The following is a 56728-nucleotide window of genomic DNA, read 5'->3' on the forward strand; positions in this document are numbered from 1 at the left end:
AATCTTTAACAATCTCATCTAAAAAAAAGTCATTTAAAATTAGAGTTTTTGTGCTTTTAATAATCTTATCAAGAACTTCTTTCTGATCACTCCAAAGTGCAAATTTCTCTGCCGTTTCTTTTTTTGCTTTTTCAGGGTCAGGGTTGTCAGAGTAAAAATTTTTAAGAAACTCTTTTTTAAGATATTCAAATTGAATTATGAATTCTTCTTCGTTTTTTATTGAAACTATAGGAATATTTATATTATCTAAAAAAAGATTAAAATTTTCAAGTGTTCTCCAATCAAAATAAAGAGCTTGTAATGGTTCTCCTATTTTCTTTGTTAGCATTAACATTGGAGAACCTAAATAAGAAACTGATAACCTACCGATTCCTTTTTCCCCCATTATTGGCCTCGGTTTTTTCCACAAAGTTTCAATACCTTCTTCAGGAGCGTTATTTCTACTTTTAGAATCAGTACCTAAAATCAACCATTTATTCTCTAACTCAATATTAGACATTCCTTTCCCATTGTCAGAAAGAACAAAAAATGGCTTTTCTACATCTTCATAACCAGGAGTGTAAAGGATCGCTTTTAACTCATCTGCGTATGCATCATATCCATTTTTCCATAGCTCTGTAATGGCGGTAGGTAGGTCCGCAATTTGCCCTTTCCCTAATAAGTCAACTGCTCTTGCCTTTGTTCTAAACTGCATGCGTATGTTTTTCAACTAGTGCCTTGCCAATTGCTTCTGCATATTTGGGTGGCACGGCATTCCCAATCATTCTGGCAATTTTTTCTGTACTGGTTCCTTTGAATTTGTATGTTTTCGGAAATGATTGCAACACTGCACCCTCTCGCAAAGATATGGCTCGGTCTTCTTCTGGATGACCAAATCTTCCATTTGAAATACTAAAAAATTTAGTAGTGATTGTAGGGGATGGGCGGTCCCACCACATTCTACCATAGATATCTCTAAAGCTATCTGTTTTTCCAAAGTGACAAGGTGGGGCTAGGGCAGAATTGAAAGCGTATGCAAGTCGATCTCCACCATTTTTGGGTGTGATTAATACCCTCATAAGATTTTTTTCACTTAAACTAGCCACAGAATGCAAAAAATCAGAATTGTCTTTATGCCCATGAGATACCTTTGGAAATCCATTATGCTCGCCAAGTACGTCTCTTACAGTTACCTTTTTGTTTTCTGTAGGTATTGGAATGATTTCTTGTGAATTAACTCGGTTTGCAATTAAAGTAAATCTCTTTCTGTGTTGAGGAACTCCGAATTCGCTTACCTCATGAACATCAAAGTGGACTTTATAATTACTTTCCTTTAACCATTTAATAAACTCTTCTAAACCGCTTTCTTCCTTTTTCCTGAGGACTCCTGGTACATTTTCAACAACAACATAACCCGGATTAAAATATCTTACAAACCTCTTGAACTCTATTAAAAGATTCTTTGACTTTTCAGATTTCTTCTTATCTGTATTAATTATACTCCAAAACTGACAAGGGCTGCATCCAATCAAAATCAAGTCATCATCATTTTTTTTTAGAGAAAGTCTTTCTTGCAATTCGATTTCACCAAGTTCAAAAACATCAGCATGGATGAATTCTGCACCTTGGATATTCGCTTCATAAGTTTCTTTGCAAGATTCATCAAAATCAATTCCTGCAATAACCTTGATTCCAGACTGTTGAATACCGTAGCTCATTCCACCTCCTGAACAGAAGAAATCTACTGCCTTCAAATTATTCATGTTTCTAAAAATATTTTGAAATCTAAACTATTTTTTTGATTCATCAATGATCAAGCCAACTCCCTCAAATCCACCGGAACCACTCTTGACACGCCCGCTTCGATCATCGTGATGCCGTAGATAATGTCCGTGCTGGCCATGGTGCGCTTGTTGTGCGTCACGATGATAAACTGGCTCTCGGAGCTAAATCGCTGGATGATCTGGTTGAACTTGTCGATGTTGGCATCGTCCAGCGGGGCGTCCACTTCGTCGAAAATACAGAAGGGCGCCGGCTTCAGCAGGTAGATCGAGAAGAGTAGGGAAGTGGCCGTCAGGGTCTTTTCCCCACCGCTCAGCTGATTGATGGTGAGGGGACGCTTGCCCTTGGGCTTGGCCATGATCTCGATGGGGGATTCCAGGGGATTGTCCGGATCGACCAAGGTCAGGTCGCAGTCGTCCTGCTCGGTAAAGAGGGAACGGAAGACCTTCACAAAGTTTTCCTTGATCTTGGCAAAGGCCTCCAAAAAGGTCTCCTTGGCCACCGTATCGATCTCCGAAATAGTAGTCAGCAGGGATTCCTTGGCCCGGATCAGGTCGTCCTTTTGCCCCGTGATAAAGTCGTAGCGGACCTTGATCTCGTCGTAGGCTTCCATCGCCATCGGGTTGATCGGACCGATTTTTTCCAGGCGTTCCTTCTGGCGGCGTACCAGTTCCCGCAGTTCCTCCTCCGCAAACTCTGCGAATTCCGGATCAAGGGCGGGATTATCTTCCATCAGCTGATCCAAGTCCAGCTCAAACTCCACGCTCAGGCGCTCCTTCATTCCGCTCATTCGGAGCTTGACCTCGTTGATGCGGTTTTGGAGTTCCTGCAGCAGGACGTCAAACCCTTCTTTGGACTTTTGCAGACTGCGGATGCGGGTGTCGGTCTCGTCGATCAGGCCACGGGCGCCGTAGTAGTCCTTTTCGGCTTCGGTGACTCCGGCTTCGATGCTTTCCTTTTCGGCATAGAGCTCGATCAGTTCGTCGTCCTTGATTTCATTGTTGTCCAGCAGGGATTTGATCTCGGCATCCAGCGTGGCGAGTTCGGCTTGGGACTTTTCGATCCGCTCCCGGGAACTCTCAAATGCATTCTGCTTGAATTCGATTTCCTGCTCCAGGCTGTTGACCCGGTTGACCTGCTGGATGTAGGTGATGTTTTCTTGATTGAAGGACTGGGATTTCTCGGCCAGTCGCTTGTTTTCGGCTTCGACTTCCTCGTTGAGGAGGGCCAGTTGCTCGGCCAGGCCTTCGAAACCGGATTTTTCCTCGCTCAGCTTCGGCATAATCTCGCTCAGACTTTCCTCGAGAGAAGCGATCCGGTCGAGGATGTCTTCCCGCTTGTTGGCGTTGGAAGTCAGGAGTTCGGCTAGCTGTTCCTTTTTGGTACGGATGGACACATAAGCCGAATTGAGTTCGTTGATGCGGTTTTGGCTTTCTTCGAGGGCTTTTTTGTGGCTCACTTCCTTGAGCTTTATCAGGTCAGAAAGTTTCTGATCGAGATTCGCCCGGGTATTGCTCACCTTTTTGCCGAGCTCTTTGATTTCCCGGTCCAGCTTTTCCAGATTTTTGGCACGCCCGATCCGCTTTCCTTCGAAAAGCCCCACGGAACCCCCGGAAAGGGAGAATTTGCGCTTGGTGTATTTGCCCGTTTCGGAGAGAAACACGCAGTCCGGATCCTGTGGAAATTCTTTGTAATCTCCCTGCACGAGGTAGACATTGTCCAGGATAAAGTTGATCAGGCGGCTGTACTTCAGGTCAAACTCGATGATCTCCGTGGCTGCAATCGCATTGGCGAAGAGCTTGCTTTGTCCCGGCTTGAACCGCTCAAAATGCTCCAGAATGAAGAAATTGGCCTTTCCCCGGGCAGCATCACTGAGGAGTTGGATGGCGGCTACGGCCTGGGCCTCGGTGTCCACCACGTAGTAGTTCATGTAGGACTCGAGGTAGTTTTCGATGGTGACGCGGTACTTTTCGTCCGTGGTCAGCAAGTCGGAAAGGAGGGGGATGTCCTTGCCCCAGGAATCGTTTTTCTTGAGGAACTTGATCGCTTCGGGAAAGCCCTCGAGGTTTTCGACCAAGGACTTGGTCAGGTTGTATTCGTTGGTTTTGGAATCGAGCTTTCGTGAGGAAGTGGTGAGTTCCTCGCGGATCATCTCGATCACGCGGTTGGTTTCCTCGATCTTCTGGTCCTGATCTTCCTGCCGGGCTTTCAGTTGGGAAAAAGCAGCCGTAGCCTCATCCAGTACGGCCTTGACTTCGACCATTTTGTCCTCAAACTCCACCAGATTGGCCTCTTGAGAGGAATCGTCGGAGGAAGTTCGCTCGAGTTCCTGCTTCAGGGTACTGAGCTGAATTTGTTTGATTTCGACTTCCTTGCTGAGTTGGTAGACCCGCTCCTTCAGGCTTTCAAACTTCAGGCTTTGTTCCTTTTGGCTTTGTTGCTTTTCGGAGGTGATCAGTTTCTGGGCATCGTATTGCTGCCGGAGTTCGGAGACGATAAATTCCTTTTCCCCGAGGATTTTCTCGGCGGATTCCTTCTCCTGCTGGAGGGAACGGATGGAAAATCCCGCCCTGTCGTTGGACTTGCGGTCGGTATCGATCTGCTCGCGCAAAGCTTGTGAGCGATCCTCGAGAAAGCGCATCCGTTCGTTTTTGATTTTCTTCTCCGACTCAAAGGCGCGGATCTTGTTGACGTGCTCGTTGAGTGTTTTTTGCCGGGAAGAGAGGAGTTTTTCCTTGTGGATCAGGTCGGCCTTGAGCTGGCTGAGCAAAGCTTCCTGATCTGCGATTTGGGTTTGGATCTGGAGCTTGCGGTCAGACTCAGCCTGTACTTTTGAATTGGCTTCAATCAGGTCCTGAGCGTATTGTTCGATGGATTTCTTGGCCAGATTGATGCTGGCCTTTCGGTAGTCCTCCTTTATCTCAAAGTATTTGGCAGCCTGCTTGGCCTGTTTCTCGAGGCTTTTCAGGTTTTTGTCAATTTCAAAAAGCAGGTCTTCGACCCGGGCCAAGTCAGCGTCGGTATCTTCGAGTTTGCGGAGTGTTTCGCGCTTCCTGTTTTTGAATTTGGAGATCCCGGCAGCTTCCTCGAAGAGTTCTCGTCGGGAGTTGTTTTTGTCATTGAGCAGCTCGTCGATCATCTTGAGTTCGATGATCGCATAGGAATTGGAGTTGATCCCCGTGTCCATGAAGAGGTTGGAGATATCCTTGAGCCGGCAGGTGACGCCGTTGATTTGGTATTCGCTTTCCCCGGTGCGGTAGTAGCGTCGGGTGATGGTAACATGGGTGTATTCGGTGGGGAGTAGGTTTTTGGTGTTTTCAAACGTCAGGGAAACCTCCGCCATGTTGGTAGGCTTGCGGTTTTTGGTTCCGTTGAAAATCACGTTCTCCATCTTTTCGGAGCGGAGCATTCGGGATTTTTGTTCACCCAAAACCCAACGGATTGCATCGACGACATTGGATTTGCCGCAGCCGTTTGGACCCACGACGCCGGTGATTCCCTTGTCGAAGTGGATGACCATTTTGTCCCCGAAACTCTTAAAGCCCTTGATCTCCAGTTTACTGAGCAGCATTGCAAAAATCCCTTGAAATTAAGCTTTCAAAATAGGGGGAAAGGAGGGAATTGCCAAGGAAAAGTTTGAGAGGACACCTCGACAAGCTCGGTGACCTGCACTTCGACAAGCCTTGTCTGGTTCAAGTCTATTGACTTGGACCAAGACAATGCAGTCTTCAGACTGCTAGATATGAAATGCAGTCAGGAGACTGCAAGAGGTGAGGTCCAAGACTGAAGTCTTGAACCAAGGTGAGAAATATGGATGTAGGAAAAAGGATTGAAGTGCTTTTGGCGCGACTCCCCCTTGTCAAGGGGGTTGGGGGGATTTTTAAGGGATTTAGCTTGGCTGGTTCAAGTCTATTGACTTGGACCAAGACAATGCAGTCTTCAGACTGCTAGATATGAAATGCAGTCAGGAGACTGCAAGAGGTGAGGTCCAAGACTGAAGTCTTGAACCAAGGTGAGAAATATGGATGTAGGAAAAAGGATTGAAGTGCTTTTGGCGCGACTCCCCCTTGTCAAGGGGGTTGGGGGGATTTTTAAGGGATTTAGCTTGGCTGGTTCAAGTCTATTGACTTGGACCAAGACAATGCAGTCTTCAGACTGCTAGATATGAAATGCAGTCAGGAGACTGCAAGAGGTGAGGTCCAAGACTGAAGTCTTGAACCAATGCAAGGAGGTGACCGAAGTGAGATGCCGTATTTCGTACTTCGTACTTCGTACTTCGTACTTTCAAAACGTTAGACTTTGACCACTTTCCGCCCTTTCAACTTTTCCAACCTTCCGAATTTTCTCTTACCTTAAGCCCATGGATTTAGGAAATATCGTTTACGTTGTTGCTGTGCTTGCTTATTTCATCTATCAGGCGACGAAAAAGAAGCGTGCGGATGAACTGCCTGATTCTCCTGAAAACAGCCCCGAAGCCCCTCAAAAAGGATTGACTTTTGAAGAGCTGTTGAAAGAAATCCGCAATGCCCAAAATCCTATTCCTCAACCCGAACCACCAAAACCGGAACCAGTTCGGCCAATTCCTGCGCCTTCTCCTGTTTACCAAGCCAAGGCGGTCAAAAGAAAACCGGTGGTAGTTGAGGAAGTGGACGATGAGGTCAAGCATTATGAGGGCAGCTTTGAGTCCAACAAAGTGAACCCTTATCAGGCCTATACTCAAATTCATTCCATTCCTTCCACCCCCCTGAAGCGGATTGATTACGATGCCTTAAGTCCGAAAAAAGTCAATCCTTACGCCGAACTGCTCAAAAACCCCAAAACTCTCAAGCAGGCCGTGGTAGTCAGTGAGATTTTGAAGCCCAAGTATTTCTGATTTAGGAATATCCGCATTTCTGCTTTTTTTAGAAATTCAGGGTTTCCGAATGTTGCGAAAATTGGTCCACTGTCCACGGACCACGGTCGACGGCAGCATAAATAGGCTCATTTGGTTTGTAGGAAGATTGCCCTTTTCCTGATTGATTTTCTTCCGAGAATTAAAGCTAAACTTTCAAAATTAGGTACCCTGCAACGCGGAACAGCTGTGGACAGTCAACTGTCGTCTATGGACTATTATCGGAGTACCTTCGCTACTACTGGTTATAATTATGATAAATTGATTTTATCCATTTCCTAAAACCTTTATCATCCACAAATGATTGATAATTCGTAAATGGTTTCTACTAACCTACTAATCAACCAATCATGGAAAAATCACTTGTTGTTAAGTCCGGAAGTCTGACCGAATCCCGGAGAAAATTTTTGGAAAAAGCAGGTTCTACCTTGGTGTTAAGCACCTTGGGTGCTGCATTTTTCACTTCCTGTTCCAGTACGGATGATTCAGATCCCACGACTCCTCCCGGAAATAGCAGTTCGGGAATTACGATCTCCGGAAATACAATCACCATCAATCTATCGATCCAAACTGGCCTCAATACCTCAGGGAGTTGGCTTTTGATCGAAAATGCCAGGACTTTGGTGGCCAATGTTAACGGAGCATTTGTCGCATTGACCTCGGTTTGCACACACTCGGGATGTTCTGACAACTGGACTTTCGGCAGCAACCGCTTTACCTGTAATTGCCATGGATCTGTTTTTGACCCCTCTGGCCGTGTCCTCAATGGACCTGCGTCCGCGCCTTTGCAGCAGTTTACAACTCAGGTCAGCGCTGGAAATTTAGTGGTGTTCAAATGAGGTGGTTTTTGACTGCGATTCTCCTAGGAGTCATCAGTCCGGTTTTTTCGCAGCAATACCAGACCAAAAAGGGAGAAGTCACCTTTCTTTCCCAAGCTGCGCTCAATGAGTTTGAAGGCAAGTCAAGTTCGCTTCAAGGACTGATCGATTTGGATCAGAACCTGCTGGATTTCTACCTGGATCTCAATACGCTGGATACGGGTATTGGACTTCGGGACAAGCACATGCGTGAAAACTACCTGGAGACAGAGGAATTTCCGTTTGCAGAATTCACCGGAAAGCTCTCTGCAGTGCAAAAACCTGAACCGGGCAAGGTGCAGCAAGTCACTGCCATTGGGAAGTTTAAACTACATGGTGTGGAGCGTGCTGTCACAGTCAAAGGAACTCTTAATCCCCAGGCTAACGGCAGCTTGTTACTGGAAGCGAAGTTTTCCATTGTTTTGAGCGATTATCAGATTGAAATCCCCAAACTGGTATTTTATGAATTGGCTCCCGAGCAGCAGGTGAGTCTCAAAGCCACTCTTACTCCCAAAAAATGAAAAAACTGATTTTAACCGGTCTGACCTTGTTGGTTGGGTGGTGTTCTGCATTTGCTCAATTGGAGCGAAAATTGGAAAACGAAAACCAACCTGTTGATTTGATTTTCCATGCACCTCGTCATATCAATCTTCTGACGGTGGAGCCCTTGGAAAAGAAATCCATGCACTTTGCAATCATGCACACCTTTGGGACGCTCGACGGTGGGGTAGAGAATCTCTTTGGCTTGGACAATGGGGCAAATATTCAATTCAGTTTCGAGTTTGGATTGGGAGATAAACTGTCTCTCGGTGCCGCAAGAGCTTCACAGGATAAGGTCTATTCCGTGTTTGGACGCTACCACCTTCTGGAGCAAACCCAAAACGGTAAAATGCCCTTATCGCTGAGTTTAGCTGGAGGGACTGGGATTATTACCAATACGTATGACTTTCTTCCTGAAGCAGAGCAGCCGGTTTTTGGAGACCGGATGACCTATTTTGGACAAGTCATGCTGGCTAGGAAATTTTCCAACAAAATCAGCTTTCAGCTCACGCCCATGTTTGCCTATTTCGCCAATCCTCTTCCCATTTATCAAATCGAGGGTGATCAGAATTTCTACCTGGCCTTGGGCATGAGTGGCAAATGGAAAGTCACCGAACGATCCTCTTTGACGTTGCAGTACATCCCCAATCTCAATTCCGACCTGAGTAGCAATTTCGGGATAGGATGGGATGTGGAAGCCGGTGGGCACGTCTTTCAGATGTATTTTGTCACCTCGCAGGCGCTCAATGAGCCCTATCTTCTTGCAGGTGGAAACGGAGTGCCCGGTGAGGAATTTCGTTTGGGATTCAACGTCAACAGGATTTTTGCGCTGGGACAAAAGAAAAGGTCTTATTGAGGATCATTTCTTCTGAAAGTTCTAATCCAGACCAGGTCCTTCCTTGTTTCGCTGACAGGAGCATATTCCATTTCCAACCATTTCTCCAGTGCGGTTACATCCACCTGTTCTTTAGGATAGGCATGCCGGTAATAGTCATAAAGCAAAACCCGGATTTCCTGAGGTGGATGTGACTTTATCGAGTCGAGTTTTTCAATCGGAACAAGGAGTATTTGGCTATCGGGGCTGTCAGGGAGTAAGACTTTTTTGCTAAAATCCAGGAAGTTATTGGTGAGGATAGGGGATTGATTTTCAGAGTTTGAGGCTTCCATTCTTAAAGTTTGGAGCATCGATGGATATTCCTTGAGATTACGCTGATAGCTGATAGAAAAAACTGCCGGAATAAGCAGGTAAATGCCAAAAGCCCAGGTTAGCTTTTTGTCCTTTAGGGTATATAGAATTCCTATTCCCATGAACTGAAATCCGGCCATTTTCCAATCCTGTTGAATCAAGCTGATGACAACTCCAAGGAGGATCAGTCCGGTGATAATTCGCTTAAGCTTTAGATTTTCCTGCCATTCTTCCCAGCCCAAGGCAATCAAAAATCCAAGTATTGGCACCAAAATGATGAGGTGACGGGGATTGAGGTAGATGGGATTATAGAATCTAAAACTGGTACTCATAAACCAAAAGCAGATCAGCAGGCTGAGGAATGCCAATCCAAATTCAAGCCCAGGACTTTGAGGATTTTTCCAAAGTTTGTACAATCCGGGAATGGCAAAAACAAACCACAGCCAGTAAGAACGCTCCACAAATGTGAGAATTGGAAGGATGCTCAGACGCCTGATCATCACCCAGGTGCTTTTGTCGGCATAAGTAAATTCGGAGATGTAATGTCCGTCTTGAATTGACTCAAACCGATAAAATGGACTTCCAAATTGGAACCAGAAATAACCTAGGTAAAGAGACCCAACTACCAAGCCAAAGCCAACTAACCAGGCATAAAAGGGGAGGTTTGACTTGGCTTTTTTCCAGTCCCAGGCAAAAAGGAGAACAGGAAGCAAAGCCATGAAGACAATGGTTTCCTTGGTGATAAACCCGAAAAACAAACCGGAAATCACTCCAAGTGCAGATAAAACAGGCCTTTTACTTCGAAAAGTGGCTGAAAAAGGAATCAATATTGTCCAGAAAACCAACAGGGAATCAGGATAAACTTTGGTCAAAAAATGAAGGAAATAGACTTGCGTACAGGACCAAATCACCAGGAGCCAGGGATTTACTTTGTCAGGAAGAATTTTAATCAAGAGCCAAAGTGTTCCAGCATAGCTCAGCAATGAAACGAGAGAAATTCGGTGAGGCTCAAACCCAAGTAAACTGCCAAATAATCCAGAAGGAACGTAGGCTCCCCACCGAGTGGAAAAGTGGTAGGCATTGACCTCCATGGTACCTTCCCAGAAACTTTTTCCGGCCAGGAGGTAATAGACGTCGTCCGAAAATGTGATTCCGTCATAGCCGATTAGCCAATATCCGACTAGAAAAACCACTCCTGTCCAAAAGGCTAAATACCTGGTAGAACTGTAACTGATATCGGAAGTGGACATGATTCAAAAATAGGGGAATTGAAATGAAAGTGTGATGATATGTAATCCTTGGTTCAGGTTTTCCCACTTGGACCCAAAATAATGCAGTCCTAATACTTCAATGATTTAATTTGACAATAAGCGTCATTACGGAGGTAGATTGATTTCCATCTTTTACTTTTGAACACCTATCGTCAAATCGCCATGAGCAAGTCCGGACAAATCGAACAGCAAAAAATCCTTCGTGTTTTCAAATTGATCAACCTGCTTCAGGGAACTATCGGAAAGCCTGTTCATCGCTTGGCTGAACTTTTGGAAACGGACGAGCGGACCATATATCGGTATTTCAAACTCTTGGAAGCCTTGGGGTTTGAGGTGATCAAGGAATTTAGCAAATACAAAATCAAGGATCGCCCGGGCAACCAACCCGCTATGGCCTATAGCACTTTTTCACAGGAAGAGAGCCAATGGCTGAAAGGCCTCATCGAAAGTCAGGGCAAGGCTAATCTACTGCGGGATTCCCTTTTGCAGAAACTGCAATTGCGCTCTGAGGTGAAACAGGGAACTGAACAGCTCTTCAAAGCCAATCTTGGCCGCTTTGTGGATCAGATTGGGCAGGGAATTTCCGGGAAAAAGCAGATTTGGCTGAAGGATTATTATTCACTTAGCAGCGATACTGTCTCAGATCGTTTGGTGGAGCCGGTGGGATTTTCCACGGATTATGAAAACATCCATGCCTTTGAATTGGAAAGCAAAAGCATGAAAATGTTTAAGATAGAGCGAATCGGGGATGTGGTAATCAGTTTGGAACCTTGGAAAAACGAAGCAAAACATGAACTGCCGGAGCAGGCACTTTTTGGGTTTACCGGAAAAAGGAAGTTTGCCGTCAAGCTCAAACTCAGCAAAAAAGCCTACCAGCTGATGTTGGAAGAGCATCCCAATGCGCTGCCATTTATGTCTATCAAAAACCGAAACCAATATTACTTTCAGGGAGAAATCCCCCAGCTACCGGGATTGGCCAGATTTATTCTGGGTTTGCCCGGAGAAATCAAAGTGGAAGAAGGGGAGGAAATGAAAGCGTATTTGAAGGAGCAGGCAGCTAAGGGATTCTATTGAGAATACTCAGACACCATCCAAATGGAATTTTCTAGGGTTAAACACCTGAGGCATCCCATACCATTGACGAAATGAAAAAATAAGTAGCTATAGCTAAGGCTACGTTCACTGCCAAAGTAAAAACCAAATCAAATCTTTCAACTTTTATTTCCTGGATTCGCCCTAGTGGGACTTTTGTCGCGATTTCAGTTTTTGGTTTTTGAAACGTAGCATTTAAAGTATCTCTTGAAATTGACTTAAAAATCAACTCAGTGGTGACTTCGTTTTCCATCGTGACTGAAATCAAATCTCCTTCCTTCAAATGTGAAAGTTGTCTTGAAATATTCTCGACTCTTGAATAATTCGGGTTTGATGGAACAGTTACTTTTTCGATGGACTTATAGGATTGACAACTCCACATTAATTGAGAAATGAGAAGAAGCCTAGTGATCATTGCATTCCTTTTCATTTTAGTTTCACTTGGGAGTTTTTTGAGATGAATGAAATTTTGGAAAAATTGACTTCCCTTCGATATTGATTTCTGCCAATCCTTCATTTTGTATTAGCAGTAATTCTTAAACCCTGAAAGTTTTGACAAAAAAAAATCCAGCTTCAATTGAAGCTGGACCGATTTATTTGATAATTCAATTTGGCCTTCAACTCATTGATGCTCGTCTCTCAGCAGATCATTTACTGTCTTTACCGGGTTGAAGGTAATCAAGGGAACTTCCACAAAGAGTGTATTCCAACCCGCCATGGCACCATTCCAAAGACCTGGGAGCTCGAGTGCTTTGAGTTCTCTACCACTTTTGGACTTTTCAGTAATAAAGCCAGTTTGCATGTCGCGGAACTTCATCAGGTCAAATGACTTCCCTTGATAGTCTTTGGTTCCGCAAACCAAATCCACCGGATTGAAGTGGGTGGAACCTTGGAAATGGGCTTTTGAATTTGGGTCATTCAGGTCGATTTGGGCGGTTTCCAGGATTTGCAGGGATTGGCTACCGTCAGACTCCTGAATCCAAAATGGTCCACCACCGGGTTCTCCGGTATTTCTTACCATCCCGCAAACCCGGATAGGACGATTCAATTTGGCTTTCAGGAAAGCTGCCTTTTCCGCAAGTGATTTGGAATTGAAATCGGAAGGAAGTTTTCCTCCCAAGTCACCGGTAAATACCCGTTCCGCCAGTCCGACATAGGAATCGCTGACTCCGCTTTCCAACCCTTTTAAGGCTTGAAAAACCTTATCCTGAACTTCCAAAAGCAATCCGGCAATTGCCATCTTGTACACCTTGGTAGTTTCCTTAAGTCGGTCAGGAACCACGTTGTCAATGTTCTTGATAAAAATAAGGTCAGCCTTGATGTCGTTCAGGTTGTCCAACAAGGCGCCGTGACCAGCAGGTCTGAAAAGCAAACTGCCATCATCCTCGATAAAGGGATCATTATCCATAGTCACAGCAATGGTATCCGTGGATTTTTTCTGCTGGGAATAGGTGACATCAAACTGAACTCCGCTTGAAGCTTTCAATCCCGGAAGAACTTTGCCGATTTCGGCCTTGAATTTTTCCTCGTGTTCAGGCGAAACGGTAAAATGGATTTTGACGGTATTTCCTTTTCCAAGCGCATATTGAACTCCTTCCACCAAATGCTCATTGGCAGGAGTACGGTTTTCTGAGGCATACTTATGGAATCTCAGTAGGCCTTTGGGCAGATTTCCATAGCCAAGACCTTCATCCAAAAGCAATGCAGCAACGATTTTCTTGTAATCCTTTGCATCCAAACAGGCTTGAATGCTGGAACCCTGAGCCTTAAGAGCAGCATTCAAATCTTCATAAAAAGCGAATTTTTCCAGATTGCTGATGAATTTCTGAACGAAACTGCTTTTGGAAATATCCCCGTCTCCATCTAGAAAGGAGAACAGATCTTTGAACATTCTGGAGGCCGCACCTGAAGCCGGGACAAATTTGACTACGTCGATCTGGGCTGCCTTTTGAGGATAGGTTTGGGTGAAATGGGCTAATTCGGATTCGCTAAGCACCTTTATTCCGTCACCCGGAGTAGCCGGAGCGGTGATTTTCAGAAAGGGAAATCCATTTTTGAAGTTTTCAATCTGTTGGGCTACGGTTTCAGGGTTCATTCCCTGGGCAATTATTCTTTGTTTGAGACTTGCATCCATGGTTGTTTGGGTTGTAAAAGTATAGGGGTAAGATAGTAGGCTAAGGTGATTTGCTCCAATTACGGGTTGAGTTTTTTGCTAAAAAATTCAAAGATTTTATCCAAGTGAAGCCTGTTTAAACTGTTTTGGATTAAAAGCGCAAAGGGAGAGTTAGGGAAGAAGTAGTTTGAAATGAAGAGCATCCCCAGGTCGTTTTTGAGCAAGGATGGATTGACTGTCTGGAGTTAGTTGAAGTATTCGTGGATACCCTCCCGTCACCTGAGCATCCTTGGCAAGCAAAATTATTTTTCCACCGGAAGTAAGCTGTACAGTCCCTGGATAAACCGGATTGGTTGGCAACTCCGGAAGTTCATTTTCCAACTTTTCCTCCAGTTGGATACCCATCCGATTGGAAAGTGGAGAAATCTTGAATGTCCCGGACAGCAAATTTGTTTTGGTTTCTTCGCTCAAAAGATAAAAGTCCGGACCTGGATAGGTGCTCAGTTCTTGGCTAAGATACCAGTCTGTAGTCCATTTTGCCTTGGCAAAAGACCGGTGGCTCCACTCGGAATCACTGAAATAGGGGATTTTTGATCCTTTTGAGAGTTGGTTTTGAGTTGTCAGCCCTTCATAGAAACTCCTGGAATTAAGAATCTCCTGAGTTTGAAATCCAAACCTGATACCCAGATAAACCCGAGCACCTGAAATGAATGCTCCAATTTCGAGCGTATCCTTTGGGGAAATTTTGATCAAAGCAGCATTGTCTATTTCCAATCCGTTGAGGCTGATTTTTGCGTTGGCTCCCGCTATTGAAACGCTGGTTGAGCCTTCAAACTGAATCTGAAATCCCGGCTGTGCGATTTCCAACACGGCCTCATTTTCTTTGTTTTTCAGAATATGGTTGATCCAGTTGAAAGATCGCTCGTCCATCACCCCTGAAACAGGAATTCCATATTTCGACTGACCGATACGACCTAAATCCTGAATGGATGTTCCCGGTCCAGTCTTGAGGATGGTGGCAAAGGCGTGATCCATCATTTGTAATTTGGTAAGGGTGGATTTTCGATCAGCCTTTCCATTTCTGAAGAGCTGATTGGAACGAACTTTATTCGATCTCCTGAATTTGCCCAAACAGGAGGATTGTGCTCTCCATCAAACAATGAAATTGGTGTCCGACCAATGATGTGCCATCCTCCGGGACTTTCTCTGGGATAGATCCCTGTTTGGGAGCCTCCTATGGCCACCGAGCCACGAGGAACAGCCCGCTCGGGAACAGCCTTTCGAGGTGAATGGAGTCTTTCAGGAAGTCCATTGAGGTACATAAATCCAGGCAAAAAGCCAAAAAAATGAATTCGATAGGCCACCGAAGCATGCATTTCAATGAGTTCGCCGACTTTCAGTTTTTTTTCTTTGGCCAAGGTTTCCAGATCTTTTCCAAAACCTTCTCCGTAGCAAACTGGGACCTTCCAAATTTTATTGGAGAGTTCAAGCGGTCGGATAGCGATAGTATTCAGCTTGTTTTGAAACTGAGAGTGTGCTACAACATCTTTCCAAAGGATGCTTACGGATGTAAAGCCTTGCCGAAGGTCCAAAATCTGATCTCCCAATTCCCTTTGCAAAAAATCACACCATCCTAATTGCATTGAAAGCAGGGAGTCAGAAGGATTCTCCTTCCAATGAATTTCCCCCAGGAGGGGACTGATTTGGATATAGCTGGGCTTTATTTCCAAAACCGTTGACGGATTAAAGGTAGAAAATCATGGATTCCGGGATTGTCGCCATGGAAGCAAAGGGTGTCAGCCTCTACCGGGATCATTTTTCCCGAATAGGTTTGAATATGCTGCCGGTTGATGATGGATTCCAGGTGAGGAATTACCTGTTCTGAGGAAATCAGAAGGGAACCTTCGAGTTTCCGACTGATCAGTTTGTAATTTTCATCGTAAGCTCGATCCCCAAAAATCTCCCGAACGACTGGCAACCCCTTTTTCATCGCAAACTTTTCAGTCTCAGAATAAGGAGGAACAAAAAGCGGGATTTGGGGAAATTCAATTGTCAAAAATTCAATCAGGACCTTAGCCAAGTCCGGATTTTCGGCTGCATCATTGTATAAGGCACCATGAAACTTGATATGATCCGCCTTAATTTCCAGCTCTTCGGCTATTTCAAGGAAAAGGCGAATTTGATCCCGGATGCTTTCGATCAACTCGTTTTCAGGTATTTCCAGTGATTTTCTCCCGAAATTTTCCCGGTCGGGATAGGAGGGGTGGGCTCCTGCCTTTTTTCCAAACTCCTTGGCGAGCCTTAAGGTCGCTTTGATCGATTCCCGATCTCCATAATGGCCGCCACACGCCACACTGGCAAGATCGATCAAAGGAAAAAGCAATTCCTCATGGGGTACGCCTTCGCCTAAGTCGCAATTGATGGTAAGCTTGGTGGTGTTCATCGTGAAGTTTTGCTCACTCAAAGTAAAACGGAAAAGGAAGAAATTGAGAGTTTGGACTGGAAGTTTGAGCGAATTTCAGTTCAAAAGTTAAAAATAGCTATCACAGATTTATTCATCAGGGCCACACTTGACTGATTTTTTGGTGTTTTTTATTTTCGGGGTATGGTTCACTTAAATCTGAAATAACATGGGAAAAGGAGACATGAAGTCCAGAAAAGGCAAAGTCAACAGAGGATCTTTTGGCGCCAGCAGACCAAAGAAAAAACAGAATAAGCTGGCTAGAAAGCTGAAAATGAGTACTTCAAAAGCTTAAAAAATAAAAGAGGATCAGTTTTTTGATCCTCTTTATTGTTTATGGCCTGGGGAGAATTTCTACTACACGACCCAAATCCGGATCAACAACTACCCTAATCGGACCCAAGGCGGCATTATTGGTCTGAAATACTACTACGTAATTTCCATCCGTCCATGCACCGACCTCAGCTTCTTTCCAATCACCGACTATAGATGCTTTATCCGCAGAACTCAGGGCATTGTAGGCTACCTCCCGGTAGACATCCAGCGGATCTGTTTCGTCTTCAACAGCACAGGAATAGGCCAGAAAACTTAAAAGCGCGAGGATTACCAATCTTATTTTCATCTGCTTATACTTTGATTTTTTATAGCCTATAAATTCTCCTAGGCTCGATTTTTTGCTTCAGCTAATATGGAATACGCAAAACTAACATCAATTGCTACATATTGCCAGATATACTACCTCACAATTTGTTGTAGTATTTGATCCACTCATTGAGCTGTTTGAAGTCGAGTTTGCCTTTTGCCAATTTCAAATGATGAAGGATGGCCAGTGACTTTTTCATACGGGAATCGGAGTTTTTCACCGTGGTGACCATGTATATCAAACTTCGCTGTTTTCCGGGTGTAAGTTTTCTAAAATAGGCATTGCCTTCCTCATCCTGATCCAAGAGCACCTGAAATTCTTCCGGAACATCATGTCCAAACTCACTGTGATCCCGTTCGATTTTTACTGAAAAGGGCTTTTCTTCGTCCAATTCGAGCTTTTTTCGCAATTCCTGATTGACTAGAACATACCAACATTCTTTGGCTTTCATCAAAGCCATATGAAATGGGCCGGCATCTTTGATCCAAACCAAAACCCGACGGTGCTTTTCATCCATCATTTGTTCGGCGATCTTATCCGGAACTGGAATGTGGTAGTGCCAATGGTTAAAGTCGAATTTTCCGAGTTTTTCTTCGAAGAGGATCATTTCAATGTTTGGGGTAGTTCAATAGTATGGGTTGCAAAATTTATTAATTCCAAGGCAAAGAGCATGTAGAGTGCCTAATTAAAGGCATTGATTGTCTTATTTACGAAATGAAATTCAAGTTAGGTATATCAAAACAAAAGGCCTGTTTTGAATGACTTGAAGGTCAATAATCAGAAAAATCGTCTTTTTTCATTAAGGGATTTAGGTCTTGATTTCCTCAGATTGGGTGTTTTTTCCTCAAAAATTTTGTTTTTGAATGGGGCTTAATTCCCTAAAAAAGGGCATTTGGTAGTTGGGAAGGCTGTTTTCAAGCTTTGCGGGAAAAAGGCAGGAGGCTTGCATTCGACAAAGAAATGAATCTTTAACCTTTACCAAATGCTTACGAGCTCCCTGTTATATCTGATCGCGGTGGTTTTAATCCTTGGTTGGTTAATAGGCGTTTTTGTCTACAGCCTTTCGGGTCTTATCCACCTCTTACTTGTCTTAGCAGTTATTTCGATTTTGTTGAGAATAATTGGAGGAAGGACTGCCTAGCCAAACTGGAGCCTTTTGAACAAGGCGGTAATATGATCCCCGGTTTTGACCGGAAATTTGCTCGAGGTTTATCAATTCTGATCAACTCAAACTTCATTCTAAAATTTTATTAACACTTAAACACTACACAACTATGAAAAACTCAAAATTGACAACCACACTATGGTTAGGAGGATTAGTCTCCGGAATTTTTGCAGGGTACTATTTGTATCAAAACCGTGAAAAATTCGGACCTCAAAAGGAAAAGTTAGCCAAGCTCCTTGCTGATCTTCAGAAATCAAGTGAGGAAATAGGGAGGAAAATCAAAGCAGCAGGTAAGGAGCATTTGGAGGCTGGAAAATCGATTGCCAACAATGTCAAAGAGCAAGTGAATTAAGATTCACCAGATTCCTGATTCAAGAAAACCGCAGAAATGCGGTTTTTTTTTGACCTTTTGATACATTTTCCGGATTGGTTGAAATACATTTTCTCCTTTTGAAAAACTCTCCTAGATTGAGTCAGGTAAAACCAAAAAAGACTTAAAGCGATCTGAATAATGTCCATTACCTCCAAACTCCCGCATATCGGAACGACCATATTCACCATCATGTCTCGTATGGCGACCGAAGAGGGCGCAATCAATCTTTCCCAGGGATTTCCGGGTTTTGGAGCGGATCCGGTTTTGCTCGAGTTGGCAGGGAAATATATCCGGGAAGGATACAACCAATATCCTCCCATGGCAGGAATCCCGGGACTTCGTCAGCGCTTGGCAGAAAAGACTCAATTGACCCAGGGTTATTTTCCTGACCCTGAGAAGGAGGTGACAATCGTATCCGGAGCGACTGAGGCACTTTTTGCGGCCGTGGCTGCTGTGGTAAGGTTAGGTGATGAGGTAATTGTGCTTGAACCAGCTTATGACAGTTATGAGCCAGCCATTACTTTGAATGGTGGGATTCCGATCTATGTTTCCGTGAATTCCGGTGATTTTTCAGTGGATTGGGAAAAAGTTAAGGCTGCAATTTCTCCAAAAACCCGGGTGATTATGGTCAACTCTCCGCATAATCCCAGTGGATTTGTTTGGTCTTCTGAAGATGTGGATCATTTGGCTGAACTAGTCCGGGATAGGGAAATCTATGTGATCAGCGATGAGGTATATGAGCATATAACCTTTGACGGCAGGAAGCATATTTCCCTTGGGTCGCATCCTGAACTAAGAGAAAAGACCTTTGTATGTGGTTCCTTTGGGAAGACTTTTCATGTTACCGGCTGGAAAATAGGCTATTGTATTGCCCCGGTTGATATGACAAGTGAGTTCCGAAAAATTCACCAATACCTCACGTTTACAACGGTGACTCCAATCCAATATGCCCTTGCCGAATATTTGGAAGATCCAGTTCGATACCTTTCCATTCCTGAATTCTACCAAAGTAAGCGGGATCTTTTTGCAAAGGGTTTGGCTGAAACCCAACTTAAATTCACACCTAGTGCTGGGAGTTTTTTTCAATTGGCGAGCTATGGTCATTTATCCCAAATTTCTGATCAGGAGCTTGCGGAGAAGATGACCCGAAAGCTGAAAGTGGCCTGCATACCGATTTCCGTTTTTTATTCCGACAAAAGGGATGATAAGATTATTCGATTCTGCTTCGCCAAAGCGGATCAGGAATTACTCGAAGCTCTGGAGAGATTGAAGGAACTCCCTCGGGTTTTATGACTTGGTTACCTTTTTTAGAGGTTTAGCCTGACTACAAAACAAGTACCCTTTCCAGGTTCGGATTTGGCACGGATAGTACCCCCATGACTGAAAATAATATTTTGAGTATTGGTGAGTCCTAACCCGGATCCACCTGTTTTGTCTGTGAAAAAGGGTTCAAAAATCCGCTCCAGGTTTTCTTTTTCGATTCCAGTTCCATTGTCGCAAATCTCAACCAGACATTGATTTCCCCTCAAGCTTGTTTTAAGGGAGATTTGTCCGTTTTCTTTTTTGATGGCTTCAATCGAATTTACAAGGAGGTTAATAAAGGCAATTTTGATTTTTTCAGCATCCAATGGGAGTTTGTGGTTTTCCGTTTTGTAGGATTTGACAATAGTGATCCCCTGGAACTCAATCCGATCCTTGACCTGGTCCAAGGCTTCGTCCAAAAGATTTTCAATGAAGTGATTTTGGATGTTGAGTTCTGAAAATCGGGTACTATCCAAAAGCTGGGAAACAAGTTGATTTATTCGGTCACAGTTTCTTCGGATGATTTCGATCAGGTCACCACTTGACTTCAATGACTCTTCGGAAAGTTCCAATTGAAGTTGGTCTGCGGAAAGGACAATGGTTGTTAGCGGATTTTTTACTTCGTGGGCTAGAAGTCTTGCAATTCTTCCGGTTGAGGAGAATTTTTTCAAGTTCAATTCCTCTTCCTCTCGGGCTTTCAAGGAGCTGAGGTCCTTAATCAGTACCTGATATTGGTTTTCCTCCTGTCGAATTACACTGATTTGTGTGTTGATGACATTGCCATCTTTGGTGACAATATTGGGTTCAATTTCAAAGGATTCAAGATTGTTTTCCAGATTTGAATGCAGCTTGTCCTTGCAATCATAAAGCATCTCAATGAACAGCGTTTCTTTTTCAGGGGTGGCTGTGTACGGATCGATTCCAAACTTTGAAATAAACATGGGATTGGCTTCCAGGATTCTACTTTTCCTATCCATCAATAAAAATGGATCTGCTGCTTTTTCAAAAATGGATCGAAATTTCTTACTGGTTTGCTCGAGTGATTCCAAAATTTTGGCATCTCGGATTGCAAATTGAAGTCGCCTTTCCAGAGTATTTCCGTCAAATTGCCCTCGAATCAAAAAGTCAGCTACCCCTAAGTTTAGCACTTCATTGTCTACTGTTTCGGAGTCCATCCCAGAAAGCATGATTAAAGGAGCATGCTTCCTCAAGGCTTTTATTTCTTTAATCAAATTGAGGGCTTCGTCTTTTCCTGGCTTATAGCCAACCAAAAAAACGGTGTAAGAATCTTTCAGTTTGACAAGTGCTTCGTCAATGGTTTGTGCAGTTTCTAAGACGTATTTATTTTTTTTGGCAGTCTTCAGGATGGACGATACCAGCTTTTGATCTTCTTGATCATCGTCTACATACAGTATCCGAATGACTTCTTTTTCTAACATGACTTCTTTATAGTAAACTATTGATTAGGCGAGAGTAATTTTATTTTGCTCATTTTTTATAAAAAAATGGTCATTAAATATACAGTAAGCCCAGATGTAAGGTCGCTTTATTAATTGGTATATGCAATTGCCTCAAATTGGGGAATTATTTACTCAATTTTTTAAATGGAATTCTGTGAAAATGCCGCTTTTGATTCTTATACACTCGATTTTTCAGGTTTGAGACCTATTACAAAACTTATTGGAATGGGGCACAGGGATTGGGATTAATTCATAAATAATTATTCAACAAAACTTCAAACAAATGAACTCTCTCTTGTATGTGATCGCTGTAATTTTAGTCATTGGATGGCTGATTGGTGTATTTGCTTATAGTGCTACTGGATTGATCCACGTTCTTCTGGTAATAGCTATAATAGCAGTACTATTTAAAGTAATTAGTGGAAGGTCTTTGTAGACTTTTTGAAAACAGTTTTTAGGGAATACCAAAGCCGAAATCAATAAACAAATGAAAAGGAAAGAAAAAGGTTATAAATCAAAAAGCCTGATTTCAAAAATTATCGCGCTTTTTACTCGTAAAAAACCCCATTCCAAAGGGAATAATTTTAAATTATGGAAAAATGATGAACTCGAAAGAGGAAATACAACGGAAGTAATCCTAAAAGAAATTAAATAGTATTTTTAATTTGTTTTACAGTTCGAAAAACTTAAAAGTCACTTTTCTTCTTTGAAATGGGGTATAGGTACTTTTTTGATGACTTGACTTCAGATATATTAAATAAACTGTGACTTAGGTTTTAAATAAAAAGAGGTCTGGTCTAAGATTACACTTCTTTCAGAAAATATAAACTCTAAAATTGGGTACATTCCCAACATAAGAGGGAGTTGAGATCAATTCAACTCATGCCCAATTTTCAATTATGAATGAAAAAGTGATTTTGGTTGTTGATGATGAGCAGGAGATAAGAAATTTGTTTTTTCGATACTTGGGCAAAAAAGGATATCGAGTGTATTTGGCTGGGTCTTTAAGTGAAGAAAGGAAAATTATGGAAACGCTCATCCCGGATTTGATATTCTTGGATATCAACCTCCCAGATGGAAATGGACTAATAGAACTCCAAAAATTAAAACCTTACAGCGCAACCTGCAAGGTGATAGTAATGAGTGCCTTTGACCATTTAGAAGAACGTACTGAAGCTTTTGACTCAGGGGCAATTGATTTTCTTAGCAAGCCATTTAGTTTGATCAGGCTTGATCAAGTATTGGATTCCCGATTTGTTCCATTCACTTAAAAAAAATAGACAATGGCTAGTATTCTGGTAATTGATGATAATCTGGACATTTGTCAGCTTTTGGATCGATTCCTGACCAAAAAAGGCCATCAGGTTCAAACTACGATCTCTGGAAAAACAGGATTGGAGTATTTGAAAAAGACCAATTTCGATCTGATTTTTTGCGATTTCAAGCTGCGTGAAATGGATGGGAGAGATATATTGAAAAAAGTGAAAGAGTCTTCTCCAGAAACCCAATTGGTAATCATCACCGGCTATGCTGACGTGAAAGTTGCCGTAGAAGTGATCAAAAATGGAGCTCTAGATTACATTACAAAACCCCTAATACCAGATGAGATTTTATTGCTGATTGACAGGGCTTTAAATGTAAAAAGAGATCCAAAAAGCACCACAACTGGTATTGTTGAGAAAGTCCTACCCTCAGGATCCAAAAATAAAGCCGATTCTTCTTCCAACTATTTTCGGGGCATAAGTAAGGAATCAAAAAAATTGTATGAAGAAATAAAACTCGTAGCACCCACTAATATGAGTGTTATCATTTACGGGGAAAGCGGTGCTGGAAAAGAAAATATCGCTGAAATCATTCATCAGCAAAGCAATCGTTCAGGCAAGCCCTTTATAGCAATTGATTGCGGTGCATTAACCCGGGAATTGGCTGGCAGTGAACTTTGGGGGCATGAAAAAGGGGCATTCACCGGTGCTCATTCGGAAAAACCCGGACAGTTTGAATTGGCAGACGGAGGCACCATTTTTTTGGATGAAATTTCAAATCTTTCTTATGAAATCCAGGTTGGACTGCTAAGGTTGGTTCAGGAAAGAAGACTTAGGAGAATTGGTGGCACCAAGGATCGATCAATAGACGTGCGTATTCTTGTAGCTTCCAATGAGGATCTGCGCAAATCCGTTCAAGAAGGCAAATTCAGGGAAGACCTATATTTTCGATTTAATGAATTCAGTATTACGGTTCCGGCATTGCGCGATCGGAAAGAAGATATTGAACCCTTTGCCAATTATTTTCTTGAATTGTCCAATGAAGAATTGAAGAAGGAAATGACGGGTTTTGATGCCGATGTCATGCAGGTTTTTAGGTCTTACCAATGGCCAGGGAATCTCCGCGAAATGAGGAATGTAATTCGCCGAGCGAGTCTTTTGTCCCAGGGAGAATCCATCAATTTATCTGGCTTGCCCCCTGAATTGGTTTATTCCAAAAAGTTAAATTTTCTGGAAGCAGAAGAAAATACCCCACATCAGGAAGCTGCAAAAGATCCACATTCTAAATTGAAAAGTGCTGCTGCCGGTGCAGAAGCGACAATTCTCAGAAAAGTACTGGAAGATGTAAAATACAACCGAACCAAAGCTGCATTGGAATTGGGAATTGACCGAAAAACACTATTCAACAAGATGAAGCAATACGACCTTTGATCAAGGAATTGGTTTTAGAACCGTTCCCATTTTGAGGCAAAATATCCCAGATCTAAAAATTGAAAAAAACCTGTTTTTTTACAGCGATGCTGGGTTTTAAAGAATAAGTAGCTTGATTCAATGGTTTTGTTCCTCTTTTTAAAGGATTTTTATTTAAACGAAGACCATTTTGAAGTGGCAGTATAATTGGAAGTTTAGAGTGTACCTAAATCGATTTTTATGATACAAATCCTTGAGACTACTGTTAACACAATCCAATCTGGAACGGAAAAAGAAATAGCTCGCCCTAGTATTGATCAGTTGTTTATTGAGCTCAGAAGCTTTAATGAGCAAGTGAAAATCAGTTGTGACAATTTTCAGGGACCTGATTGTTTTGATCTTCATAGATCGTTCAAAGAGCTTAATGCTTTTATGGATTTGAAGATTGAAAGGATGGGAAAACATGTTTTGACTTTGGAAATGCAAACTTTTAAAAAATCTTCATCGGAACATTATCCGAGAAATTATGAATTAGTTGAGGGCGTATTTACCGATGCTGATCGTGTTTCTAATGTAGTTTCTGGGTTGGGAAATTTAATTCAAATCACCCGTTTGACTCTAATTGAAGATTCGAGGAGTGAAAAGGTGTTGTCCCGGTTAGTTGGAAAAACCTTTTATCAAGAATTAGAGAATAGGCGTTGGTTGTTTTCGATGTATTCCAAGTACTTATTCATGTGATTTTTTCAGTTCAAATCCTGGGGAAAATGCCGGATAAATTGTGTTCCCTAGGAGTGAAAAAGAGGAAAATCCAAGATCTAGGTTTCGCCAGACACTTATTTTTATTTTGAAACAGGACCAAGGACCAACTTAAATCCGAGCCATTTTTAAGCGGGCAATTAACTGAGCTGTGGGTGTTTTAAAGATTTGACCAGCACATGTGAGTACGGGAAATCAATTAAATCTATAAAACCTATTTAATTGGTAGGAATAATAATTATTGTTCTTAATTTTGACTTCAAACCTATTAATACTTGAAGTCCTACATGGAAAAACTTATCATCCGCCTACGTACAGAGCCATTTTGGTCCATGTTTTTTGCCTTTGCGGCTATGATTTTTTTCCTGATGGTCACGCAGACACTCACCCAATCCATCAAAAGCTGGGAATTGGACATGGAGATGTTTCTATGGTTTCTCTTGGTGGGGTTTATCGCTCAAAGTATTGATGGAGCGCTAGGAATGGCTTATGGAGTAAGCTGCAATTCAATTTTGTTAGGAATTGGGATTCCTCCGGCAGCAGCTTCGGCTTGGGTTCATTTTGCCCAGGTGTTTACCAGCTTGGCTTCGGGGATTTCTCATTGGAAAATGGGAAATGTAGACTGGAGCCTTGCCAAAAAGCTGTTAATTCCTGGGGTAATCGGTTCTGTAATCGGCGCTTTTTTACTTTCCAGTGTGGACGGAAATTTGGTCAAACCGGTCATTGCGGTTTACCTCCTGGTAATGGGGATTGTAATTCTCAGAAAAGCGAGAAAAAGTCATCATCCAAAAAAATTCAATCGGGAAAGCCGTAGCCTTCCAGTATTGGCGACTTCCGGTGGCTTTGCTGATGCAGTAGGGGGAGGAGGCTGGGGCCCGATTGTGAATAGTACCCTTTTGAGTAAGGGGAAGATTGCCCGGTATGCTATCGGAACAGGCAACTTCGTGGAGTTTTTTGTCTCTTTGGCCAGTGCTTCGACTTTCTTGTTTTTTGTAAAAGAACTTAGCTTGGCTCCAGTGCTGGGCCTGATTTTGGGAGGAATTGTAGCAGCCCCATTTGCAGCTTATATCTGCAAGTTGATTAAGCCGAAATATTTGATGGTGGCTGTTGGAGTTCTGATTATAGTGCTGAGCCTTAGAAATTTATATTTGTCAATCTAATTTTCTGCTGTTACTATTTTTAAGTCAAATGAATCCGTTTGGAAGCTTCTTTTCCAAAAGAAATCAACTTGATCAATTGGTTTAAATAGAAATTCCCACTTCACTTTTTCATTTAAAGATTTTACTTTTTTCGGGACTTTTGATAGGGAAGTTCAAAAGGGTCTTCTGATGTTGAAGTTTTTGAATTTGGGCCCTTGGATTTGGAGAAACATTCAATTTTTAGGACATCATTGCTTTGACCGATAATTATCCCAATGTTCTCTTCCATTAAAAAAACCGGACTTATTAGCCCGGTCTTTTCCAATGACAATAAACCCAGTTTCAATTTCAGATGGCATATCTCAGCGTCACTCCAAAAGTAGCTGGATCACCCAATACCGCTGCATAATGTCCGGCATTCCCTGCTGCCGGAAGCAATTGCTCATAATAGTTTTGATTCAGTAAGTTCCTAGACCAAATGAATGCCGAGAAGCCTTTGCTCATCCGAAATCCAGCTCTGGCATTGACCAGCGCATAGCCATCCACATTCAGGTATCTGGAAGGAGAGGGACTGGATGAAAATTCGGAACGGAAGAATGCATCCGCTGCAACAAAGAAACTTCCCGAATTCCCAAAGAACTTGGTAGGCTTTGCGTATTCTGAACCAACCGAACCTGCCCATTTGGAAATACCTGGAAGTCTTCCACCTGAGATGTCTTTGAAGGCCGATTCTCCCCCGGTTTCTTCCAGGGGAACCGGTGCATTAGGGAATGAAACATAGATGCCGTCCGTGTAGGCAAGGGCTCCATTTAGGGTGATCGTTGGAGTCAAGCGGACATTTCCGTCCAATTCCACCCCGATTACCCGAACTTCATCCGCGTTGGCCAGGAATCCTCTGTTTACTCCGACTTCTGCAGTCTGCACCAAGGTTTGGTAATCCTCTATATTGGTGTTGTGGAAAACCACATTCAAGGTTGATCCCTTGGTAGGAGTGGTTTTGATGCCCAATTCAAAATGCTTGACATATTCTGGCTTCACTTCTGCCACCTCGAGTAGGGGCTGACCAGCCACTGTCGGGAGTCCTCCCAAGTTGATCCCAACAGGCTTGTAACTGGTGGAGACTGTTGCGAACGTGTTGATCTTTTCACTGAATTGATATGCCAAGGTCGCCTGGCCGGACCAATTCTGATCTTCCACATTAGCTATGAAACTTTGTGGAGAATACACAGAACGCTGTATTGCCAATAGTGCCGGATCGGTAGTTTGTAATCCTCCGTAAGTTTCCCGCTTGTAATCGACGTCCTTTTTATCATAGTTGAACCGGATGCCTGGAAGAAAATGGAGTTTTTCAGTGATAGCCCAATCCAATTGCCCAAATACCGCAGCCCCGACTGATTCCAAAGTGGAATAGGTTCGGATACCATAGCCGTCAAGTAATCCTGGAGTTGCCCAAAGCGGACTGGTGGAACTTTGCGAAAATCTCCATTGTGCAGCTCCGGATTCCTCAGTATGGTAGGGGCTGGTTTTTAGGTTTTGGCTGAGGTAAAACACTCCAAATACTCCGCTGAGCTTTTTGGAAAAATCCCCTGCATACCGAATTTCTTGAGAAAACTGATCGTGACGGGAAGGAGCTTGAGAAAGTGAAAGAACAGGCAAACCGGTAAAATCCCGGTCATTGGAAGGCCCCCAATTCCAGTATCTCCAGGCGGTGGTTGAGGTCAAAGTGCCCTCGCCAATCTGGATGTCCGCATTGAGAGAGATCCCGCCCAAATCGTTGTTGGATCTCCAGGGGGTATCGTGATCCACGATTCGGTCGAAAGCATCTCGAGTCGGAAGGTCATAATTCAGATCGGCAATAATCTGTTCAAATCTACGATAGGGGGCACGCTGAGTTTCCACCACTCCGGCGACCACTTGGGCATAGCCATCAGGACGTTGGGAACTGGCATCTCCGGCAAGCACAAGTTCCACTTTGCTGGAAGGATTGAACAAGAGCTGTCCTCTAAAACCAAGATTATTGAGATCGTTGATGCTTTTTCCGGTGACAATATTTTCAATTACTCCGTCACGCTGGGTACCGGAAAACGACACTCTTGCTGCCAAGTTTTTTGAAAGAGGGCCTGTGATGGAAGTTTTGGCCTGGATGAAGCCGTAGTTTCCATAGCTTAATTCAACAGTTCCACCGGGTGTATAACTCGGTAGTCGGGTGGAAATATTGAAAGCACCAGCAGTGGTGTTTTTCCCGAATAGAGTTCCCTGTGGGCCTCGAAGGACTTCGATCTGTTCGATATCTATGAAATCCAGCGAAGTAGCAGCAGGTCTGGCAAAATATACTCCATCCACATAGAATCCGACACCGGGATCAATACCATCATTGGTCAAACCAAAAGTAGAGCCCAGTCCTCGGATATTTAAAGTGGTATTCCTGGGGTTTGAGGAATAAAGCTGAACAGTAGGCACCAATTCCTTTACCCGGTTGACATTGAAGGAACCTGATTCTTCGATCTTGGGACCTCCGACCACAGAAATGGGTATCGGGACTTTTTGCACTTCCTCAGTTCTCCTTCTGGCTGTGATCAAGACTTCGGCAAGCTGGAGGTCATCTTCCAATTGGATATCCAGCACTTCTTGTGGAAGAGCGCTTAATTCCAATTGGAATTCTTTGAATCCGACAAAATTGACCTGTAAGGTCAAGGGGAATTCTTTTAGGTTTGTCAGTTTAAACTCCCCGTTTTCATCGCTCAGTGCATAAGTATTAGTTCCTTTTATCAACACTGTTGATCCGATCAAAGGCTCTCCTGAACTGTCTTTTATTTTTCCTTTGATCTCATTTTGTGCACTGGCATGCTGCAGGAAAAGAACTAAAGCAATTGCGGTAGATAGAAAATTTTTCATTGGTGCTACAATAGGTTTTATTTTAATTCTATAAAAACTATATTTCCTATCGAATAGATAGGAAATATCGGCAAAGATATATTTATTTGTTCAATCCAAAATTTTTCCAAAAAAAAACTGAAAAAAAATTGCTCACTCAACACATCAACTATTGAAATCCACCCAGATCTCTCATTAGAACCACCACCTATGAAATGGATCACCCGAGAAAAACCGAAAATTGACAGAATTGCCACTCCTTGGCTTATCAACCGTTACATCGACTCAGATGCGGAATTTCTATTTGTTCCTTTCGATAAAGTCTTGGAAAAAGCAGCCGAGTTTAAGGCTATTCCATTTGATATTCCCAACGTGGAGTACAGCCATTATGGACCTGAATGCACTTTTGATTTTGTCCTAAAAAAACATGATTTAACAGATCCAGCCCTTAAGAAGTTGGCTTTAATAGTTCGCGGCGCGGATACGGACCGACATGAATTGGCCCCCGAGGCGGCTGGCCTTTTTGCTATTTTTTCCGGATTGTCACATACCATCACTCAAGACCAGGAATTGCTCAGGATCGGCTTCCAGATTTATGATGGATTATATTTTTTCCTTAAGCACTTTTCCCAGTCAAGGCATTTGGAAAATAGCCCATTCGAAAAGCAGCTTCATGAAGTTTACCAAAAAATATTAGCGGAAAGCAAATCCAAAAAGAATTCCCAGCCGAAGTGGGTAAAAGAATTGAAGGGGTTGATCCAGGATCACTTAGATTCCCAATTCTCCTTAGATCTGAAACAGGCAGCTCAATTGCTTCAAATCAACCCAAGTTACTTGTCTAGGGAGTTTTCCAAGCATTTTGAGGAATTGAATTTTGGAGATTACGTCCGAATCAGGCGGATCGAGCGTTCGGAGGAACTCATCCTAAACACAGATTATTCGCTGACTGAAATTGCCTATTTAACCGGATTTTCCGATCAAAGCCATTTTACCCGGATTTTCAGGCAGGTGAAAGGACTTACTCCTACCGCTTTTCGAAAAAAATACAGGAAAAGTAAAGACAGTTCAAAAAGTAAAAATCCTTCTAGTATGGCTTTGAATTGAGGCTTTTTTTTGGTCTAAAAGAAAAATTCAACCATGAAAAAAATAGTAGTGACATTCATTTTCGCAATTGGGATAATCTATTTGGGTTTTGCGCAGGAGAAGGAAAAGGAAGATTCAAAAGTGGAAATCGGCCTGGAAGGGATGCTGGGGATGACCTTTGCCGAGAATTTCTTTTCAGTCAATGTGGGAGGTCCAAATTTGCTGTTGCGGATTAACCCGGATTTTAAATTTGGAGTGGGAGCTTATCCTTCTTTTTTTGTGCGAGACAGCAAATCAGGAGCTAGACTTGCCGTAGGGCCAAGGATTGACTTCAAGAATTTTGTTTTGTTTTCGTCTTTCTTCCACTTTGATAGAACAGATGAATGGTTAGGGTCATTTGGAATAGGGTATAAATTCCATGGAAAGAAGTAAGAATTTAGATGCCCCATCTTTGGCTGAAGCGACCCGGTTTTGGTTGAAACTTGGGTTTATCAGTTTTGGGGGGCCAGCCGGTCAGATTGCCATCATGCACGAGTACTTGGTGGAAAAGAAAAAGTGGATCAGCGATTCCCGCTTTCTTCATGCCCTGAATTACTGCATGGTCTTGCCTGGACCTGAAGCCCAGCAATTAGCCACTTATCTGGGATGGCTATTACATGGTACTAAAGGGGGATTAATAGCTGGCATTCTGTTCATTTTACCTTCCTTATTGATACTTCTTGCCTTAAGCATTGTCTATGTTTCCTTTGGAAAAATTCCTTGGGTAGAATCGGTTTTTGATGGATTAAAGCCGGCCGTGATTGCCATAGTCTTGGTAGCCTTAATCAAAATCGGCAAAAAATCCTTGCTCTCTTACTTTCATTACGGAGTGGCTATTGCTGCATTTGGTTTGATTTTTTTCCTCAATATTTCATCCCCCCTGATCATTCTAGGCGCTGTAGTGCTGTCGGTTTTATTTCAAAAACTGGGTTGGATTCCGGAAAATGGTTCGGAAAAATCCAAATCGCTGAACACTGATCTCGAAAATTCCTACCTCATCAATTCCTTCAGCCCAAGGAAATCTCCCGGAGGACCCTTGAAAACAATCTCTCAACAAATCGCTGTCGGATTGATTCTGTGGATCATTCCGATAGGGTTGTTTTTAGGCTTTTCCCAAAACTTTGAATTCTGGAAAACACTGAGCCTGTTTTTTACGCAGGCAGCTTTGGTCACTTTTGGAGGGGCTTATGCCGTTCTTCCCTATGTAGCCCAGGTCAGTGTGGAGAAATACCACTGGCTGGATAGTTTTCAAATGTTGGACGGTTTGGCCTTGGGCGAAACCACCCCCGGTCCATTGATTATGGTTTTGGTATTTGTGGGATTAATGGCAGGCTACAACAGCTTCGATCAATCCCTCCTGATGGGTGGCCTGGGATTGCTGACTACTGCCTATTTTACTTTTCTCCCTTGTTTTCTTTTTGTGCTCGTTGGTGCTCCCTGGATTGAGTTGACCCGGGAAAATAAGAAACTAAAATCCTTGCTTGCCATTGTGACAGCAGCCGTAGTAGGAGTGGTGCTTAATCTGACCATTTATCTGGGCAAAAGTGTTTTTTTTCCAATCGGAAAAACGTTAGAACCAGACTTCCTTGCAATTGGGTGGACTTTAATCTCATTTGTAGTGCTTTATCGACTAAAGGTCAATATGATAGTTTGGATAGGAGCAAGTGCGCTGTTTGGTCTGATGAGTTATTTATTTCTTGGTTAATGATTTTTCATCTTGGTTTTGAAAAACAAGGAATTTTCTCTTCTCTCATTTTCCTATATTGAATAACATCTCATGAAACTGATAAAAAATACCTTCATTCTTCTTTTCTGCTTGCTCCATGCAGTATTGGCCTTGGGTCAAAATCTCGATCACGAACAGTGGAAAGTTGACAGAAGAAAAGAAATAGTGGGTGAAAATGGCTGGCTAAATCTGGCTGGTTTGCTTTGGATGGACCAAGAACAGGTGCATTTAAATGAGTTTTCGAAAGACAGTTTGATCATTTCCTCAGAAGCCGGAAAAAAGACTATCGGAACCTTCAGGATTCAGGCTGATTCAGTTTGGTTTTCATTTAATCCCAAAGTGATCAAAAAGTCAGAATCCCAGAGCTCAGGAACCACCCTTCAATTCCCGGTAGAATCTTATAATCAGGGAGGAGTTTATTTTGGCCGTTGGAAATGGTCGGTGATCAAGCGTGGTGACCGATTTGCAGTCAGGTTAAGGGATTTGGAGCATCCAGCTTTGACCAAATTTGAACCCATTCCTGCATATAATTATGATCCAGCTTGGAGATTGGATGCTTTTTTTGAACCTCGTTTCAATCAGTTTATTTCCATTACCAATGTCCTGGGCCAAGTGATCGAGTGGAGAGTGATGGGGATAATAAAATTGCAGGTAGGGGGCAGCCCCATTGAATTAATTGCCTTGGAAGATCAGGGAAAATTATTCGTTATTTTTTCTGATGAAACAAACGGAGCAGGATCTTACCCCAGCGGAAGGTATTTGTATGTGAGTTATCCGGATAAAACAGGAAAAACCGTGATTGATTTCAATTACTCTTACAATCCACCCTGCGCCTTTACAGCCTTCGCCACCTGTCCAATTCCTCCTAAAGAAAATCGCTTGGATATGGCTATTCGAGCGGGAGAAAAATACCCTTTGACTGAGCATTGAAAAAGTTGATAGGAACAGAAATCCAGACAAAATCCTAACCTTACCGCCTGGCTTGAGTATGTTTTTCTTTGGACCAAGAATTAGTTACTTTGGGAACTCAGTTTCCAAATTATGCTGTCCAAAAGAGCCAAATACGCTATCAAAACCATACTTTTCCTTCAGGACCATCCTGATTTGATTCCCGTTTCAGCCAAGCTTATTGCCGAGCGTGAGCGTATTCCCTATAAGTTTTTGGAGAATATTCTTCGGGATTTGAAGACCCACCATTTGGTAAAAAGTATTCGAGGTGCGGAGGGAGGATATGCCTTGGCCAAAGATCCTTCACAGATCAGTATAGCCCAAGTAATGCGTGCCATGGACGGTCCGATTGCCTTGATTCCCTGCATTTCTGAGCGGTTTTATGAAGCTTGCGTGGAGTGTGAGGACGAGGAGACCTGCAGAATCCGAAAGCTATTTGCTGAGGTTAGATCGGAGATGGTTCCTATTTTGGAAAGACCGATTACCACGCTGGCTGAAAAAAAAGAGAAGTAATAAAAAAACCGAGTCTTTTTAGGCTCGGTTTTTTTTTTTAGGCTAGGGCCTTACGGCAGAATTCCACACATTTCTGGACTTCCTTGACGGCATCTGATCCGTCCGGAATTTGGTATTCCAATTCAATCGTGGCTGGAAACTGGTACTTATTCTTTTGCATTAGTTTCAGGATGTCCCCGATTGGGGTGTTGCCGGTTCCCCAGGCAAGGTTTCCTTTGCCGTTGGCAGGAGTTTGTCTGTCTTTGGTGTGCATACTGAAGATTCGGGAATGGTGCTTTTCGATCAGTTGCATTAAGTCGGTGTGACCCGCTGCGATGTAATGGCCTGCATCGAGGTTTAGCCCATTGGCTGAACTTTGTGTAAGTGCCGTATCCCAAAAGGTAAAGGTCTCCTGCTCATGACCGTGATATCCGACGCCCATTTTGTGCTGTTCTCCCAGTTTGCCCAATCGTAAAGTCTGTTCGTCATTGGAAGGGTGCTCCAAGGTTACGTGGCTTGCTCCAAGAGCCTTGGCTGCTTTCATTCCATAGGCTACTTCCAGATCCGAATTGTTTACTCCAAAAGCGGAGGGTTTGAAGGCATAGATGCTCACTCCGGCATCTTTGTACATCTTTCTTACTTGCTCAAACTTCTTCATGTCGGCTTTGGCTCTCCATTCAGCCACCACTTTATTATGGGCTTCTGCCTGAGCTCGCATATCGGCCAATTCCTTGGTTTCATCCTCAGTCAAGGCTTCACCACGTCTTTGTTTTCCGCCCAATTGAAACATTCGGGATCGATTGACAGGTGATACTGGCATGCCTGCAAAGCTTTCAGCAGGATCACCCATCAGTTCGATAGAGCTCAAGCCGCTGTCCACTACATATTTCAAGGTAGCTTCGGCACTCTGATCGGGCATCGAGCGGAAAGAATACGTGATGCAACCGATTTTGACGCCGTTTATTTCCGAATCCGGTTTATGGTATGATTTGATCAGGGCAGGGGCACCTTGGAGCCATGATGGCACTACAGCGAGTCCGGCAATCCCCAGTGCTGATTTTTGAAGAAATTCTCTACGGTTTTTCATGAGGGCTGAATTGGGTTTGAAGAGTTAGAAAATCAAATTAAGCTTTTTTTCATGCTTTTGATTTCTTTTTGAAACAAGTTGGATTAAGGCGGTTTATTTGGTAGAAATAGAATTTGAGTGAATTGATTTATTCGAAAAACCTCCCTTTCTTCATTTAATGCTTTTTTCCTGCATTGATGGATTTACAGAATTAACACAGGATTTTTAAATCAACTTTGCTTCACCAACAGTTTTATAGCGATGAATTTGACTACAATAAGAAGAGCCTGCTTTTTAGTGATCCTGTTGATTTTGGCAGGAACTTCGACAGCACAGGAAAGCTCGCTGCTTTGGAAAATCAGCGGAAATGGACTGGAGAAGGAATCATACCTTTTTGGGACTATTCATATCATTTGCAAAGAGGATTTTTTGATGGACGAGCGGATCACATCTGCTTTTGACCAAACCGAGCAACTGATCATGGAACTGGATATGAGCGATCCACAGCTTCCAGCCAAGATGCAGCAGGTCTCCATAAATCCCGGCATGAAAAACCTTCAAAGTGAATTGGATGAATCTACTGCAAAAGCGTTGGATGAATTTCTGATCAACAGCTACGGTGCCGGATTGGCCCAATTGGGGATTCTTAAACCATTTGTTTTGAGCTCCATGGTATTGCTCAAAGTCCTTCCTTGTACGGAAGTGGAAAGCTATGAGGGCTTTTTTACTACGAGGGCTTCAGCCTCGGGAAAGCCGATTGCAGGTCTGGAAACTGTCGATTTCCAAGTAGGAATTTTTGACCAAATCCCTCAGAAAATTCAGTTGGAAGAACTCGGTAAGTTGGTGACTGATGATTCTTCAAAGCAGGATTTGGAAAAGCTAATGGAGACCTACCAATCAGAAAATGTAGATGCGATGTATGAGGTGATGAATTCTTCTGGGATGGTAGCGGATTATCGAGTGCTAATGCTGGATGATCGAAACAAATCCTGGGTTCCAAAAATCGAGGAAGCTATGCAATCCAAATCAGTTTTTGTGGCTGTGGGTGCTGGACATTTGGGTGGGGAATTTGGAGTGATTGCCTTACTGAAAAAGGCCGGCTACACGGTACTTCCGATCCAATAATTTCAAAAAGGAATTAGTACCCATAATCATGAACAAAGGCTTTTCCCTTTCTAAATCTCAAGCTTACTGGTTTCTTCAGATTCTGGGTTGGAGTTCCATCATTTTCATTGAGACGATTAATTACACATTTTTCATTTCTGGCGAATTCAAATGGGAATACTTCCAACAGTTTTGCATTTATGCAGTGCTTGGGCTTTTTGTTTCACATGCCTACAAAACGCTTTTCATTAAGCCGGAGACCTTTTCCAAAACGCTTTCAAGAATCTGGGTTAGGGCATTTTTTGATGTGCTAATGATTTCCATTTTGCTAGTATTCCTGCTTTTCCTTCCTTTTGTTTTTATCGACTTCAATTCAATTTTTTCCCAAGAAGTTATTATCGGCTTTTTTGGACAGATCATGAATCTGGGTCGGTATGTTATCGTTTGGATCATTATTTATTACCTCTATCACATTCTCAAAAAGAACTCGGAGATTACTGAACAAAAGTTGCTACTAGAGAATCTGGCAAAATCTGCCGAGTTGGAGTTGCTGAAGACTCAGCTGAATCCGCATTTCCTTTTCAATGCCCTCAACAGCATCAAAGCGCTGGTATTGATCGATCGGGAAAAAGCCAGGGATGCCATTATCAAGCTTTCCGAGTTGCTTCGATTTACACTGAATTATGAAAAGGCACCACTGATCGCCCTCAATGAGGAAATCAATGAAGTAATCAAATACCTGGAGCTTGAACAAATCCGTTTCGGAAAAAGGTTGGACGTCAAGATCTCTCTTCAGGAAGAAACACTTGAGGTGAAAGTACCTCCTGCGATGATTTTGACTTTGGCTGAAAACGCGATCAAACACGGGATCAACCAACTGCCTGATGGAGGTCAAATCCAGATTGAAAGCAAGCTTAGAGGAAAACTCCTCGTGATTGAAGTTCGAAATTCCGGTCAGCTCAAGGACAGTTTCAATCTGGGAATCGGCTTGAATAACCTCCAAAAACGGCTTCAAAAACTGTTTTCAGATCAGGCAAGTTTTGTTTTGGACACTACTTCAGATTCGCAGGTAATTGCAAAAATCTCTTATCCCATTGTTTAGATTATGAAAAGACGTGTTTATTTGGTTGATGATGAATTGCTTGCACTGGAGGAGCTAAAAGTATTGCTTGCGCCATATGAGGATTTGGAAATCGTGGGCTTTTCGGACCGGGTGGAGCAGGCGATTAACGATTGTAATGAACTGCGGCCCGATTTGATTTTTCTGGATATCAACATGCCCGGAAAAGATGGGTTTCAGTTTCTGGAGGCTTTGGAAGAAGTGAAAGAGGTGATTTTTGTGACAGCCTACGATCAGTTTGCTATCAAAGCATTTGAAGTAAATGCGCTGGATTATTTGCTCAAGCCGCTCAATCCCAAACGACTTACCGAAGCAATTCAACGATTCAGAAGCAAGGTGCAGACAGCTGAAGAAACTACTTCAGAAGGTCGATTAAGTGCCGATAAGAAAATCTTCATTAAGGATGGTGAAAAGTGCCATTTTGTACCAATTTCCAAGATTTATCTTCTGGAAAGTATGGGGAATTACGTGAGGGTTTATTATGAAAACCATCAGCCATTATTGCATAAATCTTTGACCTACTTGGAACAAAAACTGCCGGAAGAACTCTTTTTCAGAGCCAACCGGCAGTACATGTTCAATTTGGATTACATCGATCAGATCGAACCTTATTTCAACAGCACCTTATTGATCGTGATGAAGTCCGGTCATAAAATCGACCTAAGTCAACGACAGAGTGCGAAGTTCAGGGAGATCACGGGGGTGTAAATTTTGATAAATAGAGATCGTAAAGTAGAAAGAAGACCAAGTTCTTCCTGTCACTTACTTCTTACCTCAGAATCCTACAGCCTTATCATCTCCTCTAGGGTCAGCCCCACCTTCCAGTTTACCGTCCGGCAAGACCAAAATCGCATCGACCTTTCCGATGATAGGACTGTTGTTTTCATTGATTAAATAACCGCGGGATTTCAATGTGGCAACCAAGACTGAATCAAAGGATTTGGGTTCGAAATTTACCAAATCAGGCAGCCATTGATGGTGAAAGCGTGGCGCCTCAACTGCTTCCTGCATTCCCATTTCAAATTCGCCGACATTTAGAATCGTCTGGAGTACGGAAGTAATGATCGTCGATCCACCGGGAGTACCGACCACCATCCAGAGTTTTCCGGCTTTTTCCACGATTGTAGGAGTCATGGAGCTTAGCATTCGCTTTCCAGGTGCGATGCTGTTGGCTTCGGCACCAATCAGTCCAAACATGTTTGGTGTGCCCGGTTTGGCACTGAAATCATCCATTTCATTATTCATGAAAAAGCCCAATTCATCAATGAACACCTTGGAACCGTAGGCTCCATTCAAGGTCGCAGTCACCGAAACAGCATTGCCTTCGGCATCTACAATGGAGTAATGGGTGGTTTCCATGCTTTCTCCAAAGGTTATTTTTCCCTGTCCAATTTCCTCTGATTTGGTTGCTTTTTCAAAACTGAATGACTCCATTCTTGACTTGAGATAAGTTGAGTCAAGCAATTGATCAACAGGTATTTTTACAAAGTCTGGATCTCCAAGATAATAGTTCCGATCGGCATACGCTCTGCGTTCGGCTTCCACCAGAATTTGGATGTATTCCGGTGAATGATGTCCCAATTTCTTCAAATCAAAGGGTTCGATCATTTTTAGAATCTGGGCTAAGGTAATTCCGCCTGAACTCGGAGGAGCCATAGAAATGATTTTCATATCCCGATAAGGAAATACTACCGGTTCTCTCCATGCAGCTTGGTAGGAGGCAAGATCCTCCTCAGTGATGATGCCACCCTTTTCCTGCATTTTTTTAGCGAGGATTTTGGCTGTTTCCCCTTGGTAAAATTCATCTCTTCCGTTTTTTGCAATTCGTTCAAGCGTGGCCGCCAGGACGGGGATCTTCAGCGTGTCTCCGGCTTTATACTCCTTTGCAAAAAATGTCTCGGCTCCATTTACTTCAATAAAATCCGCACGTGATCGAGCAAGACTTTCCGCCTGCTTTTCGGACACGATATAGCCATTTCTGGCCAAGTCAATCACAGGTTGAAGAACTTCAGCAGGGTTGAGCTTTCCGAATTTTGCCTGAGCTTCAAATATTCCGGCGATCGTTCCCGGAACACCAGATGCCAAGGCACCTTTGGTGCTCAGTGCCGACAAAAACTCGCCATTTTCATCCAAATACATGTCCTTGGTCGCAGCAAGGGGAGCCTTCTCCCGGTAGTCCAGCGATCCAACGCTTCCATCTGCCATCCGATACACCATGAATCCTCCTCCTCCTAGGTTCCCTGCAAAAGGATAAGTCACAGCCAATGCCATCTCTGTTGCCATCATGGCGTCAAAGGCATTTCCTCCTTTTTGGAGGATTTCAGCACCGATTTTGGATGCTTCTTCCCGTGCTGAAACCACCATGGCTTTTTCTGTAATCAAGCCTCGTTTTACTTCCCGAGGAGTTTCCTGTTTTCCGCAGGAAAAGATAAATCCGGTAAGCAGGAGTAGGGTAATTGAGTTAAGAATTTTCATGGCTTTTCTTCTAATAAGGTGGTGTTGAAGAGTTTCAGGATACGTTTGTATTCATCAGCCCAGGAGCTAGGTTCCACAAAGCCATGGTCTTCAACTGGGTAAACGGCCATTTCCCAATTGTCTTTTTTGAGTTCGATCAGGCGTTGGGATAGTCGCACCACATCCTGAAAATGGACGTTGACATCCAACATTCCATGAGCGATAAGCAAGTTTCCTTTCAAGCCTTCGGCAAAATAAATAGGTGAAGATCTTCGATAAGCTATCGGGTCTTCTTCCGGAGTGTTGAGGATATTTGCGGTATAGCCGTGATTGTAATGCGCCCAATCGGTGACAGAGCGAAGGGCTGCGCCGGATTTGAATACATCCCCGTGATTGAATAGGGCCATCAATGTGATAAACCCGCCGTAGCTTCCCCCATAAATTCCGATTTTGCCGGAATCGACCCCATGCTGGGCAATTAGGAATTTGGCCCCGTCCACTTGGTCAGAAAGGTCTTTCCCGCCCATGTGACGATAGATTCCTGTGCGCCAATCTCGTCCATAGCCAGCCGATGCGCGGTAGTCTATATCCAAGACGGTGTAACCCAAATCCGTCAGAAGGTTGTGAAACATGTACTCACGGAAGTAGCTACTCCACCATTTATGGACATTTTGCAAATAGCCGGCACCATGCACAAAAATGACTGCAGCACCGTTCTTTTTGGCTGGATCCGGGAGATATAATCTTGCCGGTACCTGGGCACCATCCTGGGCTGTAAATCTTACAATTTGGGGGTCTTTCCAAGCATAAGATTTGAATTCTTCGCTTTGCCCTGAGGTTAGTTTTTGAGGAGTAGCGCCGACTTTGACGTCCTGTACATAAAGTTCGGCAGGGATATTACTGTAGGAATAAATGATCGCAAGTTTCTTCTCATCAGGGGAAAGAACCACTTCATTGTTTCCGGTCATTGAGGTCAGTTTTTCCATTTTCCCGCCCATCACAGGCATTCTGTAGAAATGCCTTTCGCCCGGATCAACCTCTGAAGTGGTCAGGTACCAGTGCTTTTTGTCTTTGGAAAGGAACGGATCGAAAACCTCAAATTTTCCACTTGTGAGTGGTTTTTTCTCTTCGGTAGTCACATTCAGTAAATACAAATGGGAATACCCAGTGGCCTCCGATTGGAAGTAGATGTGCTGATTGTCGGGCAACCATCCCAAGACGCCTCCGCCAAATCCACCGCCAACTCCGGGACCTCCAACCCAGGCTTCATCCCGCTGTCTATCCAAGGATTTGAGTTCACCGGTTTGAAGATTTAACTCAGTGATCCAACGATCCTTATTGTCAAAAGCCCGCACTTGAATGATGGCACGCTTTCCATCCGGAGAAAAGTAAGGTCCAGAGAGCGTCAGCTCACGATCCTTGGCCTCCCAGGTTCTTTCCGGATAATCTTTGACGTAATCAGGTAGGTCTTGAATTCCGGGCAGATTGGATGTTTTGACAAAATAAACCGTGTCACGAGTCAGATCATAAATTCCGATCTCTACTTTGCTGGGATCTGTTCCGACTTTGGGTCTGGAGTTGAGGTCTTCGGTGTAGCCTGAGGCCGCAGTGTAGTCCGGAACTTTTGTGTTTTTGTTGTTTGCCGGAGTGAAAACTGAAAATGAGGCATACTTTCCATCAGGGCTCAGTTGGAGGTTGTTCAGGTTTTTTCCATTGGTATAGTAAACATACTCGGTTGACTTCTCCCGAATGGCTTCCCGATAGGCCCGGGATTGCTTCTGGGCTTCTTTTCGTTCGTTGACCACCTGAAGCAAAGCCAGATTTTCAGATTCCAGAAAAGAGGTGGGTTCCGAGGAGACAGAAGTTCCATTCGCAGGTTTCGAGCCTGTGGAGATGTTCGTAGCCTTGGTGACTGTTTTAGACTCTCGGTCAAAAATGAAGATATTCCCCCCTGAATTGAAGGAAATAAGGTTTTCATTCGCCAGAAACTGAAGGTTGGAGATTGGATCAACCCAAGTCAGAATCGTTGTAGTTGATTTTTTCTTTCGATCTTCAAGAAGGATGGATTTATCTTCCCGGTAGATTCTTAAACTCTGATCCGCATTGAAATCAACTTGCTCTTTACTGAGCATTTTTTCCTCCCCCCAATGAACTTTGGAGAGTTGCGATGGGCTACTTAGGTCAATTTTGTAAAGCGAGTCCACCGGATCTTTTTCCAGATTGTATTTGAAATAAATCTGCTTTCCATCTTCACTCCAAAATGGGGCAGAAGGAAAAGTCCCCATCCATTTGGGATCGCGCATGATGTAATCGACAGTGAGGGTAGATTGTGCCGTTGCTTCGGTTAGGATAAAAAGCAGAACGGGCAGGAGAAGTAATTTTCTCTGCATGGGTATTGGATAGTAGATTTTTTTAAGTTCAGTTGATAGCTGAGATGAACTTGTTCAGTTCACTTTCGATGAGTCGGAGCTGATCTTGAAGGGAGACATTGAGCGGAGCTGAATTTTCCAAATTTGATTCGATCTCTTCCAATGTCTTTCGAGTCTTTATTGCGCCAATGTAACTCATGCTAGGTTTGGCCTTATGACAACGCTTTTTGATGGAAGCAAAATCCCCTGATTCATAAAACGAACTCAGCTCCTTCAAATCTTTGATGTTGGTGTCGAGAATTATTTGGATCATTTCACGGATCATATCCGGATCATCATCGCCAAAATACTGATAAATGGACTGCTCGCTGATGAGATGGTACATATGCGGGTGAAAAAGGGGTTAGATTAGTAAAAATCTAGGATTGGTGCCTGTCATCTAAATTTAAAAACATTTTTTAAAAAGCCTCATTTCTCTTCGATGACTTTTAATTTTGAGCAACTTAAAACAACTCGTTGTGTAATTTTGTCTACCCTTAGAGAATCAAGAAAATTCCATGAGTAAGAATAAAAAAATCTTCGTGGTCCTGTTTGTCATTTTCATGCTGATCATGTTTTGGATTGGATATGACATTTCCAGAAGGACAACCTTCCCTGGTTCAAAAGGAAACCTCAAAGAACGAATCTCGACCGAGGTTGAATCTGAAAAAAAATGACCGGAAAAAAGATAAATGTAGATCTGATCGATCTGGAACGAATGAAGGAAAAGACCACGGAAAATCCTGGAATCTTACCTTACGCTCATCATTCGGGCAGTGCGATCATCAAGCCGGAGGACAAGGGTAAAATCACCGGAAGGGCAGTAGCTGCCATGCACAGCCAGACCGACATGCAGATGGCTCAGATCTATGACCAAATGCGCCTTTTAGCTGAGCAGGCTAAGAAAATTCAATCCAGAATTGAAGTTTCGGAGCGAATCTACCAAGCTTCAATTGCGTTTGAACCGCTGATCAATCACCGGTATTTTTTATATCAAAAATCGGATGGGACGGATTTCATGAGCATGATTGCTCCGGAAGAGTGGGGAAGGAAAAAAGACTGGGCAACTTTTGTAGCAGAAGTCAAGCTCCTTGCCGATCATACCTGGGAAATCCTTCGGGAAAATCATTAATCCATGGATCATCTAATGACCCGTCAGCTTGACTTGATTTTGAAGGAAGGCGGAGCGGATTACGATTGGCAATTTGACTTGGAGTTGAATCCCAAGTTTTTGGACACCAAAGGAAAAACCTGGCTTAAAGAGATTTTTGAAGACTTAGGAGGAACTGGAACATTTCCTTTGCTGGACAAACTCAAGTTTGATTTCAAAATCGGAAGGATTTTGATCGTTTGGGACGACGAGCTTCATTTTAACAGGTACCGATTGGCCACCTTTCGATCAGATTTGTATACCGAATGGACTTTTCCCTTTTCTGAAGGGCACAAAAGACTTTGCAGAACATACGAAAAGGAATGCCTTAAAGCAGGAATGCAGCAGCGAATTTGGTCGGGGCCTCCCGTGGCAAAAGTCATTTTTGGAGAGCCTTCCGAACCGGGAGATTTCTCAGGTAATGGATCAACGGGTTGGAAATTGCTAGCCTACAATGATGCTCAATATGACCTCCAAACCAGGCTTCATGGCTATAAACTGATTCGTCTTTCTCCTTTTGAAACAATCATGACCGGTGGTTCACTTAAGCGTTTGGATCAGCTGTTGGTCAACCCAAAAGATGAGCAGCGCACTATGCTGTTTAACTGGCTGATGAGAAAAGTTGGATGATTTCAGGTTTAGGGAAAAACCCTCAAAGCCTGAAATCCAACAATCCAAACTCAGGAAAAAAGTCCAAACATCTCCCGCTCAATTTTTTCCACGATAAAGGAGAAATCTTCCTGTCGCTCCACAAAGTCCAGATCATTCACATCGATGATCAGAAGTTTGCCCTCCTTGTAGCCGGCAATCCAGTCTTCATAATGTTGATTTAGATTTTTGAGGTAATCGATTCGCATGGCGGTTTCATAGCTTCTGCCGCGCTTTTCGATTTGACCGACCAGTTTTGGAATATCTGCTTTGAGGTAAATGAGCAAGTCAGGTGCTTTGACATGATTGATCATCGAATCAAACAGACTGCGGTAATTCCAATAATCCCGCTCAGTAAGCAGTTTGCTTTTATATAGGTTCGCTGCAAAAATGTAGGCATCCTCATAAATAGTCCTGTCCTGAATAGTAGGATGGGAGCTCTCCTGGATTTTCCGGATCTGATTGTAACGGGAATTGAGAAAGTATACCTGTAGGTGAAAAGCCCAACGCTTCATGTCCTCGTAGAAATCAGGCAGGTAAGGATTTTCATCCACTGCTTCAAATTCCGCCTTCCAACCGTAATGTTTGGCGAGTTTTTCCGTGAGCGTTGTTTTACCGCTTCCGATATTTCCGGATACTGCTAAGTGCATGCTTATTTAGGTAACTGTTATTTTGAAAATCTGGGAGATACAACCAGATCCTTATTGCCTGGAGTGTATTGATAAAAACCTTCCCCGGTTTTTACACCTTTAAACCCAGCTTCCACCATATTCACCAAAAGCGGGCACGGCGCGTATTTGGGATTGCCAAAGCCGTCATGCAGCACTCTCAATATGGACAAACAGACATCGAGTCCAATAAAATCCGCCAATTGCAGGGGGCCCATTGGGTGAGCCATTCCCAACTTCATCACGGTGTCGATTTCACTCACTCCGGCTACTCCTTCGTACAAGCTGTAAATCGCCTCATTGATCATTGGCATCAGGATGCGGTTGGCAACAAAGCCCGGATAGTCATTCACTTCTACAGGATCTTTGGAGAGATTTCGGGAAAGACCCATAATGGTTTGAGTTACTTCATCAGAAGTAGCATATCCTCGGATCACTTCAACCAGTTTCATTACTGGAACAGGATTCATGAAGTGCATCCCGATCACTTGGGCAGGCCTCTTGGTCACCGCCGCAATTTTGGTAATCGAGATGGAAGAAGTATTGGTTGCTAGAATGGATTTTGCAGGGCTAAATTGATCAAGTTGTCTAAAAATATCGAGTTTGAGACTCATGTTTTCAGTGGCTGCTTCAACCACGAGATCTGCATTTTTTACTCCTTCTTCCAAGCTGGTGAAAGTTGAAATTCGGGCTAGGGAAGTTTCTTTTTCCTCAGCCGAAATAGCTCCTTTAGCCACTTGACGGTCCATATTTTTGGAGATAGTGGCCAGGCCTTTTTCCAAAAATTCGGATTTGATGTCAATGAGTGAAACGGTGTAGCCATGCTGGGCAAAAACGTGGGCGATTCCATTGCCCATGGTTCCGGAACCGATAACAGAGATTGATTTCATAATTCTGTGATTGCGAGTGAAAAGCGTTATGATTTGGGTTTATGCAGGTCAATTTGCCACTTTTAAGGCTGTCAAAACTAAGCCTAAGCCGATCCAATTCCAATTCCAACCAGAGCTTTCCCGACTTTGTTTGTCACAAAAAAGCAAATCCCCGTAGCGATTAATCCCTAACTTTGAGATATGAAATCGAGGAGCATACAATCGACACAGCCAAATAAATTTCAACTGTCCGAGATTCTCCCGAAAAATTTCGGGACAGGCTATGTGGCCTTTGAGAAACAAATTATCAACACATGAAAGAACTTGGTCTGATCAGTAAATTGCATATAAACCGTTTCACTGATTTTGGTGCTTATTTGGCTCTTAGCGATGGAGGAGAGGTCCTCCTTCCAAAGGGGTATCTCAAAGGAGATGAAAAAGAAGGAGATGAAGTCGAAGTGTTTGTGTACACCGACAGTGAAGATCGCCCTGTAGCAGTTACTCAAAAGCCTTTACTTCTATTGGATGAATTTGCTGTTTTGGAAGCCAAGGAAGTGACCAAATTTGGTGCTTTCATGGATTGGGGATTGCCCAAGGATCTTTTTGTGCCCAATGCCGAAATGGCAAAGCCTATGACCCCGGGTCAGAAGTACCTCATCCGTCTTTGCGTGGATTATCGGTCAGACCGTCTGATCGGAGTGAGCAAATACCGGGATTTCATCTATCCTGCACCAAAAGACTACCTGCCCGGAAATGAATGCGAAGGCTTGATTTTTGAAAAAACGGACTTAGGGTATAAAGTTCTACTTGAAGATCGATATGAAGGATTGATCTATGCCAATGAGGTTTTTCAGCCTTTGGAGATCGGGTCAGTTAGGAAACTGTGGGTGAAAAAGAGACGGGATGACGGCAAGATTGACCTTCAGATTTTACCGGTAGGCCGGGTCAAATACGATGAAGGCTCTGAGAAAATTCTTGCCATTCTTGAAACAAAAAGCTTTTTACCACTCCATGACAAGTCCGACCCATTGGAGATTCAATCCATTCTTGGAATGTCCAAGAAGCACTTCAAGCAATGTATCGGACAACTTTACAAAGCAAAGAAGATTCAGATATTGGAAAGTGGAATCTCTTTGCTCAACGATTAAGGAATGAGTACGGTTGATTTAGAGGCTTTTGGAAAGGCCTCGAAAACTGAATTTCCCGCAAACAAGAAGCTAAAAGAAAAGCTCAAGAAGACCAAGCCCAAGGATCTGGATACTACTTTTCATCAACTTCACGAGGAGGCTTTTCGGGAAATTGACTGCCTGGACTGTGCCAATTGCTGTAAAACAACCAGCCCGATTTTTATCCAAACTGACATTGACAGACTGGCCAGGACTTTTCGAATGAAAAGCAGTGCATTTATTGATGAATACCTCCATCGGGATGAGGAGGGAGATTACGTCCTTAATTCTGCGCCATGCCCTTTCCTGGGAGCTGACAACAAATGCCTTGTGTACGAAGACCGGCCAAAGGCTTGTCGTGAATATCCCCACACCGACCGAAAAAATATGCTAGGCATATTGGATCTCTCTCTGAAAAATACCCTGGTCTGTCCTGCGGTTCTCAAAATTTTTTATGAGATCGGCAAAGAATATAGGAAGTGAAACAATAGTTTTGCTTTTTTGGCAATCAAACCTATAAATAACACTATGAATATGCAGGATCATCGATTTCTGGGGGTAGATGTTGGAGGCACTCACCTGAAGATTGGATTGGTAGATAAGGAAGGCGAGATGCTGGACTTTCAGAAAGAAGATACGACACCATATAGAGATCATCCTGAAGGATTTGGCAAATGTTTCATTCAAGGCTTGGGAAAATACCTTGAAAAATATCCTGAGGTAGAAAAAGTTGGAATTGGACTTCCCGGGATGATTTCCAAAGATCGGACTACACCGCTTGAAATTCCCGCAATTCCGGATCTGAATGGCTTTGCGCTTAAAGCCGGACTGTTGGAAAAATATCCTAATCATGAGTTTTTTCTGGAAAATGATGCTGCAGCTGCTGCAATAGGGGAATTTTACTATGGCAAAGGCGATACTTCAGAGAATTTCCTATTCATCACCATGGGTACAGGAATCGGAAGTGCATTGGTTTTGGACGGTCAGGTATTCAAAGGTTCCCGTGGAAATGCCCTTGAAATGGGACACATGCTTTCTCGGGGAAATGCAGGACTGGAAACTTTGATCGGAAGAAACGGAATCCTTCGAATCATGGACAATCTCATCTCAGCTTATCCTGAAAAAGCCGGAGAACTCGTTGGTCAAGAGCTAGGAACACACTTGTTGGTCGATACCGCAAAAGCCGGCAATGAAGTTTCTTTGATGGTATTCAAGGAAGTGGCCGAGATTTTAAGTGAGGCCATCGTGTCTACCGTAAGAATCCTGGATGTAACCGACGTGTATTTTGGTGGTGGGATTTCCGCTGGCTTGGAGTTTATGATGCCGACCATCGACTACAACACCCGAAAATACCTGACTCCTTACTACGTAAAAGATCTCAGATTGAAAAAAGCCACTTTGGAAAATAATGCTGGTACTTTAGGTGCAGCAGCACTTTGCTTTATGGGTTCAGGGTTGTAATCGTTACTTCCGATACTTTACTCAAGGCATTCATTCGAAAAAGAACTCTCAGGGGTTCTTTTTCGCTTTTTACCCCTTCACATCCATTGCTGGGCTCCAAAAAATAAAAGAAAAAGCTTTGGCTTTTATCCATCAAATCTACCCGGTCGGGTCTGCCGAAAGTTTTGATCAAAGCCTGATTGTCAGCCCCCAGAAAATTGTTTTTTATAGCTTTAAATTCCTCCAATTCTTGCATCCGTAAACCCTTACAACCATACCTATCCGACTTCCAGTTCTCCAGGTTAATTTTTCCGGCATCCAAAGGACCGCTGCAGGATGAAACGATCACCAAAATGACCAAAGAAAAGAGCAGCTTAATTTTTTGCATGATGGAGTTTGAATTGAAATGTAAAGATGGGTTCAAAATTGAAGTAATTGCAAAATCCTGTTTGAGATTAAATTTTCGAAGGAAAGTTTTTGCCAGAAAACTGAATGTCATGAGTTTGGAATTTCACCGAAAGTAACTGTCAGAGATTACCAATCTTCGAACACAATATTAGCCCTTAGGGTTTATCCAAATCGGTTATATTAGCGCGTTCAATCACTCATTATCATGTATTACAGATTTGGTAAGGCCTTCTACTTTATAAGTGTCCTGCTTTTCATTTTCTTTCTGGTTTATTTCTATTCCGCACTTTCCGAGACTCTTGGTCTTGGTTTGGATGAATCCGGGTCGCTGACACGCACTTGGGGAAAGGATACCTTTTTTTATGCAATGATTGCAGCCTTTGTCCTATTGAATTTCGTCACGCTCTTTACTCCAAAATCACTGGAGACCAAATCCAATAAAAAGCTGCACCGGATTTTTCCGATCGGTGATCCTTATCGGGATTATCTGTTGACCTGGTTTTATTCTTTCGGAGGGATTGTTAATTTGAGTTTGGCATTGCTGGTGTTTTTTGTCCATTCGATCAATAATCAGGAAGTGATTGCTACCAGTCAGTTTACGTTTTTCTTTTACCTGATGCCGGCCTTGCTGTTCATTTGGGTAATCGGATTATTTGTCCTTTTGGTTGGAAAATTCAAGCAGGTTCAAAAAGGAGTTAATTGAAATTATGGCAGAACCAGTAAAATATACCGAAGACAGCATCAAGTCTCTGGATTGGAGGGAGCATATCCGTCTTCGACCAGGGATGTACATCGGAAAATTGGGTGACGGAAGTGCCCAGGATGATGGAATCTACGTGCTGGTCAAGGAAGTCCTGGACAATTCCATCGATGAACATATGATGGGGTACGGGCGGACAATTGATGTTAAAATCTCAGAGCATAAGGTTGAAGTCCGTGATTATGGTCGGGGCATTCCTTTGGGAAAAGTTATCGATTGCGTGTCCAAAATCAACACTGGCGGCAAGTATGATTCCGGGGCTTTCCAAAAGTCGGTTGGACTCAACGGAGTGGGTACCAAGGCTGTCAATGCACTTTCTGATTTCTTTCGGGTTCAATCCTTCAGAGATGGGGAAACCAAGATCGCCGAATTCGAAAAAGGGATAATGGTCAATGATGCTCCCATCGAAAAAACTTCAGACCGAAACGGCACCAAAGTCATTTTTTCTCCGGATGCTTCGATTTTCAAAAACTACCATTTTATCCCGGAATACCTTGAAAATCAGATTTGGAACTATGCCTATCTGAACGCAGGTCTTACCATCAATTACAACGGGAAAAAGTATTTTTCCGACAAAGGTCTATATGACCTGCTGTCCAATAAAATCGATGAGGAAAGCATCCGCTATCCGATCATCCATCTCAAAGGGAATGACATCGAAGTGGCCATCACTCACTCGGGTTCTTACGGCGAAGAATATTATTCCTTCGTCAATGGTCAATACACAACTCAGGGGGGGACACACCTCGCTGCATTCCGTGAGGCCATCGTAAAGACCATTCGGGAATTCTATAAAAAAGACTTTGACGCTTCAGACGTGCGCCAATCTGTGGTAGCAGCAATTGCGGTTCGGGTTCAGGAACCGGTTTTTGAATCCCAAACCAAGACCAAGCTTGGTTCCCAAAGTATAGGGCCGGATGGACCAACGCTTCGGACTTTTGTCAATGACTTCATCAAAACCGAACTGGACAATTTCCTCCATAAAAACCCAGGAGTAGCAGATGCTTTATTGAAGCGAATCCTGCAATCAGAGCGGGAGAGGAAAGAAATATCCGGCATCAAGAAACTTGCCAACGAGCGGGCAAAGAAGGCCAATCTGCACAACAAAAAGTTAAGGGATTGTCGCGTGCATTACGACGATGCCAAGGCAAACGAAGACGCCAAAAACAATACCATGCTCTTCATCACGGAGGGGGATTCGGCATCCGGTTCCATCACCAAATCCCGTGATGTGCAGACTCAGGCTGTATTTTCGCTTCGTGGTAAGCCGCTCAACTGCTTTGGAATGACCAAGAAGGTTGTCTATGAAAATGAGGAATTCAACCTATTGCAGCACGCGTTGAATATCGAAGACGGTATTGAAAATCTTCGGTATCGAAAGATTGTGATCGCCACTGATGCTGACGTGGACGGAATGCACATCCGTTTGTTGATCATGACTTATTTTCTTCAGTTTTTCCCTGATTTGGTTAAGAATGGGCATTTGTTCATTTTGGATACCCCACTTTTCAGGGTAAGAAACAAGAAAGAAACGATATACTGCTATTCAGATGAGGAGCGTCAGCGAGCCATTCACAAGCTCGGCAGCAAGCCGGAGATCACCCGTTTCAAAGGACTGGGTGAAATTTCTCCGGAGGAATTTGGGACATTTATTGGGGAAGATATCCGGTTGGAGCCTATCATCCTGAACAAGGAAACCAAGATTTCAGACTTGTTGACGTTCTACATGGGCAAGAATACTCCTGATCGTCAGAATTTTATCATAGAAAATCTGAAGATAGAAAAGGATTTGGCCCTTGAGGATCCAAGAAAAGCGCTGGAAGAAGAAACTGAAGCAGCGTAAAGACCTGTCTGATTTTTTGAAAAAAAGTGATCTCTGTGGATAGAGTAATTTTCTATCCACTAAAATCAAACAACACATTGAAAAATGAGTGACGATAATAAGATAGCAGATGGAGCAGATGAAAGTCTGCACACTTCCGTGCCGGTCACCGGCATGTATAAAGATTGGTTTTTGGACTATGCTTCCTATGTAATCTTGGAGCGTGCCGTTCCAGCCATTGAGGATGGTTTGAAGCCGGTTCAGCGCAGGATTTTGCATGCGATGAAGGAAATGGATGACGGCCGATTCAACAAGGTCGCCAACATCATCGGGCAGTCTATGCAGTATCACCCTCATGGAGATCAATCCATCGGTGACGCGATAGTCAATCTTGGTCAGAAAGAACTCCTCATTGAAACCCAAGGTAACTGGGGTGATGTCCGGACCGGAGACGGTGCTGCGGCAGCGAGATACATTGAAGCTCGTCTTTCCAAATTTGCGCTGGAGGTAGTATTCAACCCTCAGACCACGGAATGGCAGCTTTCTTACGATGGGCGAAAGCGGGAACCAGTTACTTTACCGGTAAAATTCCCGTTGCTTTTGGCACAGGGAGTGGAAGGGATTGCAGTAGGTCTTTCAACCAAAATTCTTCCACACAACTTCATTGAACTTATTTTGGGATCAATTGAAATCCTAAAAGGCAATAAGACCAACGTTTTGCCTGATTTTATCACAGGTGGTTTGGCTGACTTTTCTGAATACAATGAGGGACACCGCGGTGGTAAAGTAAAAGTTCGTGCTAGAATTGAAGAGGAAGACAGCAAAACACTGTTAATCAAAGAGATTCCATATGGGACAACAACAGACTCTTTGATTGATTCTATTCTGAAGGCCAACGACAAGGGCAAAATCAAAATCAAAAAAGTGGTCGATAATACGGCCAAAGACGTAGAAATTCAGATTCAATTGGCTCCGGGCGTCTCGCCGGATGTAACCATCGATGCCTTGTATGCCTTTACCGATTGCGAGATATCTATCTCTCCCAATGCCTGCGTAATCATTGAGGATAAACCGGTCTTCTTGACTGTCAATCAGATCCTCGAATACAACACCCAGCAGACCAAAGACCTTCTAAAACGAGAATTGGAAATCCGCAAGGGAGAGTTGATGGAGAAGCTGTTATTTTCTTCGCTGGAAAAGATTTTCATTGAAAACCGCATTTACAGGGACATCGAAGAATGTACAACATGGGATGCTGTACTTGAGGCGATCGACAGAGGATTGGATCCCTACAAGCCTGATTTCTATCGTGAAATTACTCAGGAGGATCTGATCCGTCTGACTGAAATCAAGATCAAACGGATATCCAAGTTTGATGCTTTCAAGGCGGATGAATTGATGAAACGTCTGCAGGAAGAGCTGAAGGAGGTCAATTACAACCTCAAGCATCTGACGGATTATGCCATCAAGTATTACCAAAACCTGCTCGAGAAGTACGGAAAAGGACGTGAACGGAAGACTGAAATCCGTGCCTTGGACACCATTGAGGCGACCGTAGTAGCTGCCAATAATGCCAAACTCTACGTCAACCGTGCGGATGGATTTGTAGGGTATGGATTGAAGAAGGATGAATTTATTTGCGACTGTTCTGACTTGGACGACGTGATTGTCATCCGTCGGGACGGTAAGTTTATGGTTTCCAAAATCCAGGAAAAAGGCTTCATGGGCAAGGATATCCTGCATGTGGGAGTTTTCCGGAAGAATGATGACAGGATGACTTATAACCTGATTTATCTGGAAGGAGCTTCAGGCCGGACCATGGTAAAAAGGTTCCAAGTAGGAGGGATCACCCGGGATAAGGAATATGACCTGACGAAAGGTACTAAAGGGACGAAAGTTCTTTACCTAACTGCCAATCCAAATGGTGAGGCTGAAATTGTAACTATTTACTTGACTCAAGGAGCTAAAGCAAGAGTCAAAGTCTTCGATTTTGATTTTGCCGAAATTGAAATCAAAGGCAGGGGTGCAGGCGGTAATATTCTGACTAAGTATCCCGTACGCAAGATTCAGCTCAAAATGGAAGGAAAATCCACTTTGGGCGGATTGAATATCTATTATGATGTTGTGATTGGCCGATTGAATACTGATCAACGAGGTAAACTGATTGGAAACTTCCTGGGCGACGATAAAATCCTGGTTTGTTACAAAAACGGGGATTATGAGTTGACGAGCTTTGAGCTAACCAATCGCTATGAACCCGGAGATGTGGTTTTGATCGAAAAATTTGATCCTCAAAAAGTCATTTCTGCCATTTACTACGATGGTGCAACCAAGACTTATTTTGTGAAGCGGTTTTTGATTGAAACGACGACCATCAACAAGCGATTTAATTTCATCACCGACCACAAGCTGTCTTACCTGAAAGTAGTTTCGACCGAAGGTCAACCTCAGGTTTCGGTTACCTTGATCAAAGGAAAAGAGGAAGAAGTGATGGAATACGACTTGGATATGCTAATTGATGTTAAGGGTTGGAAAGCGATCGGAAACAAACTTAGCACGTATCCTGTCAAAGAAATCAGTTTGGTTCAATCCGAAAAAGTCAGCGCTGTAGAATCTGATTCTGAAGAAGATGACAGCCCTGAAGTAAGCGATTCGGATGAACAGTTGGAAATTGGAAGTACCATTGATCTGACCCCGAAAAAAGAAGAGGACGAACAACTGGGGCTATTTTGATGGCCCCGTTTTTTAAGCATGGGTGAAGAAAATCAAAATATCGTCTTTGATCAGGGGCTTTTAGAATATCTGGGGCAATACATCACTGAGCACAAAAAATCGGTCATGGAACGGGTCCTATCAAAAAGGACTCGGTTTTTAACAGTTGTTTTGGAGGATATTTTCAAACCGCACAATGCCAGCGCGGTAATCCGAACCTGCGATTGTTTTGGCCTTCAGGATATTCATGTGATCGAAAAGACCACCGAATACAAAGTCAATCCTTATGTGACACGTGGAGCTTCTCAATGGGTCGATTTGCATAAGTACCATCGAGTGGAAGGCTCATCCGTGGATGCCTGTTTTGAAAGCTTACGAAATCAGGGTTATAAAATATACGGCACCAGTCCTGCTCCGAGTTCAATGTCCATCTATGAGCTCCAACCAACCGAAAAACTGGCTTTAGTATTCGGAAATGAGCACGAGGGAATTTCAAAAGAAGTAAAATCCAAGGCAGATGGACTAGTTCATATTCCCATGTTGGGGTTCACGGATAGTTTCAATATTTCAGTTTCTGCATCCATTTTCCTGTACGATTTGGTCAAAAAAGCCGAAAGTCTCGGAATACCGGATTTTTACTTGCCAGAGGAGGAGAAAAACAACTTAAGGCTAAAATGGTACCGTGATGTTGTAAAACATTCAGATGTCCATGAGCGGGTTTACTGGAAAAACCAATCCACTCTTAAGTAATCAATTCTTTTGAAACAAGTCTGAAAAAGGCTTTTTAACCGAATCCTTACCTGAGTTCCTGACTTTTTGCCGCTGTTTTTGTTTTCGCTTTTGCTCTTTACTTTTCACCAAAACCGTTCTTGCGGAGATTCCCACTTGTCCACGGTAAAATTCCTCTCTTCCGCTCAAATTGATGTTTGGCTTGTAATCCAAGGAAATCACCGCACCGACCACCGTCAATTCAATTCCACCGATCAAATCAACTCCAATGGTCGAGTTGCCATAGGTGTGAATGATTTCATTTGTCCCTGAATTTTTGATAAAACTCTCCTCGTTTCCGAATGCAATCCCAGCCCCATAGTAAAGATTGAATCGTTTGGAAATGATCGGACTGTGTTTTTGAGCGAGAACCGATAACGTGGTATTCCTACTGAAATCTGACTGAATAATCCCTTCCAGTGTAACCCGATCCAGCAATCGTTGCTGCAAAGTCAATCCTACTGTCCGGTTGAAATCAGAATTTCCCAATCTGAGCCCTAAAGCGGTGCCATATCGCTGGGCAAATAGAGGCGTTCCTGACAGGATCAAAAAGAAGAACAAGGTTAGCGCTTTGCGTGATTTCATGGAAATTCAGGGGTTAGGGGATGCACCAATTTCAATTTCTGTTCCAGATTTGCCATTTGTCAAAATGATTCGAAGGATTAGCGATTTTGGAAGAAATTCTAGACTTTGAAGCCCGCATTAAACCCACCTAACCGTCTTGAATTATGAAAAAAGTGCTTTTGGGAATCCTGATTTTTCTGAGTTTATCAATCTTGGGAATATGGATTTTCTCACTTTACCAATTTAGAGATCGTCACCAAGATTATTCGGTTGACATTGATCTGAAATCGTCGCAGAAATATGTCCTTGCAGGATTTGCCAAGGTAGACATTACTCCTCAGGGCTTTGAAACCTGGACTGATGCCAATTCGGATTCCCGATTCAATCCTGAAGATGGAGATACATTTGAAGATGCAAATGGCAATGGTGAATTTGATGCGATTTGGCTAGCAGGTTTTCACAACTCTCGGCCTGCTCAAGGTGTTTTGGATCCCTTGTGGGCTAGAGCAATGGTGTTGGATGCAGGTGATGTGAAGATTGCCCTCTGTGTGATTGATATGATCGGTTTTGGGAATGATGAGGTCATCGCAACCCGAAAGTTAATTGAACAAGCAAATCCAGAGCTGGATTATGTGATCATTGCAAGTACGCATGTGCACTCTTCTCCGGACGTTATAGGTCAGTGGGGACCTTCTGATTATGCAAGGGGAGTGAATCCCGTTTACTTGGATCAAGTTCAGGAAGGAATCCGAAAGGCCATAGAAGATGCTTCCAAGGCAGTTCGTCCTGCAGTTTTTCGCTTTGCGGAGGAAAAGGAAAAGTTGAAGCCTCTGGTAGGAGATACCCGGCCTCCGCTGGTATTTGACGCCTCCTTGAAACTGATGCAAGTCTTGGATGCTGAAACTGGGAAAACGTTAGGAACACTCATGAATTGGGGAAACCATCCTGAAACGCTTTGGTCTGAAAATATCCAGATCAGTTCTGATTTTCCGGATCCTTGGAGAACTATGGTCGAAAACGGGATTTCAGAAGGGGATTCAATCCTGATGGAAGGCGTTGGCGGGGTGGCGATTTTTCTCAATGGTGCTGTTGGAGGGCTGATGACTACTCATCCAGAAATGACTGTATCAGATCCTTATTCAGGTGAATCGTTTCTCAAGCAAAGTCCTGAAAAAATGCGAGCTCAAGGAAAAGCCTTAGCCAAAATTACTTTGGAAACGCTTAATGATACGATTTGGAAGCCTGAGAATAAGGTGAATCTATCTGTCCGTGCCCAATCCATTGAATTGAAAATGGATAATGAGCTGTTCCATTTGGCTGCGTTTCTTGGAATTTTTGAAAGAGGATTTACTTCTTGGAAGCATATCCGATCCGAAGTGTCCGCGTGGACATTGGGGCCAGCGACTTTTGTGCATGTGCCCGGTGAATTGTATCCTGAAATTCTTTTCGGCGGGGTTGAATCACCTTCCGGTGCAGATTTCGGATTGGAACCGGTTGAAGTACCTGCCTTGCAAACGAAAATTCCCAGGAAGTATAAGTTCTTTGGAGGATTGTCCAATGACATGGTTGGCTACATTGTCCCCAAAAGTCAATGGGACGCTGAGCCTCCTTTTACCTATGATTACAAAAATAGGCCCTATGGTGAGATCAATTCCCTCGGTCCAGAAACAGCCCCAAAAATCCATTCAGAAGTGCTAAAAATTCTGGAGGAAATAGACAGATAAAACTAAAAATCAAACCCATCTGAAACAAAAATGCCCCCAAAAAGTCAGATACTTTTTAGGGGCATTTCATTTTATGGAATTATCTCAATCTTCGTGAATAACGATTTTTTCAATTTTATCTCCTGCCCGTATCGCATCGATCACCTCCAGACCTTCCACCACTTTGCCAAAGCAGGTATGGTTTCTGTCCAAGTGAGCTGTGTTGGTGCGACTATGGCAGATAAAAAACTGTGATCCGCCTGTATTCCGACCGGCATGGGCCATCGAAAGTACTCCTCGATCATGGTATTGATTTCCTCCGTCCAATTCACATTTGATTTTGTAACCAGGTCCCCCGGTTCCATTTCCAACAGGGCATCCACCTTGGATAACAAAGTTTGGTATCACCCTGTGAAAAGTCAGTCCATCGTAAAATCCTTTTTTGGAAAGGTCAATGAAGTTTTGGACGGTATTTGGGGCATCCTTATCATAAAATTCAACTTTCATGGTGCCCTTTTCGGTAATAATTTCTGCGGTTTTCATTTGTCAAAATTTCAGGTTAATCCGACCATCGCGGCCAAAAGATTTAAGGTTGGGCAAAAATAGGATTTGAACTCTATTTTTTATTACCCTAAAAAGAAAAGGAGTGAAAATCACTCCTTTTTATTTAAATATTCGGTGCTCCGGCTAAAATCTCGGGGGTTGCAAAGTCTTCAAATTTTTCAAAATTCTCCACAAATGACTTCGCAAGTTTCTCGGCTTGCTCATCGTATTCCTCCGGATTTGCCCAAGTTGTTCTTGGGTTGAGCAATTCTGAAGGAACATTGGGGCACGATTGAGGAACTTCAAATCCAAAAATTGGGTGTTGCAAATAAATTACCTGATCGAGCTTGCCTTCCAAAGCAGCAGAGATCATGGCTCTGGTGTAAGGCAACTTAATTCGGCTTCCGATTCCGTAGGGACCGCCTGTCCAACCAGTATTTATCAGCCAAACATCGACATCATGTTTTTCCATTTTTTCTCCAAAGAGTTTTGCGTATTCTGTCGGATGAAG

57 protein-coding genes (1 of these 57 cut by a window edge) are annotated in these 56728 nt (G+C 43.2%); 34 read left to right on the forward strand and 23 right to left on the reverse strand.

The window, feature by feature from the left end; all coding sequences use genetic code 11:
• The 3 genes from D0X99_RS08925 to smc all read right to left on the reverse strand — a co-directional run.
• Window positions 1–694, reverse strand: a 694-nt coding sequence (locus D0X99_RS08925) for an ATP-binding protein (protein ID WP_199708049.1), incomplete at its 3' end; no start/stop codon positions are given.
• Window positions 684–1742, reverse strand: coding sequence for a DNA cytosine methyltransferase (locus D0X99_RS08930; RefSeq protein ID WP_119477347.1), 1059 nt, complete (start codon window positions 1740–1742; stop codon window positions 684–686). The genes D0X99_RS08930 and D0X99_RS08925, both read right to left, overlap by 11 nt.
• Before the next feature lie 50 nt (window positions 1743–1792).
• Entirely contained in the window at window positions 1793–5332 is a 3540-nt protein-coding gene (smc, locus tag D0X99_RS08935) for a chromosome segregation protein SMC (protein ID WP_119477348.1), read from the reverse strand.
• Between the two features lie 789 nt (window positions 5333–6121).
• Between smc and D0X99_RS08940 the strand changes: the two genes are divergently transcribed.
• From D0X99_RS08940 to D0X99_RS08955, 4 genes are all read left to right on the forward strand, one after another.
• Window positions 6122–6634 carry a hypothetical protein gene (locus D0X99_RS08940; RefSeq protein ID WP_119477349.1) on the forward strand — a complete coding sequence of 171 codons (513 nt, stop codon included), beginning with the start codon at window positions 6122–6124 and terminating at the stop codon, window positions 6632–6634.
• 368 nt (window positions 6635–7002) lie between these two features.
• The gene (locus tag D0X99_RS08945; RefSeq protein WP_119477350.1) at window positions 7003–7491 is read left to right on the forward strand and encodes a ubiquinol-cytochrome c reductase iron-sulfur subunit; all 489 of its coding nucleotides are present in this window, start codon (window positions 7003–7005) and stop codon (window positions 7489–7491) included.
• A complete protein-coding gene (locus D0X99_RS08950; protein ID WP_119477351.1) occupies window positions 7488–8030 on the forward strand; it encodes a YceI family protein in 543 nt (180 codons plus the stop codon). The genes D0X99_RS08945 and D0X99_RS08950 overlap by 4 nt, the downstream gene beginning before the upstream one ends.
• Window positions 8027–8905 carry a DUF5777 family beta-barrel protein gene (locus D0X99_RS08955; protein WP_119477352.1) on the forward strand — a complete coding sequence of 293 codons (879 nt, stop codon included), beginning with the start codon at window positions 8027–8029 and terminating at the stop codon, window positions 8903–8905. The genes D0X99_RS08950 and D0X99_RS08955 overlap by 4 nt, the downstream gene beginning before the upstream one ends.
• Here the strand turns inward: D0X99_RS08955 and D0X99_RS08960 are convergent.
• Window positions 8899–10485 carry an ArnT family glycosyltransferase gene (locus D0X99_RS08960; RefSeq protein WP_119477353.1) on the reverse strand — a complete coding sequence of 529 codons (1587 nt, stop codon included), beginning with the start codon at window positions 10483–10485 and terminating at the stop codon, window positions 8899–8901. The genes D0X99_RS08955 and D0X99_RS08960 overlap by 7 nt on opposite strands.
• A gap of 183 nt (window positions 10486–10668) precedes the next feature.
• Between D0X99_RS08960 and D0X99_RS08965 the strand changes: the two genes are divergently transcribed.
• Entirely contained in the window at window positions 10669–11580 is a 912-nt protein-coding gene (locus D0X99_RS08965; protein ID WP_119477354.1) for a helix-turn-helix transcriptional regulator, read from the forward strand.
• A gap of 37 nt (window positions 11581–11617) precedes the next feature.
• Here the strand turns inward: D0X99_RS08965 and D0X99_RS20345 are convergent, their stop codons facing one another.
• From D0X99_RS20345 to D0X99_RS08990, 5 genes are all read right to left on the reverse strand, one after another.
• Window positions 11618–11851, reverse strand: coding sequence for a hypothetical protein (locus D0X99_RS20345; RefSeq protein ID WP_147392210.1), 234 nt, complete (start codon window positions 11849–11851; stop codon window positions 11618–11620).
• Window positions 11852–12220: 369 nt separating this feature from the next.
• Window positions 12221–13732: a DUF4301 family protein gene (locus D0X99_RS08975; RefSeq protein WP_119477356.1), complete on the reverse strand. Its 1512-nt coding sequence runs from the start codon at window positions 13730–13732 to the stop codon at window positions 12221–12223.
• Window positions 13733–13882: 150 nt separating this feature from the next.
• The gene (locus D0X99_RS08980; RefSeq protein WP_119477357.1) at window positions 13883–14749 is read right to left on the reverse strand and encodes a 5-oxoprolinase subunit C family protein; all 867 of its coding nucleotides are present in this window, start codon (window positions 14747–14749) and stop codon (window positions 13883–13885) included.
• Window positions 14746–15441 (reverse strand): 5-oxoprolinase subunit PxpB, encoded by a 696-nt coding sequence (gene pxpB / locus D0X99_RS08985; protein ID WP_119477358.1) that lies wholly within the window; start codon window positions 15439–15441, stop codon window positions 14746–14748. The genes D0X99_RS08980 and pxpB overlap by 4 nt, the downstream gene beginning before the upstream one ends.
• Window positions 15432–16154, reverse strand: coding sequence for a LamB/YcsF family protein (locus D0X99_RS08990; protein ID WP_119477359.1), 723 nt, complete (start codon window positions 16152–16154; stop codon window positions 15432–15434). The genes pxpB and D0X99_RS08990 overlap by 10 nt, the downstream gene beginning before the upstream one ends.
• Before the next feature lie 187 nt (window positions 16155–16341).
• Between D0X99_RS08990 and D0X99_RS08995 the strand changes: the two genes are divergently transcribed.
• Window positions 16342–16467: a 30S ribosomal protein THX gene (locus D0X99_RS08995; protein WP_119477360.1), complete on the forward strand. Its 126-nt coding sequence runs from the start codon at window positions 16342–16344 to the stop codon at window positions 16465–16467.
• 39 nt (window positions 16468–16506) lie between these two features.
• Here the strand turns inward: D0X99_RS08995 and D0X99_RS09000 are convergent, their stop codons facing one another.
• Both D0X99_RS09000 and D0X99_RS09005 read right to left on the reverse strand, forming a co-directional pair.
• Window positions 16507–16794, reverse strand: a complete 288-nt coding sequence (locus tag D0X99_RS09000; protein ID WP_119477361.1) for a hypothetical protein — start codon at window positions 16792–16794, stop codon at window positions 16507–16509.
• A gap of 118 nt (window positions 16795–16912) precedes the next feature.
• A complete protein-coding gene (locus D0X99_RS09005) occupies window positions 16913–17422 on the reverse strand; it encodes a YdeI/OmpD-associated family protein (RefSeq protein ID WP_119477362.1) in 510 nt (169 codons plus the stop codon).
• 375 nt (window positions 17423–17797) lie between these two features.
• On the opposite strand from D0X99_RS09005, the gene D0X99_RS09010 reads away from it, so the two are divergent.
• The 3 genes from D0X99_RS09010 to D0X99_RS09020 all read left to right on the forward strand — a co-directional run bounded on the left by D0X99_RS09010 (window position 17798) and on the right by D0X99_RS09020 (window position 19646).
• Window positions 17798–17956: a lmo0937 family membrane protein gene (locus D0X99_RS09010; protein ID WP_119477363.1), complete on the forward strand. Its 159-nt coding sequence runs from the start codon at window positions 17798–17800 to the stop codon at window positions 17954–17956.
• A gap of 133 nt (window positions 17957–18089) precedes the next feature.
• A complete protein-coding gene (locus D0X99_RS09015; protein WP_119477364.1) occupies window positions 18090–18332 on the forward strand; it encodes a hypothetical protein in 243 nt (80 codons plus the stop codon).
• A 159-nt stretch (window positions 18333–18491) separates the two neighbouring features.
• Window positions 18492–19646: a methionine aminotransferase gene (locus D0X99_RS09020; protein WP_119477365.1), complete on the forward strand. Its 1155-nt coding sequence runs from the start codon at window positions 18492–18494 to the stop codon at window positions 19644–19646.
• Window positions 19647–19660: 14 nt separating this feature from the next.
• On the opposite strand, the gene D0X99_RS09025 is transcribed toward D0X99_RS09020, so the two are convergent.
• Complete coding sequence (locus D0X99_RS09025) at window positions 19661–21094, reverse strand: ATP-binding response regulator (protein ID WP_119477366.1); 1434 nt, start codon at window positions 21092–21094, stop codon at window positions 19661–19663.
• A 304-nt stretch (window positions 21095–21398) separates the two neighbouring features.
• Between D0X99_RS09025 and D0X99_RS09030 the strand changes: the two genes are divergently transcribed.
• The 6 genes from D0X99_RS09030 to D0X99_RS09050 all read left to right on the forward strand — a co-directional run bounded on the left by D0X99_RS09030 (window position 21399) and on the right by D0X99_RS09050 (window position 25703).
• Complete coding sequence (locus D0X99_RS09030) at window positions 21399–21551, forward strand: lmo0937 family membrane protein (protein WP_119477367.1); 153 nt, start codon at window positions 21399–21401, stop codon at window positions 21549–21551.
• Window positions 21552–21602: 51 nt separating this feature from the next.
• Window positions 21603–21770 (forward strand): hypothetical protein, encoded by a 168-nt coding sequence (locus D0X99_RS20385; RefSeq protein WP_158587692.1) that lies wholly within the window; start codon window positions 21603–21605, stop codon window positions 21768–21770.
• Window positions 21771–22014: 244 nt separating this feature from the next.
• Complete coding sequence (locus D0X99_RS09035) at window positions 22015–22386, forward strand: response regulator (protein ID WP_119477368.1); 372 nt, start codon at window positions 22015–22017, stop codon at window positions 22384–22386.
• 12 nt (window positions 22387–22398) lie between these two features.
• The gene (locus D0X99_RS09040; RefSeq protein ID WP_119477369.1) at window positions 22399–23808 is read left to right on the forward strand and encodes a sigma-54-dependent transcriptional regulator; all 1410 of its coding nucleotides are present in this window, start codon (window positions 22399–22401) and stop codon (window positions 23806–23808) included.
• Between the two features lie 219 nt (window positions 23809–24027).
• A complete protein-coding gene (locus D0X99_RS09045; RefSeq protein WP_119477370.1) occupies window positions 24028–24525 on the forward strand; it encodes a hypothetical protein in 498 nt (165 codons plus the stop codon).
• A 305-nt stretch (window positions 24526–24830) separates the two neighbouring features.
• The gene (locus D0X99_RS09050) at window positions 24831–25703 is read left to right on the forward strand and encodes a sulfite exporter TauE/SafE family protein (RefSeq protein WP_119477371.1); all 873 of its coding nucleotides are present in this window, start codon (window positions 24831–24833) and stop codon (window positions 25701–25703) included.
• Window positions 25704–26030: 327 nt separating this feature from the next.
• On the opposite strand, the gene D0X99_RS09060 is transcribed toward D0X99_RS09050, so the two are convergent.
• Entirely contained in the window at window positions 26031–28577 is a 2547-nt protein-coding gene (locus tag D0X99_RS09060; protein ID WP_119477373.1) for a TonB-dependent receptor, read from the reverse strand.
• Between the two features lie 189 nt (window positions 28578–28766).
• Here D0X99_RS09060 and D0X99_RS09065 point away from each other — a divergent pair, with 189 nt between their 5' ends.
• The 5 genes from D0X99_RS09065 to D0X99_RS09085 all read left to right on the forward strand — a co-directional run bounded on the left by D0X99_RS09065 (window position 28767) and on the right by D0X99_RS09085 (window position 32865).
• Entirely contained in the window at window positions 28767–29660 is an 894-nt protein-coding gene (locus D0X99_RS09065; RefSeq protein WP_119477374.1) for a chromate resistance protein ChrB domain-containing protein, read from the forward strand.
• Window positions 29661–29693: 33 nt separating this feature from the next.
• Window positions 29694–30071 (forward strand): hypothetical protein, encoded by a 378-nt coding sequence (locus D0X99_RS09070; RefSeq protein ID WP_119477376.1) that lies wholly within the window; start codon window positions 29694–29696, stop codon window positions 30069–30071.
• Entirely contained in the window at window positions 30058–31383 is a 1326-nt protein-coding gene (gene chrA, locus D0X99_RS09075) for a chromate efflux transporter (protein ID WP_119477378.1), read from the forward strand. Before D0X99_RS09070 ends, chrA begins: the two co-directional genes overlap by 14 nt.
• A 72-nt stretch (window positions 31384–31455) precedes the next feature.
• Window positions 31456–32334 carry a DUF1684 domain-containing protein gene (locus D0X99_RS09080; protein WP_119477380.1) on the forward strand — a complete coding sequence of 293 codons (879 nt, stop codon included), beginning with the start codon at window positions 31456–31458 and terminating at the stop codon, window positions 32332–32334.
• A gap of 111 nt (window positions 32335–32445) precedes the next feature.
• Window positions 32446–32865, forward strand: a complete 420-nt coding sequence (locus D0X99_RS09085) for an RrF2 family transcriptional regulator (RefSeq protein ID WP_119477382.1) — start codon at window positions 32446–32448, stop codon at window positions 32863–32865.
• 37 nt (window positions 32866–32902) lie between these two features.
• Here the strand turns inward: D0X99_RS09085 and D0X99_RS09090 are convergent, their stop codons facing one another.
• Window positions 32903–33931 carry a sugar phosphate isomerase/epimerase family protein gene (locus D0X99_RS09090; protein WP_119477384.1) on the reverse strand — a complete coding sequence of 343 codons (1029 nt, stop codon included), beginning with the start codon at window positions 33929–33931 and terminating at the stop codon, window positions 32903–32905.
• Window positions 33932–34171: 240 nt separating this feature from the next.
• Here D0X99_RS09090 and D0X99_RS09095 point away from each other — a divergent pair, with 240 nt between their 5' ends.
• From D0X99_RS09095 to D0X99_RS09105, 3 genes are read left to right on the forward strand one after another with little or no spacing between them, the layout of a single operon-like run.
• A complete protein-coding gene (locus tag D0X99_RS09095; RefSeq protein WP_119477386.1) occupies window positions 34172–35035 on the forward strand; it encodes a TraB/GumN family protein in 864 nt (287 codons plus the stop codon).
• Window positions 35036–35063: 28 nt separating this feature from the next.
• A complete protein-coding gene (locus D0X99_RS09100) occupies window positions 35064–36116 on the forward strand; it encodes a sensor histidine kinase (protein WP_119477388.1) in 1053 nt (350 codons plus the stop codon).
• A 3-nt stretch (window positions 36117–36119) separates the two neighbouring features.
• Window positions 36120–36842, forward strand: a complete 723-nt coding sequence (locus D0X99_RS09105; protein WP_119477390.1) for a LytR/AlgR family response regulator transcription factor — start codon at window positions 36120–36122, stop codon at window positions 36840–36842.
• Window positions 36843–36908: 66 nt separating this feature from the next.
• Here the strand turns inward: D0X99_RS09105 and ggt are convergent, their stop codons facing one another.
• The 3 genes from ggt to D0X99_RS09120 are packed head-to-tail and all read right to left on the reverse strand — an operon-like array spanning window position 36909 to window position 41342.
• The gene (gene ggt / locus D0X99_RS09110; protein ID WP_119477391.1) at window positions 36909–38609 is read right to left on the reverse strand and encodes a gamma-glutamyltransferase; all 1701 of its coding nucleotides are present in this window, start codon (window positions 38607–38609) and stop codon (window positions 36909–36911) included.
• Window positions 38606–40978, reverse strand: a complete 2373-nt coding sequence (locus D0X99_RS09115) for a S9 family peptidase (RefSeq protein WP_119477393.1) — start codon at window positions 40976–40978, stop codon at window positions 38606–38608. Before D0X99_RS09115 ends, ggt begins: the two co-directional genes overlap by 4 nt.
• A 28-nt stretch (window positions 40979–41006) precedes the next feature.
• Window positions 41007–41342, reverse strand: coding sequence for an Hpt domain-containing protein (locus D0X99_RS09120; RefSeq protein ID WP_119477395.1), 336 nt, complete (start codon window positions 41340–41342; stop codon window positions 41007–41009).
• A gap of 172 nt (window positions 41343–41514) precedes the next feature.
• Between D0X99_RS09120 and D0X99_RS20520 the strand changes: the two genes are divergently transcribed.
• From D0X99_RS20520 to D0X99_RS09130, 3 genes are read left to right on the forward strand one after another with little or no spacing between them, the layout of a single operon-like run.
• Complete coding sequence (locus D0X99_RS20520; RefSeq protein ID WP_199708052.1) at window positions 41515–41673, forward strand: hypothetical protein; 159 nt, start codon at window positions 41515–41517, stop codon at window positions 41671–41673.
• A complete protein-coding gene (locus D0X99_RS09125) occupies window positions 41670–42128 on the forward strand; it encodes a DUF2452 domain-containing protein (RefSeq protein ID WP_119477397.1) in 459 nt (152 codons plus the stop codon). The genes D0X99_RS20520 and D0X99_RS09125 overlap by 4 nt, the downstream gene beginning before the upstream one ends.
• Before the next feature lie 3 nt (window positions 42129–42131).
• Complete coding sequence (locus D0X99_RS09130) at window positions 42132–42776, forward strand: DUF7255 family protein (RefSeq protein ID WP_119477399.1); 645 nt, start codon at window positions 42132–42134, stop codon at window positions 42774–42776.
• 50 nt (window positions 42777–42826) lie between these two features.
• On the opposite strand, the gene D0X99_RS09135 is transcribed toward D0X99_RS09130, so the two are convergent.
• Complete coding sequence (locus D0X99_RS09135; protein WP_119477401.1) at window positions 42827–43444, reverse strand: deoxynucleoside kinase; 618 nt, start codon at window positions 43442–43444, stop codon at window positions 42827–42829.
• 17 nt (window positions 43445–43461) lie between these two features.
• Complete coding sequence (locus D0X99_RS09140; protein WP_119477403.1) at window positions 43462–44352, reverse strand: 3-hydroxybutyryl-CoA dehydrogenase; 891 nt, start codon at window positions 44350–44352, stop codon at window positions 43462–43464.
• 293 nt (window positions 44353–44645) lie between these two features.
• Here D0X99_RS09140 and D0X99_RS09145 point away from each other — a divergent pair, with 293 nt between their 5' ends.
• The 3 genes from D0X99_RS09145 to D0X99_RS09155 are packed head-to-tail and all read left to right on the forward strand — an operon-like array spanning window position 44646 to window position 46958.
• Entirely contained in the window at window positions 44646–45479 is an 834-nt protein-coding gene (locus D0X99_RS09145; RefSeq protein WP_119477405.1) for a CvfB family protein, read from the forward strand.
• A gap of 3 nt (window positions 45480–45482) precedes the next feature.
• Entirely contained in the window at window positions 45483–45980 is a 498-nt protein-coding gene (locus D0X99_RS09150) for a YkgJ family cysteine cluster protein (protein WP_119477406.1), read from the forward strand.
• A gap of 45 nt (window positions 45981–46025) precedes the next feature.
• The gene (locus tag D0X99_RS09155) at window positions 46026–46958 is read left to right on the forward strand and encodes an ROK family protein (RefSeq protein ID WP_119477408.1); all 933 of its coding nucleotides are present in this window, start codon (window positions 46026–46028) and stop codon (window positions 46956–46958) included.
• Here the strand turns inward: D0X99_RS09155 and D0X99_RS09160 are convergent.
• Window positions 46939–47325: a hypothetical protein gene (locus D0X99_RS09160; protein WP_119477410.1), complete on the reverse strand. Its 387-nt coding sequence runs from the start codon at window positions 47323–47325 to the stop codon at window positions 46939–46941. The two genes, D0X99_RS09155 and D0X99_RS09160, sit on opposite strands and share 20 nt — an antisense overlap.
• A 225-nt stretch (window positions 47326–47550) precedes the next feature.
• Between D0X99_RS09160 and D0X99_RS09165 the strand changes: the two genes are divergently transcribed.
• The 4 genes from D0X99_RS09165 (at window position 47551) to D0X99_RS09180 (ending at window position 53389) form a co-directional block, all read left to right on the forward strand.
• Window positions 47551–48048 (forward strand): DNA topoisomerase IV, encoded by a 498-nt coding sequence (locus D0X99_RS09165; RefSeq protein WP_119477412.1) that lies wholly within the window; start codon window positions 47551–47553, stop codon window positions 48046–48048.
• Window positions 48049–48052: 4 nt separating this feature from the next.
• Entirely contained in the window at window positions 48053–49948 is a 1896-nt protein-coding gene (locus D0X99_RS09170) for a DNA topoisomerase IV subunit B (RefSeq protein ID WP_119477854.1), read from the forward strand.
• Window positions 49949–50032: 84 nt separating this feature from the next.
• A complete protein-coding gene (locus D0X99_RS09175; protein WP_119477414.1) occupies window positions 50033–52660 on the forward strand; it encodes a DNA gyrase/topoisomerase IV subunit A in 2628 nt (875 codons plus the stop codon).
• 18 nt (window positions 52661–52678) lie between these two features.
• Window positions 52679–53389 carry a TrmH family RNA methyltransferase gene (locus D0X99_RS09180; RefSeq protein ID WP_119477416.1) on the forward strand — a complete coding sequence of 237 codons (711 nt, stop codon included), beginning with the start codon at window positions 52679–52681 and terminating at the stop codon, window positions 53387–53389.
• Here D0X99_RS09180 and D0X99_RS09185 read toward each other — a convergent pair whose 3' ends face one another.
• Window positions 53390–53992: a hypothetical protein gene (locus D0X99_RS09185; protein ID WP_119477418.1), complete on the reverse strand. Its 603-nt coding sequence runs from the start codon at window positions 53990–53992 to the stop codon at window positions 53390–53392.
• A gap of 143 nt (window positions 53993–54135) precedes the next feature.
• Between D0X99_RS09185 and D0X99_RS09190 the strand changes: the two genes are divergently transcribed.
• Window positions 54136–55695 carry a hypothetical protein gene (locus tag D0X99_RS09190; protein WP_119477420.1) on the forward strand — a complete coding sequence of 520 codons (1560 nt, stop codon included), beginning with the start codon at window positions 54136–54138 and terminating at the stop codon, window positions 55693–55695.
• 84 nt (window positions 55696–55779) lie between these two features.
• Here the strand turns inward: D0X99_RS09190 and D0X99_RS09195 are convergent, their stop codons facing one another.
• Window positions 55780–56217, reverse strand: a complete 438-nt coding sequence (locus D0X99_RS09195) for a peptidylprolyl isomerase (RefSeq protein ID WP_119477422.1) — start codon at window positions 56215–56217, stop codon at window positions 55780–55782.
• A gap of 124 nt (window positions 56218–56341) precedes the next feature.
• Window positions 56342–56728 carry the 3' end of a phosphoenolpyruvate carboxykinase (ATP) gene (gene pckA, locus D0X99_RS09200; RefSeq protein WP_119477424.1) on the reverse strand. 1215 nt of this gene lie beyond the right edge of the window, so 387 of the gene's 1602 nt are visible here — the last part of the coding sequence; its start codon lies off the right edge, out of view; its stop codon occupies window positions 56342–56344.

This window comes from Algoriphagus lacus (assembly GCF_003583985.1).
Taxonomy (GTDB): domain Bacteria; phylum Bacteroidota; class Bacteroidia; order Cytophagales; family Cyclobacteriaceae; genus Algoriphagus; species Algoriphagus lacus.

Excerpts from the sequence above, each read along its gene's own strand:
- D0X99_RS09035 (WP_119477368.1), top strand. The coding sequence starts at position 22,015 with ATGAATGAAAAAGTGATTTTGGTTGTTGATGATGAGCAGGAGATAAGA.
- D0X99_RS09100 (WP_119477388.1), top strand. The coding sequence starts at position 35,064 with ATGAACAAAGGCTTTTCCCTTTCTAAATCTCAAGCTTACTGGTTTCTT.
- D0X99_RS09060 (WP_119477373.1), bottom strand. The coding sequence starts at position 28,577 with ATGAAAAATTTTCTATCTACCGCAATTGCTTTAGTTCTTTTCCTGCAG.
- D0X99_RS09010 (WP_119477363.1), top strand. The coding sequence starts at position 17,798 with ATGCTTACGAGCTCCCTGTTATATCTGATCGCGGTGGTTTTAATCCTT.
- D0X99_RS09180 (WP_119477416.1), top strand. The coding sequence starts at position 52,679 with ATGGGTGAAGAAAATCAAAATATCGTCTTTGATCAGGGGCTTTTAGAA.
- D0X99_RS09190 (WP_119477420.1), top strand. The coding sequence starts at position 54,136 with ATGAAAAAAGTGCTTTTGGGAATCCTGATTTTTCTGAGTTTATCAATC.
- D0X99_RS20385 (WP_158587692.1), top strand. The coding sequence starts at position 21,603 with ATGAAAAGGAAAGAAAAAGGTTATAAATCAAAAAGCCTGATTTCAAAA.
- D0X99_RS09000 (WP_119477361.1), bottom strand. The coding sequence starts at position 16,794 with ATGAAAATAAGATTGGTAATCCTCGCGCTTTTAAGTTTTCTGGCCTAT.
- D0X99_RS08940 (WP_119477349.1), top strand. The coding sequence starts at position 6,122 with ATGGATTTAGGAAATATCGTTTACGTTGTTGCTGTGCTTGCTTATTTC.
- D0X99_RS08945 (WP_119477350.1), top strand. The coding sequence starts at position 7,003 with ATGGAAAAATCACTTGTTGTTAAGTCCGGAAGTCTGACCGAATCCCGG.
- D0X99_RS09140 (WP_119477403.1), bottom strand. The coding sequence starts at position 44,352 with ATGAAATCAATCTCTGTTATCGGTTCCGGAACCATGGGCAATGGAATC.
- ggt (WP_119477391.1), bottom strand. The coding sequence starts at position 38,609 with ATGAAAATTCTTAACTCAATTACCCTACTCCTGCTTACCGGATTTATC.
- D0X99_RS09120 (WP_119477395.1), bottom strand. The coding sequence starts at position 41,342 with ATGTACCATCTCATCAGCGAGCAGTCCATTTATCAGTATTTTGGCGAT.
- D0X99_RS09020 (WP_119477365.1), top strand. The coding sequence starts at position 18,492 with ATGTCCATTACCTCCAAACTCCCGCATATCGGAACGACCATATTCACC.
- D0X99_RS09125 (WP_119477397.1), top strand. The coding sequence starts at position 41,670 with ATGACCGGAAAAAAGATAAATGTAGATCTGATCGATCTGGAACGAATG.
- D0X99_RS09080 (WP_119477380.1), top strand. The coding sequence starts at position 31,456 with ATGAAACTGATAAAAAATACCTTCATTCTTCTTTTCTGCTTGCTCCAT.
- D0X99_RS08930 (WP_119477347.1), bottom strand. The coding sequence starts at position 1,742 with ATGAATAATTTGAAGGCAGTAGATTTCTTCTGTTCAGGAGGTGGAATG.
- D0X99_RS09005 (WP_119477362.1), bottom strand. The coding sequence starts at position 17,422 with ATGATCCTCTTCGAAGAAAAACTCGGAAAATTCGACTTTAACCATTGG.
- D0X99_RS09095 (WP_119477386.1), top strand. The coding sequence starts at position 34,172 with ATGAATTTGACTACAATAAGAAGAGCCTGCTTTTTAGTGATCCTGTTG.
- D0X99_RS09025 (WP_119477366.1), bottom strand. The coding sequence starts at position 21,094 with ATGTTAGAAAAAGAAGTCATTCGGATACTGTATGTAGACGATGATCAA.
- D0X99_RS09090 (WP_119477384.1), bottom strand. The coding sequence starts at position 33,931 with ATGAAAAACCGTAGAGAATTTCTTCAAAAATCAGCACTGGGGATTGCC.
- chrA (WP_119477378.1), top strand. The coding sequence starts at position 30,058 with ATGGAAAGAAGTAAGAATTTAGATGCCCCATCTTTGGCTGAAGCGACC.
- D0X99_RS08960 (WP_119477353.1), bottom strand. The coding sequence starts at position 10,485 with ATGTCCACTTCCGATATCAGTTACAGTTCTACCAGGTATTTAGCCTTT.
- D0X99_RS09050 (WP_119477371.1), top strand. The coding sequence starts at position 24,831 with ATGGAAAAACTTATCATCCGCCTACGTACAGAGCCATTTTGGTCCATG.
- D0X99_RS09015 (WP_119477364.1), top strand. The coding sequence starts at position 18,090 with ATGAAAAACTCAAAATTGACAACCACACTATGGTTAGGAGGATTAGTC.
- D0X99_RS08950 (WP_119477351.1), top strand. The coding sequence starts at position 7,488 with ATGAGGTGGTTTTTGACTGCGATTCTCCTAGGAGTCATCAGTCCGGTT.
- D0X99_RS09195 (WP_119477422.1), bottom strand. The coding sequence starts at position 56,217 with ATGAAAACCGCAGAAATTATTACCGAAAAGGGCACCATGAAAGTTGAA.
- D0X99_RS09130 (WP_119477399.1), top strand. The coding sequence starts at position 42,132 with ATGGATCATCTAATGACCCGTCAGCTTGACTTGATTTTGAAGGAAGGC.
- D0X99_RS09145 (WP_119477405.1), top strand. The coding sequence starts at position 44,646 with ATGAAAGAACTTGGTCTGATCAGTAAATTGCATATAAACCGTTTCACT.
- D0X99_RS08965 (WP_119477354.1), top strand. The coding sequence starts at position 10,669 with ATGAGCAAGTCCGGACAAATCGAACAGCAAAAAATCCTTCGTGTTTTC.
- D0X99_RS09160 (WP_119477410.1), bottom strand. The coding sequence starts at position 47,325 with ATGCAAAAAATTAAGCTGCTCTTTTCTTTGGTCATTTTGGTGATCGTT.
- D0X99_RS09085 (WP_119477382.1), top strand. The coding sequence starts at position 32,446 with ATGCTGTCCAAAAGAGCCAAATACGCTATCAAAACCATACTTTTCCTT.
- D0X99_RS09115 (WP_119477393.1), bottom strand. The coding sequence starts at position 40,978 with ATGCAGAGAAAATTACTTCTCCTGCCCGTTCTGCTTTTTATCCTAACC.
- D0X99_RS08955 (WP_119477352.1), top strand. The coding sequence starts at position 8,027 with ATGAAAAAACTGATTTTAACCGGTCTGACCTTGTTGGTTGGGTGGTGT.
- smc (WP_119477348.1), bottom strand. The coding sequence starts at position 5,332 with ATGCTGCTCAGTAAACTGGAGATCAAGGGCTTTAAGAGTTTCGGGGAC.
- D0X99_RS09045 (WP_119477370.1), top strand. The coding sequence starts at position 24,028 with ATGATACAAATCCTTGAGACTACTGTTAACACAATCCAATCTGGAACG.
- D0X99_RS09040 (WP_119477369.1), top strand. The coding sequence starts at position 22,399 with ATGGCTAGTATTCTGGTAATTGATGATAATCTGGACATTTGTCAGCTT.
- D0X99_RS09185 (WP_119477418.1), bottom strand. The coding sequence starts at position 53,992 with ATGAAATCACGCAAAGCGCTAACCTTGTTCTTCTTTTTGATCCTGTCA.
- D0X99_RS09175 (WP_119477414.1), top strand. The coding sequence starts at position 50,033 with ATGAGTGACGATAATAAGATAGCAGATGGAGCAGATGAAAGTCTGCAC.
- D0X99_RS08980 (WP_119477357.1), bottom strand. The coding sequence starts at position 14,749 with ATGATGGATCACGCCTTTGCCACCATCCTCAAGACTGGACCGGGAACA.
- D0X99_RS09135 (WP_119477401.1), bottom strand. The coding sequence starts at position 43,444 with ATGCACTTAGCAGTATCCGGAAATATCGGAAGCGGTAAAACAACGCTC.
- D0X99_RS08990 (WP_119477359.1), bottom strand. The coding sequence starts at position 16,154 with ATGAACACCACCAAGCTTACCATCAATTGCGACTTAGGCGAAGGCGTA.
- D0X99_RS09170 (WP_119477854.1), top strand. The coding sequence starts at position 48,053 with ATGGCAGAACCAGTAAAATATACCGAAGACAGCATCAAGTCTCTGGAT.
- D0X99_RS20520 (WP_199708052.1), top strand. The coding sequence starts at position 41,515 with ATGAGTAAGAATAAAAAAATCTTCGTGGTCCTGTTTGTCATTTTCATG.
- D0X99_RS09070 (WP_119477376.1), top strand. The coding sequence starts at position 29,694 with ATGAAAAAAATAGTAGTGACATTCATTTTCGCAATTGGGATAATCTAT.
- D0X99_RS09155 (WP_119477408.1), top strand. The coding sequence starts at position 46,026 with ATGAATATGCAGGATCATCGATTTCTGGGGGTAGATGTTGGAGGCACT.
- D0X99_RS09065 (WP_119477374.1), top strand. The coding sequence starts at position 28,767 with ATGAAATGGATCACCCGAGAAAAACCGAAAATTGACAGAATTGCCACT.
- D0X99_RS09105 (WP_119477390.1), top strand. The coding sequence starts at position 36,120 with ATGAAAAGACGTGTTTATTTGGTTGATGATGAATTGCTTGCACTGGAG.
- D0X99_RS09030 (WP_119477367.1), top strand. The coding sequence starts at position 21,399 with ATGAACTCTCTCTTGTATGTGATCGCTGTAATTTTAGTCATTGGATGG.
- D0X99_RS09150 (WP_119477406.1), top strand. The coding sequence starts at position 45,483 with ATGAGTACGGTTGATTTAGAGGCTTTTGGAAAGGCCTCGAAAACTGAA.
- D0X99_RS08975 (WP_119477356.1), bottom strand. The coding sequence starts at position 13,732 with ATGGATGCAAGTCTCAAACAAAGAATAATTGCCCAGGGAATGAACCCT.
- D0X99_RS08995 (WP_119477360.1), top strand. The coding sequence starts at position 16,342 with ATGGGAAAAGGAGACATGAAGTCCAGAAAAGGCAAAGTCAACAGAGGA.
- D0X99_RS20345 (WP_147392210.1), bottom strand. The coding sequence starts at position 11,851 with ATGGAAAACGAAGTCACCACTGAGTTGATTTTTAAGTCAATTTCAAGA.
- D0X99_RS09165 (WP_119477412.1), top strand. The coding sequence starts at position 47,551 with ATGTATTACAGATTTGGTAAGGCCTTCTACTTTATAAGTGTCCTGCTT.